Raw genomic sequence first — 43,640 nt, forward strand, 5'->3', positions numbered from 1 at the left:
TGGGGGCCGCTTGGGGGCTGCGGTCCGTTAGGGGGGTGGGGGCCGCCCTGGCCGCCCTGCGGGCCCGGTGGCGGGTTCCGGGGGTGCTGTCCTGGAGGGGCGGAGCCCTGCGGCGGCTGCGGGCCGGGGCCGCCAGGAAACGGGGGGCGCTGGGCCCCGGATCCGTCCACGGGCGCGCCGGGCGCCTGCTGCGGGTCCGCTGTGGGAGGCTGACCCTCAGGCTGGGAGGGTGGTGAGCCGAGCAGGTCCTGGCCGTGGCCGGCCTCCGGGTGGAGAGGCCGTCCGTCTGGGCCGTGCTGAGGCGGGTTCGGATGGGTACTGATGGGAGTCTCCGAAGGCTTTGAGGGTGGGACTGGGCCGCGGCTCTCCGGGCCCGTGGCCTGATCCGCGCTGCCAGCGTCCGCCGCCGGTTCGGTGACCGTGACGGGCGTCTCCAAGGTGGACGTCAACGCCCGTGGTAGCGGGTGAAGACGGGTCTTTCGGTGCAAGGGTAGCCAACGTGCGGGCGGGGGAAGGACGAAGCACTCCTGACTGCAGGCATAATAAAAGGCGGAGAGGTCACGGATGTGAACCCGTCCCGGCGCTTTCCCGCCAGACGATCCCGCCGGTCCCGCCTGTCGCTCGTTTTGACCTGCGTCAGGATGGACGGGTAGGATATTTCGTCGTTGTGCGTTGAGTTGCCGTGGGCCCCAAACTCCCGAAGCTGGGTGCCGATCCACGCACCATCGTCTGCGCACTCACGACCGGGTTGTCCTGATTGGACATGGGACATCCGGCCAAGTAACAGATCCGCACCCGCGGGGTCTGTTTCCGGCCCCGCACCCGTAGGGGTGTTTTGTAATACGAGTCCACCATCCCGTTCGGGATGGGGCAGCCGACTGAAGAGCGAAGGCAAACGATCGTGCGCACATACAGCCCCAAACCTAGCGATGTCCAGCGTCAGTGGCACGTTGTCGACGCTACCGATCTCGTGCTCGGGCGTATGGCGAGCCAGGTTGCCACGCTGCTTCGGGGTAAGCACAAGGCCTACTACGCGCCCCACATCGACACCGGCGACTTCGTGATCGTCGTGAACGCCGACAAGGTTGCGCTGACCGGCAAGAAGCTCGAGCAGAAGCGCGCCTACCGGCACTCCGGCTACCCCGGCGGTCTGCGTTCGATCTCGTACGCCGACCTGCTGGAGAAGAACCCCGAGCGGGCCGTCGAGAAGGCCATCAAGGGGATGCTGCCCAAGGGTTCCCTCGGCCGTCAGATGGCCAAGAAGCTCAAGGTGTACGCCGGCCCGGAGCACCCGCACCAGGCCCAGCAGCCGGTTCCGTTCGAAATCACCAAGATCGAGCAGCCCGCCTAGGCGTTCGCAGACTTTTACAGGAAGCACGAGGATAACCGTGGTCGAGCCCACCGGCATCGAAGACGTCGCGCAGGACTTTGCTGAAAACCCCGAGGAGTTCCCCTCGGAGTTCACCAGCGAGTCGGACGAGACGACCGCCGCCTACGTCCCCACCGCGTCCGGCCCCAGCGCCGGCACCGGTCGGCGCAAGAAGGCTGTCGCCCGAGTCCGTATCACCCCTGGCGCGGGTGAGTGGAAGGTCAACGGCAAGCCGCTCGAGGACTACTTCCCGGACAAGGTCCACCAGCAGACCATCAAGGACCCCCTCGTCTCGCTCGGGTTCGACGGCGCCTACGACGTCTTCGCCCGACTGGACGGCGGCGGCCCCAGCGGCCAGGCTGGCGCGCTGCGGCACGGCATCGCCCGTGCGCTCGCCTCCCTGGACGTGGAGAACAACCGCCCGACGCTGAAGAAGGCCGGCTTCCTCACCCGTGACGACCGCGAGGTCGAGCGGAAGAAGGCCGGTCTCAAGAAGGCGCGCAAGGCTCCGCAGTTCTCCAAGCGCTAATGCTCATGCGCCGGCACCTGCTCGGCTGAGTTCTCGCCCGTACGTCGTCCCCGCACCCGGGGGCGGCGTACGGGTTTTTGTTTTTTCCGGTGGCTCTCTCCGCCACGCTGAACTTCACCGGCGCCGTAGCCCGGCGCCGCTTCTGAAAGGGGCTGTCGCCTGTGGCTCGGCTGTTCGGAACAGACGGCGTACGTGGTCTCGCTGGTCGCGACCTGACCGCTTCGCTCGCCCTCGACCTGTCCATCGCGGCGGCGAGGGTACTGACGGGCAAGGACGAGGAGCGGCGCCCGCTGGCGGTGGTGGGTCGCGACCCCCGCGCGTCCGGCGAGTTCCTGGAGGCCGCGGTCGTCGCGGGCCTGGCGAGCACCGGTGTGGACGTGGTCCGGGTCGGTGTGCTCCCGACCCCCGCCGTGGCCTACCTGACCGGCGCCCTGGAGGCCGATTTCGGCGTGATGCTCTCCGCGAGCCACAACCCGGCCCCGGACAACGGCATCAAGTTCTTCGCCAAGGGCGGGCAGAAGCTCGAGGACTCCCTGGAGGAGGAGATCGAGGGCATGCTCGGCGTACCCTCGAACCCGGCAGTAGGCGACGCGGTCGGCCGGGTGACCGACTCCCACGAGGGCGCCGAGCTCTACACCCGGCACGTTCTGGACTCCCTGCCGCACGGCCTGAAGGGGCTCAAGGTGGTCATGGACTGCGCCAACGGCGCGGCCGCCACCGTGGCCCCGGAGGCGCTTCGCCGGGCGGGCGCCGAGGTGATCGCCATCGGGGACGCGCCCGACGGCCACAACATCAACCAGGGCTGCGGGTCCACGAGCCTGAGCGCCCTCCAGGAGGCGGTGCGTCTTCACGGTGCCGACGCCGGAATCGCCAACGACGGCGACGCCGACCGCTGCCTCGCGGTGGATTCCGAGGGCAACGTCGTGGACGGCGACCAGATCCTCGCGATCCTGGCGACCGAGGCCAAGGAGGCCGGGCGCCTGACCGAGGACACCCTCGTGGTGACGGTCATGTCCAACCTGGGGCTGAAGCTGGCGATGGCCCGCGAGGGTATCTCCGTGGTGGAGACCGCGGTGGGCGACCGGTACGTGCTGGAGGAGATGAAGAGCGGCGGGTTCGGCCTGGGCGGTGAGCAGTCCGGGCACGTGATCCTGCTCGACCACGCCACCACAGGTGACGGCCTGCTGACCGGTCTGCACCTGCTGGCCGCCATGTCCCACCGCAAACAGGGCCTGGCCGAGCTGGCCAAGGTCATGACCCGCCTTCCGCAGGTCCTGATCAACGTCCCCGACGTCGACAAGGCCCGTGCCGACGACTCCGAGGAGCTGGGCCAAGCGGTGCGCACGGCCGAGGCCGAGCTGGGCGAGACCGGGCGGGTCCTGATCCGGCCCAGCGGGACCGAGCCGAAGGTCCGCGTCATGGTGGAGGCCCCTGAGCAGGGGCAGGCCACCGCCGTGGCCGAGCGCCTCGCCGGGGTGGTCCGCTCGGCTCTCGGCTAGGGGTTTCTCAGGGTTTTCCGCGCATCCGGGCACAGAGTGGCCCAGGTGCGCGTTTTCGTGTGTGCGGTGTGGTGGGGCGGGCCCCTGACGCGTCCTGCATGGGCTCGGACGCCTTGAGGCCGGTCGGGTGGGGCGGAAGAGGAGAGCGGACATGGTGACGGACGTGCGGTACGGGCACTCCTTGACGGTCGGCGTGGACATCGGCGGGACCAAGGTCGCGGCGGCCGTGATCACGGCGGGTGGCCGGGTGCTGGCGCGCCTGCGAGCCGAGACGCCGGAGCGGAGCAAGAACCCCTCGGTGGTGGAGGACACCATCGTGTCGGTCGTGTCCGACCTGCGCCAGGAGTACACGGTGCGCGCGGTCGGGGTGGGAGCCGCCGGGTTCGTCGACGAACGGCGGGCCAACGTGCTGTTCTCCCCGCACCTTTCGTGGCGGGAGGAGCCGCTCAGGGACGCGCTGTCCGTGCGTCTGGGGCTGCCCGTGGTGGTGGAGAACGACGCCAACGCCGCCGCCTGGGCCGAAGTGTGCGCGGGCGCCGGGCGCGGCGTGGACGACGTGCTGGTCGTCAACCTGGGCACCGGGATCGGCGGCGCGATCGTGCAGGACGGTTTGCTGCGCCGCGGCCGGTACGGGCTCGCGGGGGAGTTCGGGCACATGACGGTGGTCCCCGGGGGCCACCGCTGCGAGTGCGGCAACCGGGGCTGCTGGGAGCAGTACGCCAGCGGCAACGCGCTCACCCGGGACGCCAGGGAGCTGGTGGTCGCGGAGTCACCGGTGGCGGAGGCGCTGAGCCAGGCGGTGGGCGGCGACCCGCTGCTGATCACCGGCCCTCTGGTGAGCGAACTGGCCCACAAGGGCGACCGGGCCTGCCGGGAGCTGTTGGAGGATGCGGGCGGCTGGCTGGGAGTGGGCCTGGCCAACCTGGCGGCCGCCTTCGACCCCGAGCTCTTCATCGTCGGGGGAGGGGTCTCGGAAGTGGGTGAGCTGCTGCTGGGCCCGGCGCGGAGCGCGTTCGAGAAGGGTCTGACCGGCCGGGGCTACCGTCCGGAGGCGGGGGTGGTGGCCGCTGCTCTGGGCAACGAGGCCGGGATGATCGGCGCGGCCGACCTGGCGAGGGAGGCGCTGCCGAGGGGGCGGCAGCGCCGACGCCAACAGCGGCTGGGCCGGGGCCGGTGGTGAATCAGCGTGGTCCCAGAGCCCGAACGTCGATGTCGAGTGCGAAGGGCATGTCCAGTTTGAGCCGCTCTCTGGCGATCGTGACCGGCACGTACCTGGGATCGTAGGTGCCGTCGAGTTCGTACACGTGGACCGCGGGACCGTTCTCCTCACGTTCGATCCGCCAGAAGTGCGGGATACCGGCGGCTGCGTACTTCATCGGCTTTGTCGTCCGGTCCCGGTCCTGGGACTCCTCTGAGACGACCTCGACCACGAGCAGGACATCCTCCGGCGGAATGTGGGTGTCCGACTCCCAGCCCTCCTCACCCCTCTCCCGGTAGACGACGATGTCTGGCTGAGGACGCTGGTACTTCCCCAGTTTCATCGTCATCTCAACCATGACGTCGATGTCTTCGGGGGCGGTCTGCAGGAGTTCGAACAGCAGGTTCGTCATGACCTTGCCGTGGAACTTGGTCTGGGGGGAAAGCAAGACGAGCGCTCCGTCGATGAGCTCCATCCGGGGGGCGCCCGGAGGAAGGCGGTCCATGTGGTCGGCGGTCCAGCCCCCGGGCGGGGTGAGGAACCATTCGGGGAGCGGCTCGGCCATCGAATCCTCCTGGGTCGATTCCTGAGCCCACTCTAGTGTCGCTGCTCTTCGCATGACAGGAAGGTAGCCCTCCGTGACGGCAGAGTGGGGCTCCTTGCCCATACCCGCCTGGGGTCCGTTCAACAAGGCTGGTCACAGTATTACCCGCGATTAACCGAACCCGGTTCTAGTGTGTGGGTCACATCCTCTGTAGAGTGCGGCACATGGATCTCAACGGAATCTCCGCCCTCGTTACGGGCGGCGCGAGTGGCCTCGGTGAGGCCACCGCCAAGGAACTCGCCTCCGCCGGTGCCACCGTCGTCATCGCCGACCTCAACGCCGAGCGCGGCGAGGCCGTCGCGAAGGAGATCGGTGGCGTCTTCGTCTCCACCGACGTCTCCCAGGAAGACCAGGTCAAGACCGCGGTGCAGGCGGCCGCGGACACCGGCAAGCCCTTCCGTGTGGCGGTCTCCTGCGCCGGCATCGGCTGGGCCACCCGCACGGTGGACCGGCACGGCAACCCCCACGACCTGGACAGCTACCAGAAGGTCATCCAGGTCAACCTGATCGGCACGTTCAACGTGCTCCGCCTTTCGGCGGCCGAGATCGCCAAGACCGAGCCGATCAACGAGGACGGCGAGCGCGGCTCCATCCTCAACACCGCCTCCCTCGCCGGTATCGAGGGCCAGATCGGTCAGATCGCCTACTCGTCCTCCAAGGGCGGCGTGATCGGCATGACCCTGCCGGCTGCGCGTGACCTCGCCGCCGTCGGCGTCACCGTGAACACCATCGCCCCCGGCATCCTGGAGACGCCCATCTACGGCGACGGCCCGGGCTCCCAGGAGTTCAAGGACCGGCTCGCGGCCCCGGTGCCCTTCCCCAAGCGCCTCGGCACCGCCGAGGAGTTCGGCAAGCTCGCCCGGACCCTCCTCGAAGTCACCTACGTCAACGGCGAGGTCGTCCGTATCGACGGCGCCCTGCGCATGCCCCCGAAATAGGAGGACACCGTGTCCGACGAGGTTCTCTACACGTCTGAGGACGGCATCGCCGTCATCACGATCAACCGCCCCAAGGCCAAGAACGCGGTCAACGCCGCGGTCGCCGCCCAGATCGCCGAGGCGCTCGACGACGTCGACGCCCGCAAGGACGTCACCGCCGCGATCATCACCGGCGCCGGCGGCACTTTCTGCGCCGGGATGGACCTGAAGGCCTTCATGAAGGGCGAGGTCCCGGTGGTCGAGGGCCGCGGATTCGGCGGTTTCGCCGAGCGGGGCCCGAAGAAGCCGCTCATCGCCGCGGTCGAGGGCTACGCCCTCGCCGGCGGTTTCGAGGCCGTGCTCGCCTGCGACCTGGTCGTGGCCGCGGACGACGCCAAGTTCGGCATCCCCGAGGTCAAGCGCGGTCTGGTGGCCGGTGCCGGTGGCCTGCTGCGCCTGCAGAACCGCATCCCGCGCAACGTCGCGATGGAGTTCGCCCTCACCGGTGACTTCGTCGACGCCAAGCGGCTCGCGGACCTCGGCCTGGTCAACCAGGTCACCGAGAGCGGCGGCGCCCTGGAGGGTGCCAAATCCCTCGCGGCCCGCATCACCCCGAACGGTCCGCTGGCCGTGAACGTCTCCAAGGAGATCTTCCAAGCCTCGGATGACTGGTCCACCGACCAGATGTGGGAGAAGCAGAACGAGCTGGCGGGCCCGGTGTTCGTCAGTCACGACGCCATGGAGGGGGCGGCGGCCTTCGCGGAGAAGCGCACCCCCGAGTGGAAGGGCGAGTAGCCCGCACCCGCTCCGCGTGACCCGGCGGCCGCCCCCGAGGGCGGCCGCCGTTGCCGTTTCCCAGGGCTCGCCGGGCTGTCACCTAAAGTCCGTGAATAACTACCCTCCGTGTGTAATCTATGGGTGTCCGCCACCGGTCCGACGGAGGAAACGGCGCCGTGAACCACACACCTTCCTTGCGCGGGCCCGTGTCCGCGGCGCCAACGGGCACTGCCTGGGTCGAGTCGCCCTTGCAGCTCCTGTCCGTCGCGGAGGCGCACGCCTCGGGCCAGCTCTTCGAGGACGGCCAGATCCTCCTCCGCCCCGGGGCCCGAGGCCTCGCGGAGACCGCGGCGGAGCTGCGCCGTCTCTTCCCCGCGAACACCGCGCTCACCAGCCCTGCCCGGGCGCCCGAACCCCCGGCCACGGCCGACGGAGTGTGGGCGATCGGCGACGTCTTCTCCGGCCAGGTCCAGCGCGCCCTGCTCGCCGCGCCGCGGTGCCGGATCGTTGTCGTCGACGACGGATTGGCCACCTGGCACCTGATCCGCCTGCTCAGCTCCGTCGTTCCCAGGCCCCTGCTGCGTGCCCGCGCCAGGAAGAGCCCCCTCCGCGCCGTGCTCGGTGCCGCGGTGGCGCTAAGGCTGCGCCAAGCGGCCCGTTGGGGCAGGCTCTCCGTCTTCACCATGCTGCCCATGGACCCGGCGCTGGCCGCGAGGGCCGAAGCGATGGGCGTGCGCATCGTCCGCCACGGGTTCGGCATGCTGCGCTCGCTGCCCGACCAAGCCGTCCCGAGCGAGCGCCGGATCGTGCTCGGCACGGCCCTGGTCGCCGACGGACTGGTCCACAGGTCGAACTACCTGACCTGGCTCGACGGGCAGTCCCTGACTGGACCGCTCGCCTACTATCCGCACCGCAGAGAGGATTCAGAGGTGCTCAGCTTCCTCGACAGGCACCCCCGCATCCGGGTGATCCGCCCGGCCATTCCCGTGGAGCTCTCCCTCCGGGGGCTCGGTCCCGAACACACCGTCATGGCGCCGCCCTCCACGGCGCTGGTGTCCCTGCGCACCCTCGCCAAAGGGGCCGATATCCAGGCCGTGAGCCTCCCGGAGCACTGGTGGACCAAACGGGCCCGCCCCACCCTCCGTGCTGACCTGTCCGCCAGCGTGGAATTCGAGGCGGTGAGCGGTGAGGGGAACTGAGCAGCGGACCCGGACACGGGTCCTGGCGGTCGCCGACTCCGACTCCTACGTGAAGCTATCCGCGGCCATGCTCGACGCTGTCCCACGAGAAGGCTATGACTGTGGACTGGTTGTCGTTCGCTCACCGATAGCGCCCTCCCCCGGCCAGCTGCAGGCCGCCACCGAAGCGACTCGACAAGCAGGGGTCAGCATTCCGGTACTGACACTGCTCCAGATTCGGCGCTTGGTCAGGCGCATGCGCCCCGACGTGGTGATGCTCAACTGCACGGGGCCGGTCGTGGACGCCCTGGCCTCAGCGCTTACGGCTGCGCTGCGAGGGCACCGCCCCGTGTTGGTGTCGGCCCTTCCCGGAATCTCGGTCCCTGCCACCGAGAAGGCCTGGCTCTACCGATCCCAGTCCGACCTGTTCGTCCTGCACAGCAACCGCGAGGTCGCGGAGTTCGGGGGCTTAGGCGAGAAGCTGGGAGCCACCGGTGACGTCGGACTGGCGACCCTGCCGTTTCTGCCTGGGCCGGTGGCGCGGACTGCAACGGCCGACCGGGTGGTATTTGCTGCCCAGGCCAAGGTCCCCCATGCGAAGGAGGACCGGGAGGCCGTCCTTCAGGCCCTTGCCGATTTGGCGGAAAGCCGACCGGACCTGGACGTCGTAGTAAAGCTCAGGGGCCGGGAGAACGAGGCGCAGACTCATCGCGAGCGCCATCACTACGAGGCGCTGTGGCGGGAAATGGTTCGAGCGGGCCAAACCTGGGAGGGAGCGCTGCTCTTTGCGACCGGTTCCATGGCGGAGCAGTTGGAACGGGCCAGCGGTTTTGTCACCGTGAGTTCCACGGCGGCGCTGGAGGCGATCGCTCTTGATGTGCCCCTGGCCGTTCTCACCGACTTCGGCGTGGGCGCGGAACAGATCAACGTGGTATTCCAGGACAGCGGAGCCTTCGGCACCCTCGCGGACGTACGCGCCGCACGGTTCCGCCACCCGGATCCGCTCTGGACCGAGCGGAACTACTTCCACCCTCCGGCAGAGAACGACTGGCTGGAACGCATGGATGACTTGGTGAGGAGGGCGCGCCGGGGCGTGCTCGGTGCACGCCCCGATCTCCTTCTCGAAGCCGGTCAGGTCCGCGCGCGTCGAAGGGTCCTGATGCGCCTGAGCGTGCCGTACACCGCTGTTCGGGGTTCCAGGGTCCTACGCAGGAAGCTGCGGGTCCTGCGTAGGACCCTGTGGGGCAGTGGAACTGGTTTGCGTGCCTGACCAGATGGGTCGACCGGTGCCTGCGGAGCGGCCAGACCAAGTGCTTCGAGCCTGCGCCGCTTAAAGTAGCGCAACAGGTCCCCGTCGTATCCGCGCAGGTATTCTTCGGCCTCTTCCCGCAGGTGCGGGTAGGAGGCCGCCTGCATGCAATAGGCGACGGCGTTGACCAGGCGTGGCATCTCCTCGGAATGGTGGCTTTCGGCGATGAGTGGCGGGGCGACTTCGCCGGAGTCGAGCAGCCTTGGCATGGTGGTGTCGGCGATCACCAACGGCATCCGGTTGCTGTTCTCGTAGGGGGTGATCCTTTTCAGCAGGAATTCGGTGCCCACGGTGGCGACCGGGATCCCGTAGACACGGCTGGCCGTGGCGAGCGCGGTCGAGAAACATCCGACCACGAGTTCGGGCGGGTCCATCTCGTACCCGGCCTCCACAGGAACTTCGCCGTCCAGGATTTGTAGGTCGATCCGGGCCTCCTCTGCTGCCGCCCGCATGTGACCGGTGGTCCGGTCGGCGTGTACTGGGTGGGGTTTGAAATCGACACTGCGGTGTCCGGCTGCGGCGCAGGCCTTCAGCGCTCGTGTATACAGCCGGTCTTCTTCCGCTGCGCTGATCATCCCCAGGGAGGACAGGTACTGACCCAGGACCAGGGCGGTGCCGGAGCCTTCTCTCCCGGTCGGCCCCTGTGCGATCGAGCTCGCGGATATCTCGGCTGCGGCCTGCCGGAAGCTCGCGGGGTCGAGCGGTAGCGTGGGAACTCCGATTTCGCTGAGCAGCAGGGGAGACAACCCCGGGACGAGGTCCAGGTAGAGCAGCCGTTCGATCCGGGTGGCCACTGTGCGGTGCTGTGCGGACCGGGTGGGGCTGTAGCTCATCAATCCGTCCGAATAGACAGTGATGCGCGCGTCGTCGAAGAGTGCCGCCAGGGCTTGCGCTGGGGGAACCTGGATGGATTCGATCACCAGTTCCGGAGGTTCGTCATTCAGCTGGAAGCGGTCCTTCAACAAGGACCGGAGCATTCGCAGATCACCGCTGCGGGGTGTCCAGTGAGAGGGGTGCTGGGGCCAGATGAGTTCGTTATAGGACACGACCTGGTCGAAGCGCTTCCGGATATACCCGAACCCCGAGGCGTCGGCCAGGGGCGTCGATAGCTCGGGTGTCGGTCCGTTGTCCACGGTGAGCAGAACTCGATGCTCGCTACCGAAGAGACCGCTGTCGATCGCGGCTGCCAGGCTGAGCGCCCCGAAGAACTTCGACGCTACGAAAAGCTGGGACATGGGTGCCTATCGGTGGTGGCGGATGGGACGGCTGCTGGTGTCAGGCGTGACTGAGAGGCTGCGCGGGGTCGTGGAGTCCGCGCAGGAATCGGGCGCGCTGACCGCCCATTTCACGGATGACTTGGTCCAGCCGATCCTGCGGTAGGCCGCGCATGGCCTGCCTGCTCCGGGCGAGAAGGGTTTTCCGGAGGTCAGGGGTGTACTCGACCCCTTTGGCGTTGTGGAAGTGGAGCAGGGCACAGTAGGTCCGCAGGGCCTTGGCCACATAGGGCTCGAAGGCCGCTTCGGCCGTCACCTCGTCGACGATCTGCTGCATGGCGTCGAGAAAGTGGAGTTGACGGCTGTCCCGTACCTGAGTGAGCGAGCCGGACACCTGGCGGCGGTAGAACACGCCGATGAGCGGGACCCGCGCGTAGGAACGCGCGTGCAGGTGCAGGCGCCAGGTCCACAGTCGGTCCTCACAGCTCAGTAGCGAAGCGTCGAAGTCGAGGAGTCCTTGGTCGGAGAGGCGTCGGTCGAAGATCCCGGACCAGGCGTTCGGGTAATCGACCATGGTGAACAGGTTGCACGGCAGGATCCCGCCGCGCGGGTCCAGTCTGCGCCCGACCCTGCCCTCGGGCGCTGTGTGGAGAACACGGCGGCTACCGAATACCTGGACGTGATCCGTTCTCACGAAGTCGACGTTCAAGTCCCGGAGGGCGTCCACGGCCTTGGGCAGATAGCCCGGGGACAGCCAGTCGTCACCGTCGAGGTAGGTGATGTAGTGGCCCGAGGATTCTTGCAGCCCCTGGTTGCGTACGTGGGAAGCCCCGGTCGGGTGTTCGTTGTGCAGGAGCCGCAGGCCGGGGAGGCGTGCGCGGAAGCCGTCCACGATCTCGGAGGTCCGGTCGGACGAGCCGTCGTCGATCACGATGTACTCGAAGTCGGGACGGTCGTTGCGGACCAGGCTGTTCAGTGTGTCGCCGATGTAGGGTTCCACGTCCTTGGCCGGAATGATCACGGACAGGGATGCCATGCGTCCTCCATGGAGGGTGACAGTGTGAATTCGGAGAGTGGCCGGCGAAGCCGTCTCGCCGGCCACACTCCAACCGGGCCGGCTGGTTAGATGGTGGTGCGGCGGAGGCGCTTGCGGGGCTCCTCCTCGCCCGGGAAGACGCGTTTGACGCCGTCGCCCAGGGCATCCTGGATCACCCGGATGTCGCGGACCAGGTTGTTCAGGCCGGTGGGTTCCAGGGACGCCGAGTGGTCCGATCCCCACATGGTGCGGTCCAGGGTGATGTGCCGTTCCACCGTGACCGCGCCCAGCGCGGTGGCCGCCACCGAGATCTGCAGCCCCGCTCGTGGCCCGAATAGCCCACCGGGACGCGGTAGCGCTCGCGCAGGGTCTCGATGGTCCGCAGGTTCCCTTCCTCCGGCGGCATCGGGTACGTCGAGGTGGAGTGCATGATGACGAGTCGCCGCGCCCCCAGAACGGTGACCGCGGCGTCGATCTCATCCAGTGTGGACATGCCGGTCGAGAGCAGGATCGGTTTACCGGTCTCGGCCAGGGCGCGGAGCAGTTCGAGGTCGGTGATGGAGGCCGAGGCCACCTTGTGGGCGGGCACCTCCATCTCCTCCAGGAACTCCACCGACGGGACGTCCCAGGGTGAGGCGAACCAGTCCAGCCCCAGCTCGGCGCAGTACTTGGTGATCTCGGTGTACTCGTCGCGGCCGAGCTCCACCCTGTGCTTGTAGTCCAGGTAGGTCATCTCGCCCCACGGCGTCTGGCGCATGCGCTGCTGCTGTTCCAGCGGGACGCAGATCTCCGGGGTGCGCTTCTGGAATTTCACCGCCTGGCAGCCGGCCTCGGCGGCCACGTCGATCAGCTTCTTGGCGATCTCGACGTCACCGTTGTGGTTGATGCCGATCTCCCCGATGACGTACACGGGTTGACCGGGGCCCACCTGGTGCTCGCCGATCGGCACGGGCGTGATCTCGGTCCTCAGGTGCGGTGGAGTGCTGGTGCGTTCGACGACAGAGGTCATCGGGTTCCCTTCCGGGCCTTGAGTACACGTTCACAGAGTTCTCGGACCGCGCCGTCGCCGCCCTTTCGGTCCAGGACCACGCGCGCCGCGGCCAGGACCTCCGGGTGCGAGTCGGGAACGGCCACCGGCCAACCGACCAGGGACAGGCATCCCAGGTCGTTGACGTCATTTCCCACGTAGGCCACACGTGCCGGGTCGAGGTTCTCCTCGGCCAGCCACTCAGCCAGGGCCGTCCGTTTGTCGGACAGCCCGTGCAGGACCGGGGTCTTGAGCTTGTCGGCCCGGGCGCACACGACCGGGTTCTCCTCGGTGGACAGGATCAGGACCCGCACCCCGGCCTCCCGGAGGAGTTTGACCCCCATGCCGTCGGACCTGCTGACGGTCACGGACTCCCCGCCGCTCTCGGTGACGGCGGCCCGGTCGTCGGTGTGGACCCCGTCGAAGTCGGTGACGACGGCGTCCACGTCGACGGGTGCCCTTTCCGGGTCCGCGAGGGGTGCCAGACCGCGCACCAGGCGCAGGTCGTCGGGTACGTCCACCTCGAAGCCGTGCAGCGGGGAGACCTCCTCCGCGGCGATTCTGCCGAAGAAGCGGTGGCGGTGGGCGCGCAGGCCCTGTGCACGCATGGCGTAGAAGGCGCCGGTCTCCTGGAACTGCGGGTCCCGGTCCTGCCTGCGGGGGCGGTGTGTGTGCTCGTGGTTGACCCCGCGGGCGCCGGCCGGGGTCGGGCGCCACAGGAAGGCGTGCGTCTCGGTCGCCGAGAACACGCTGTCGGCGTCGCCGTCGAGGATGCGCCGGACGGCGGAGTCGAGGTCGGCCGGGCTGATGAACGGGCTCGTGCACTGGACGAAGACGATCACGTCCGGAGCCGCCCCGTCGGAGTCCTCGAGGGTGTCGAGCGTGTGCAGGAGGACGGCTTCGGAGGAGACGGTGTCGCCGCCCAGGTTCGCGGGGCGCGGCAGCACGCGGGCGCCAGCGCCGACGGCGGCCTCCGCGATCCGCTCGTGGTCCGTGGACACCACGGTCTCGTCCACGGTGCGGGCGGCCTCGCAGGCGCGGACCGCGCGGGTGACGAGGGGGACGCCGCCGACCGGCTCCACGTTCTTGAGGGGGATTCCCTTCGAACCTCCGCGTGCGGGGATGACGGCGGCTACGCGCACAGAGCACTCCCAGTTTGGTAACCCTAAGTAGTCATTCGATTGCTTTGGATGGTAGCGGGAGGGCAGTGCGGACGCCACGAGGCACGACCGGCGTTGCACCCTTTCTCGTGGGCCCCGAGGGTTCCAGTCTGCTTACCGTCCGTGGGTAGCCTGGGCTGGTTCACCCCGAGTGCCAAGGAGACGGCTTCGTGTCCCCCACCCCTTCATGGGGCCGATCCGAGAACCGGACCGGCCCGATCACGGTCCTCGCGGTCGCCGACTCCGCCGACCGGGTCAGGACGTCCGTCGCCATGATCGAGCCCCTCTCCGGCGGCGGGAACACCGTGGGGCTGGCCGTCGTCCGCTCCGAGGCCACGCCCTCACCGGCCAGGATCCGTGCCGAGACCGAGGGAACCCGGCAGTCAGGGTTGCGCGTCCCCGTCCTCACCGGGCGGCAGATCCGCAAGCTCGTGCTGCGGCGCCGACCGGACGTCGTGGTCCTCAACTGCGACGGCCCGCTCGTGGAAGCACTGTCCTGGTCGACGCGGTCGATCGTCCGCCGCTACCGTCCGGTGGTGGTGTCCGCCCTGCCCGGGCTCGCGGTGCCCGCGGCGGAGGGCACGTGGCTCCACCGTTCACGGGTCGACCTGCTCGTGGCGCACAGCCACCGGGAGGTTTCCGAGTACGCCGCCCTGGGCGAGAAACTCGGGATCGCGGGCGAGGTGGGGCTGGGAAGCCTGCCTCTCGGCCGTCACGAGGGCGCTGGGCCGACCCGGAGGACCCGGGTGGTGTACGCGGCTCAGTCCGGGGTCCCGGAGGCGGAGCGTGGCCGTGAGAGCATCCTCCTCGCCCTGTCCGAGGTGGCGCGGCACCGGCCTGACCTGGAGGTCGTTGTGCACGTGGGGTATGAGGGCGAGGCCTCCGGGGGCCACCTGGAGACGTGGCGTGCGCTGACCGCTTCCGGGCGTGCCCCCGAATCCGCTCTGCTCTTCCGCAATGGGGCGCTGTCCACACAGCTGGAAGCGGCGCGTGGACTCGTCGCGGTGGGGTCGGCCGCCGTGCTCGAAGCGATCCGGAACAGGGTTCCCGCCCTCGTCCTCACGGACTTCGGGGTGGGTGCGGCGCAGGGTAACGCGGCCTTCGAGGACAGCGGGCTGTTCGGAACCCTGGCCGACGTGCGCGCCACCCGCTTCCACAAGCCGGGCCGGTTCTGGGGTGAGCACAACCACTTCCACCCCGCGGACCACAACGACTGGGTGGAACGCCTGCACGGCCTGCTGGAGCGCGCCGACCGGGGCGACCTGGCCTGAGCGCAGTACGGCCGAGCACCGGTCACAGCGACCAGTGCACGACCGGCTGGATCAGGGATGGGCCTCCTGGTTCTGGAGGGCCGTGGCCGCCTCCATCAGGGTGGGCTCACCCATGGGGGCGTGGCCGGTGGCCTCCAGGATGTGCGGCTCCATGACCACCGCGAGGGACTGCGAGAAGGCGTAGGTGAGGTGGTGGTTGTCGTAGAAGACCAACTGGTTCCCGATCGCCCCGTGGCAGACCTCGTCCGAGCACAGGTAGTCGGTCATGTCGAGGAAACGCGTGTTGTGCGGGACGTTGGCGAGGTTCTTGAAGGGCGCCTCGGGGGCCATGGAATCGGACCGCGGTGCGGAGCACTCGGCCGGGGAGTTGCGGTCGACGCATTCGGCGACGTTGAAGTCGAACCGGGGGGTGTCCCGGACCGCGATCGTGTCGATACCCATGACGTCCAGCTGCCGCCATCGCTCCAGGAAGCCCTCGGGGATCTGCTCCTCCCCGTCGGCGGATCCGGGGGTGAGGGAGGCCAGGGTGAACACGGCGTCGGGGGACAGCTCGGTGAGCTCGTCCATGACGTTGTCGTTCCAGGTCCCGCACGCCTCGTCCACTGAGCCGCCGCGGTAGTGCACCTGGTCGCTGAACTGGCAGCCGTTCTTGGTCATGAGGACCATGTGCCAGCCGTGCTGGTCGGCGAGTGTCTCGACCGCCTGGAACCAGTGCCGCACGTGCGAACTGCCCACCAGGGCGATCGTGTAGTCGGATCCCACGTTTCCGAACTCGCAGGTCACGGCTTCGGTGTCGTCGGTCGTCGCGTTGTTGCACTCGTCGGTCTGGTCGATGGTGTCGCGAGCGGCCGTGCTCGTGTCCGGGTAGACCGGCAGCGCGGGCAGGTTCTCGGCGACCTCCTCGTCGAGGTGCACGGCGGCGCCCGGGTAGGCGAGGGGGTTCGAACTGAGCTCCGCACGCAGCTGCCGGTCCCGTTCGAGGGACTGGCCCCACATGGCACCCCCGACCAGCACGGGGATGATGAAGATGACCCCGGCCGCAAGCGACCAGCTCGGGGTGCGGAGCCTTCTGGTCACCCGGTTGACCCCGCCGTCGATCACCCAGCTGGTGAGCAGGGCGGCGGCGAACGACGCCCCCAAGACCAGGAAGCCGCCGCTGAGGGAGGGGCGGACGCGCTCGGTGAGCTCCAAGTAGACGATCAGCACCGGCCAGTGCCACAGGAACAGCGTGTAGGCGTGCCCGCCCAGCCAGGTCAGGGGGCGCATCCCCAGGAGGTGGTTCGCGGACAGGCGGTGGGGCTCGGCGTTGCCGGCGCCCGAGAGGATGACCAACAGCGCGGCCAGGGTCGGCCACAGGGAGGCGTAACCGGGATAGGGGATGGAGTCGCCGATCACGAACCCGCACAGGACCAGCGCGACCAGCCCGAGCCAGCCGGACACGAGGCTCAGCCAGCCCGGCAGTTTCACCCGGTGGATCACCAGGGCGAGCAAGCCGCCCATGGCCAGCTCCCACAAGCGCGCCCCGGTGTCGAAGTAGGCCCACACCGGCTCGGTGGAGGTGATCCACAGGGAGTAGCCCAAAGAGACCGCGAACACCGTTCCCACGGCGGCCGCCGCGACATGTCGGATCCGCGCGCCCAGCCACATGGCGAGCAGGCCGGCGGCGGTGATCAGGACCGGCCATACCAGGTAGAACTGCCCCTGGATGGCCAGGGACCAGAAGTGCTGCACGGGGCTGGCCGCGGCGTTCTCCGCCATGTAGTCGACCGACCCCAGCGCCAGGTGCCAGTTCCCGTAGTAGAGCGCCGCCGCACGCACGTCGTCGATGACCGTCATCCACTGCGAGCGCGGGAAGAACAGGTAGGCCATCACCAGGACGGCGCCCAGCACGACCGCGCCCGCGGGGAACAGTCTCTTGACCAGCTTGGTCCAGAAGGCCCCGAAGGCGATGCGGCCGTCGCGCTCCATGGCGCGGACCAGCGAACCCGTGATGAGGAAGCCGGTGAGCAGCAGGAAGACGTCGACGCCACCCGAGACCGTGCCGAACCAGATGTGGTAGACGGCGATCAGGAGGGCGGCGACTGCGCGCAGCCCTTCGATGTCGGGGCGCCGACGGCTTTTCGCGGTCACCGGTGACGCGACGGCGTCGGTGACGTTGTTCAGGGCAGGAACGGACACGGGGCAGCCTCGGGCTCGAAGGAGGTGAAGGCAGGGGGCCAGACGGTCAAGCGGCACTTAGAGGAGCCCGCTGGTTATGGCGCGGCGCCTAAGGGAGATGCCCTGCCGGTCCAGTATCAGCACCCGGGGGGAGTGACCCGCGTTCGGGCGCGGTCATGTTGTCGAGTCGAGATGAAATCTGTGTGAATGTGTAGCCCTGAGCAGCGCGAACGCGTGTGCTCAGTCACAGTCGGCGCTCCGATGTGAACCGAACACCGTTCAGGCCGACACGATCGTGCGTCGGCCGGATCCTCGCGTAACGCTCGTCGGGCAGGCATGACCTGCGATGAGTCGCGTTCTCGTCACAATTCACCCTGCGCTCATCATCGATTCATCACTTTTTCTGACATACGTCGTGATCTGGACAACCGTCCAGGGCGGAGAGGCGTCACCCCTCTCAGGTGACACCGCTACCCGAGAGGCATCCCCCACGTGAACTGCCCAGGCTGTGACGACGTGTATGAAGAGGGTGAGGAGTTCTTCTACGACGATGACGGCACTTTCGGTGTCCGTTCTCCCGTCCACCTCGACCGCGGCCCCCTCGAAAGCGGTTTCTGACACATTCCCCCGCGCCATCCCATCCGACCGACCGGGTCGTGGTTCCCCGGTTCCGCCGCAGGGAGGCGCCCTGACCAGCTGTAGGACGGTGCCCACCTTGCACCTCTTCCCGAGGGGTATCCCGCCCCGCGAGCCACACCAGGAGTCCCAGGAATGCCCAACTTCACGCTTCTTGACGTACAAGAGCAGACCTACAAGCCGCGTGACTCGTGGTGGACGGTATGGCTCGTCGATCCCCTGGCTTCGCGTCTGGTCAAGTTCACGGCGAACCGGACCTCGATCACCCCGAACCAGCTGACACTGGCCGCCCTGCTTCTCGGACTGGTGGCGGCGGTCTGCTTCTTCTTCGGTGACTGGTACTGGCTCCTCGCCGGAGCAGTGCTCTTCCACCTGAGCTTCGTGCTCGACTGCATGGATGGCAAGATCGCCCGCCTCAAGGGCAACGGCTCGGTCTTCGGCAGCTGGCTGGACTACGTCTTCGACCGGATCCGAGTCCTCTTCTGCGCCGTCGCCCTGATGGGCGGCCAGTTCATCCAGACCGAGAACCCGGTCTTCCTGTGGTTCCTGCTGGGCATCGTCTTCACCGACATGTTCCGCTACCTGAACTCGCCGCAGATGGCGAAGGTGCGCTCCGCGATGCGGCGGCACATGGCCCAGTCGATCCGTGAGGTGGAGGAGCGCAGCGCCGACCAGGACACCAGCGGCGTGCGCCGCGCCGCCGCGCGCTTCGGCTCGGACGAGGGTTTGGGCGACGACGAGGACGCCGTCTCGATCGGCGGCCCCGAGCGGGTGAATGCCCCCGCCGCCACCGAGGCACCAGAGGGCGTCGAGGCAGAGGAAGGCGCGGTCGCCACCCCCACGGGCAAGGCGAAGAAGATCCAGCGAACTGCCCTGCAGCAGGGCTTCGACCGCCGTTTCCCCTGGTACCGGAGAGTCCGTGAGACCCTGCGGGAGAACCGGATCCGGCCGCACCTGTTCAGCGGTATCGAATACCAGATGGGCGTGTTCATCGTGGCGCCCCTGGTGGGCATGGTCTCGATCACGGGAATGCTCGTGACCATCGCGGCGTCCGCCGCGATGATGTTCGCCTTCGAGCTGCTCATCATCTACAAGCTGTGGCTCTCCACCCGGGAGTTCACCCGGGTGACCGGTGACATCAACAAGGTGATGGCGAGCCTCGAACTCGACGGCGAGCGGCAGCCGGTCGCCTGACACCCGACCGCCTGAAGGGCGCCGCCCCACCGAAGTGGAGCGGCGCCCTGGCAGCGCGGTGGCGCGGAGGGGTCAGGCGGGGCCGTCCGTCCGTTCGGCATGCTCCAGCCTGGGGTGGGCCGGGAAGAACCGACCCAGCGCCCAGTGCAGGAGGAACGCGCTGGCGAGGGCGATCATCCAGCCGTAGTCGGCCAGCGGGGCCAGCACCGGGATGATGCCTTCGGTCGGGAAGGGTCCCTCACCCTCGGGGGAGTTGGAGCCGCCCACGGCCAGCAGCGCACCGACCCCGAAGGCGACCATCGCGCGCCAGTTCCACCCCTTCGAGTACCAGTACTCGCTACCGGGCGTGAACAGGGCGGGCAGATTGATGTGCGTACGGCGCAGCAGCCAGTAGTCGGCGAGCAGGATACCCGCCACCGCGCCGAGCAGGCCGCCGACGGTGCCCAGCCAGATGAAGATGTAGACGTTCTCGTCCTCGATGAGCCTCCACGGGAAGATCAGCACGCCGAGGAAGGACGTCATGACCGCTCCGGTGCGGAAACTGATCCAGTTGGGCTTGAGATTGGCCAGGTCGTAGGCGGGACCGACCAGGTTGGCCGCGATGTTGGTGGAGACCGTGGCCAGCAGCACCACGAAGATGGCGAACAGCAGGCCGATGCCGCTGTCCATCTCGTTGACGACGTCGATCGGGTTCCACAGCGGTGCGCCGTACACGACGGCGGTACCGGCGGTCACCATCACCGCGATCAGCGAGAACAGCGACATCGTCGTGGGCAGGCCCAGAGACTGGCCGACGACCTGCGCGCGCTGTGTGGCGGCGAACCGGGTGAAGTCGCTGATGTTCAGGGTCAGGGTCGCCCAGAAGCCGATCACACCCATCAGCGACGGGAAGAACAGCGCCCAGAAGGACGGGCCCCAGTCGAGACCGCCGCCGAGCCCGTTGTCCAGGGCCAGCATCGGACCGAAGCCGCCGGCTTCGGCCGCCATCCACACGAGCAGGGCGATGCCGCCCACGGCCATGAGCGGAGCGGCCCACACCTGGACCTTGCGCACTCCCTCCATGCCCCAGAGGATGATCGCGACCTGGACCAGCCAGAAGACCCCGAAGGACAGCCACAGCGTCCACGGATTGCCACCGAACTCGGCAGCGTTGATCCATCCGTCCCCGAAGAGGCGGCCGGCCAGGACGTACACGCCCTGGCCGCCGATCCACGTCTGGATGCCGTACCAGCCGCAGGCGACCGCGCCGCGGAGCAGGGCGGGCAGGTTCGCGCCGCGCAGGCCGAAGGAGGCGCGGGCGAACACGGGGTACGGGATGCCGTACTTGGCGCCCGCGTGCCCGGTCAGCACCATCGGCAGCAGGACGATGACGTTGCCCAGGACGATGGTGACCATCGCCTGGCGCCAGTCCATCCCGGCGGCGATCAGCCCGCTGGCGAGAGTCCAAGCGGGGATGCTGACCGACATGCTCACCCACAGCGCGGTGAAGCTGCCGGTGCCCCAGGTCCGTTTCGACATGGGAACGGGCTGGAGGTCGTCATTGACGAAGGGGCTGTCGGGCAGGGTGGTGCCTTCGGGCATCGACACCCGGCCATCGGGGTGCGTGACCTGTGCGGTCGACGCGGTGGTGGGCGGCTCGGGTTTGGAGGGCACTGTGGACACGGGACACCTGTGTTTCGGAGGAACTGACGGGGAGCGGTGTGCTTGGGTGCGGCACTGGGCCCGCGCTGGCGGGGGCAAGGTGGGGCCGGTCATGTCCGAAAGCGGGCAGACCACCGCATATCTTCGCACTTCACCGGGGTCGCGATGACCGGCTGCGCTGCCCGGCGCCGTAGTGACCGGCGCAGTGGTGGCCCGTGGGCCGAGTCCGCTCTGGGCGGGACCCGGCCCGGTTGCGGGTGACCGAGCGTGCTCAGCGCACGGCGGGGATGATGTCGCGCCCGTAGGCGTCGATGACGCCGTCGACGTCGTCGTGCATCGCGTAGACGGCGAACTGGTCCACGCCCGCCTCGCGCAGGCGCGCCAACTTCTCCACGTGCGCCTCCACCGGGCCGACCAGGCAGAACCGGTCCACGATGGTGTCGGGCACGAAGTCGGCGTCCGGGTTGTCGACCCGTCCGTGGTGGCTGTAGTCGTAGCCCTCGCGGGCCTTGACGTAGTCGGTGAGCTCCTGGGGCACCATGTCGGAGTGCTCGCCGTACCGGGAGACCAGATCGGCGACGTGGTTGCCGACCATCCCCCCGAACCAGCGGCACTGCTCACGTCCGTGGGCCTGCCCCGCCTCAGAGCCGTCGGTGACGTACGCGGGGGCCGCGACGCACACCTTCACCTCGTCGGGGTCGCGCCCGGCGTCCGCCGCGGCAGACCGCACCGCCTTGACCATCCACTCGGTCAGGTAGGGGTCGGCGAGCTGCAGAATGAAACCGTCCGCCTGTCGGCCGACCAGGTCCAGGGCCTTGGGCCCGTAAGCGCCCATCCACACCGGGAGCGAGCCGTCGCGCACCCACGGCAGGTGCATCGGGGCGCCGTCCACGTCCGCCTCACGGCCCTCCGCGAGGTCCTTGATGGCGGTCATCGCCTTGGACAGCCGGGCCAGGGTGGCGGGCTTGCGGCCCGCCACGCGCATCGCCGAGTCCCCGCGGCCGATCCCGCAGACCGTCCGGTTCCCGTGCATGTCGTTGAGGGTGGCGAACAGCGAGGCCGTCACCTCCCACGTGCGGGTGCCCGGGTTGGTCACCATGGGTCCGACGACCAGGTTCCGTGTCCGGTCGAGGATGCGGCTGTAGATGACGAAGGGCTCCTGCCAGAGCACCACCGAGTCGAAGGTCCACCCGTGGGTGAACCCTTTCTCCTCGGCGCGCACCATCCGCTCCACCAGTGTTTCGGCGGGCGGGTCCGTCTGTAGGACGAGTCCGATGTCCATGTGCCGTCCCCCTCAGACCAGGTACTGGCAGGTGGACCTGGGCACGTAACGGCCGTCTCCGGCCCGGCCCAGGTAGGAACCGCGGTCCACGATCACGCGGCCGCGCGAGAGCACGGTGCGGGCCCGGCCCGTCACCCGCTTGCCCTCGTAGGCGGAGTAGTCCACGTTCATGTGGTGTGTCTCGGCGGAGATGACCTGTTCGGCGCCCGGGTCGTAGACCACCAGGTCGGCATCGGCACCCGGCGCGACCGTGCCCTTCTTCGGGTACATCCCGAACATGCGCGCGGGGGTGGCGCAGGCCAGCTCGATCCACCTGCGGCGGCTGATGCGGCCCTCCACCACGGCTTGGTGGAGCAGGTCCATCCGGTTCTCCACGCCGGGCATGCCGTTGGGGATCTTGGAGAAGTCACCCACGCCCAGGTCCTTCTGCCCGGTGAAGCAGAACGGGCAGTGGTCGGTGGAGACCACGGACAGGTCGTTGGTGCGCAGGGCCCGCCACAGGTGGGCCTGGTGCTCCTTGGGGCGCAGGGGGGTGGAGCACACGTACTTCGCGCCCTCGAAGTCGGGTTCGGCGAGGTTGTCCGTAGACAGGAAGAGGTACTGCGGGCAGGTCTCGCCGAACACGTTGAGGCCCTTGTCGCGGGCCCGCGACAGTTCCGCCACGGCCTCGTCCGCGGACACGTGCACGACGTACAGCGGCGACCCGGCGACCCGGGCCAGCTGGATGGCGCGGTGGGTGGCCTCGGACTCGAGGAGGGTCTTGCGGACCTCGCCGTGGTAGCGCGGGTCCGTCTTACCCTCGGCCAGGGCCTGCTCGACCAAGACGTCGATGGCGATGCCGTTCTCGGCGTGCATCATCGTGAGTGCGCCGTTGGACGCGCCGCGCTGCATGGCGCGCAGGATCTGGCCGTCGTCGCTGTAGAACACCCCGGGGTAGGCCATGAACAGCTTGAACGAGGTGATGCCCTCGTCGACGAGGACGTCCATCTCCTTGAGCGAGGACTCGTTGACGTCGGACAGGATGGCGTGGAAGGCGTAGTCGATCGCGCAGTTGCCGTCGGCCTTGGCCATCCACTGGTCCACTCCGGAGCGCACGGATTCGCCCGGCCGCTGGATGGCGAAGTCGACGATGGTGGTGGTTCCGCCCCACGCCGCGGCACGGGTGCCGGTCTCGAAGGTGTCCGCTGCGTAGGTGCCGCCGAACGGCATCTCCATGTGGGTGTGGCCGTCGACGCCGCCCGGGACGACGTAGTGGCCGGTGGCGTCGATGGTCTCGGCGTCGCCCCGGGCCCAGGCCTGTGCGGGTTCGCTGCCCCGTAGTGCCAGGGCCGCCACCTTGCCGTCCTCGACGAGGACGTCGGCTTCCAGCTCTTCGGCGGCGGTGACGACGAGGCCACCGCTGATGAGGGTTCGTGTCATGGGTTGTTATCCCTCCACCAGTGGTCCGTAGGCGTCCGGTCGGCGGTCGCGGTAGAAGGCCCACTGCTGGCGGACCTCGTCGATCATGTCGAGGTCCAGGTCGCGCACGACGAGCTCGGCCTTCGTGTCGGAGGCGACGTCGCCGACGAACTGCCCGCGCGGGTCCACGAAGTAGCTGGTGCCGTAGAAGTCGTTGTCGCCGTACTCTTCCTGGCCCACCCGGTTGATCGCCGCGATGTAGTAGGCGTTGGCGACGGCGGAGGCGGGCTGTTCGAGCTTCCACAGGTAGGCGGACAGGCCCCTGTGGGTGGCCGAGGGGTTGTAGACGATCTGGGCGCCGGCGAGGCCGAGCGCGCGCCAGCCCTCGGGGAAGTGGCGGTCGTAGCAGATGTAGACGCCGACCTTCCCGACGGCGGTGTCGAACACCGGCCAGCCGAGGTTTCCGGGACGGAAGTAGTACTTCTCCCAGAAGCCCTTGACCTGCGGGATGTGGTGCTTGCGGTACTTGCCGAGGTAACTTCCGTCGGCATCGACGACGGCCGCGGTGTTGTAGTAGAAGCCGGGTTTCTCGATCTCGAAGACCGGCAGGACCATCACCATGTTCAGCTCCTTGGCGAGAGCCTTGAACCGGGTGATGGTGGGGCCGTCGGGAACGGCTTCGGCCCAGCGGTAGTGCTCGGCCTCCTGCACCTGGCAGAAGTAGGGGGCGTTGAAGACCTCTTGGAAGCCGATGACCTTGGCGCCCTGAGCGGCGGCGTCCCGCGCGTATTTCTCGTGGGCGGCCATCATGGATTCGGAGTCCCCGGTCCACTCGCTCTGGACGAGTGCGGCCCGGACGGTGTGCGGCATGGTTCCCTCGCTCCTCTTTGAGAGCCGCCCGGTTCAGGGGCGGCGGAGAACGCTTGGCATCCGCGTTTGGCCTGTTCGCACCGCTGGTGGTGCCGGTGGGGCATCCGGTGCGAGCGGGTTTGGCGCGTTGTAGAGGACGCACCTTAGGTACGAGGGGAATGGCGGGTCAATGTCCGACATCCCTACGAGGGTGATACGAGCGGGTTAATGACATTCGCATTCGTGCCTCAGGGGGATCAATGTCCATTGTGTGGCGGTATTGATTTAGAGGATTTGACAGGTTTCACCGCCCTCCATGGACGATTTTTCATGCGTCCGCACACATGACTCTGGGCTACGGCCCCGTGTCAGTCGTGGATGGGCCCGTTCAGGTCGATGAGGACTTCGTCGCCCGTGTTGGCACGGCTCCCGAACCGCAGGTAGTTCATGGCAGACGTGTCTGCAACGTCGTAGAACAAACGCAAGGTGCCCTCCTCGCCGGGCTGGAGCCTGAAGGGTGGATCGTCCGGGCCCTCCCGGGGGTTGCCCCAGAGTGTGGCGTCGATGTCCTTGTCAGCCACTTGTGTGTCCGAGCCGGAGTAGAGAGCGGTTTCCTGGCTCATCCAGTCCACCGAAGATCTGTTCCCGATGTACTCAATGTGGATCTCCAGGGCGACGAACTCGTGCACGGGCTCGGCCGTGTTGTGGTTGCCTTCGTCGCTGACCTGCTCGATCCCGGTTTCCACATCGAGGACGGTGACGAGCCGGTCATTGACTTCGAAGGTTTCGCCGACGCCTGCCACGGGGCCGCGGTCAAAGCTCACATCGAAGAGAGAGAAGGCGATCACCGCGCCTACCACGAGAGTTGCGGCGCCCACGCTCAGCACGATGCTGAGGGCGACTCGGAACTTGCTTGCCCTGGGACGCTGGTGGGGTCCCGGTGGGCCGTGGGGCGGAGGTCGGTGGCCGGGTGGGCCGGGTGCCCCATACGGGCCGGGTGGTCCGTGGTGGTGGCTGGGGTGGCCGTGCGGGGGGTGCTGCATTGAAGCCCTTTCCGGGGGACGGAAGCGGGCCGCCGGGAACGCCGGCGGCCCGCTCGAACAAGGATCGTCGACCGGTCGGGTCAGCCGGTCACGTCGATGTCCACCTCGTTGCCGCCGTACGTCTCGGCGCTGAGTCCGACGTGGGAGATCTCCGAGGTGTCGGACACGTCGAAGATGACGGATACTTCCTCGGAGTCGCCCGGGCCCACCTGGACGTTCATGCCGTTGATGCCCCCGTATTCCAGGGTGGCGAGGTAGTCCTCCGCGATCGCTTCGCCGGAGTTCGTGTACAGGTGCTGCTCGTCGAGCCAGAAGGTGACGGGGACGTCGTCCGCCGGCTGGACCTGGATGTCCACTACGGCGTATTCGCCCTGGGGGCGGTGCCCCTCCACGTCGGTGACTCCGGTTTCGATACCAGTGACAGTGAAGACGATGCCGTCGTGCTCGACCTGCTCGTTCATCCCGGGCATGTCCGGGTTGGAACGGTCACCGCTACCGGCGCCTTCGTCACTGGTCGAGGTTTCCGAGCCCGTACCGCTGTCGCTGTCACTGTCTCCGACGACGAATACGAGCACGAGGACCAGCACGAGCCCGATGATGAAGAGTCCGCCACAGCCAAGGCTGACCCACAGCCACGGTGAGGTCTTCTTCTGGGGCGTCTGCGGTCCGTAGGGGCTGCCGTACGGGTCTCCGGGCGGCGGGCCTCCGTAGGGGCCCCCGGGCGGAGGGCCCATGGGAGGTGGCCCACCCGGGGGCATCCCCCCGGGCGGTGGCCCACCCGGGGGTATCCCGCCGGGCGGCGGGCCCATGGGGGGCTGACCGCCGGTGGGAGGCATACCTGGCGGGCCGTCATAGGGGCCCTGCGGAGGAGGCTGATTCATGGCGGTCCTTGGCTTTCTTCCGCGAGTGGAGCTGGTGATGGGAGTGTGTGACCGGGCCGTGTGCCAGGGACGGGTGAACCCGCCGGGCCCGTAGGTGGGGGAGTGCTGAGCCGAAGGGCAGGTCCGGCCGGTTCGTGCCGACTGTTCTGACGCCGTCGGACGCGCGGAGGTTCCGTGCCGTGCGACTGCCTACTGTGGGGGCATGGCACGACTGCTCATCGTTCACCACACCGTCTCGCCCGCGACCCAGGAGCTCCTGGACGCGGCGCTCGACGGCGCCCGCACCGACGATATCGAAGGCGTGCGCGTGCAGGTCAAGGCGGCCCTGTCCGCGACTGTCACAGACCTCCTCGAAGCTGACGCGGTGGTGTTGGGTACCCCCGCCAACATCGGCTACATGTCCGGCGCCCTGAAACACTTCTTCGACACCGTGTACTACCCAGCCCAGTCGGACACGGAGGGGATCCCGTACACGTTGTACGTCCACGGCGGCAACGACACCTCCGGGGCGGTCCGTGCGGTCGAGTCCATCACCAAAGGCATGGGATGGCAACGCCACCGGCCCCCGGTGACCGTTACCGGCCGCCCCGACAGCCAGTCCCGCGAGGCCTGCTGGGAACTCGGCGCGGTCACCGCCCTCGCCGCACTCGAACGGGAGGAGGGCCGCGGGTGAGCCCTCCCCGCGGTTGGGCACGACCGGAGTCCGGGGCACCCCCCGCAGGCGAGCATCCCGGGCTCCGCGCCGACGGTCCTACAGACGGTTTCCGGCTTCGGTGAGCACCTTGCGCAGGATGCTCTCGATCTCGTCGAACTGCTCGGGTCCGCAGGTCAGGGGCGGTGACAGCTGGATCACCGGCTCGCCCCGGTCGTCGGCCCGGCAGACCAGGCCGGCCTCGAACAGGGCGGAGGAGATGAAGCCCTTGAGGAGGGTCTTCGACTCCTCCGGGGTGAAGGACTCCTTGGTCTCCTTGTCCCGGACCAGTTCGATGCCGTAGAAGAAGCCGTCGCCTCGGACGTCGCCGACGATGGGCAGGTCGAGCAGCTTCTCCAGGGTGGCGCGCAGCACCGGACCGTTCTCGCGGACGTTGTCGAGGATGCCCTCGCTCTCGAACAGGTCGAGGTTGGCGAGCGCGGCGGCGGCCGCCACCGGGTGCCCGGCGAAGGTGATGCCGTGCAGGAAGGCCGCCCCCTCCTCCTGGAACGGCTCCATGAGCCGGTCGCGGGCGATCATTCCGCCAAGGGGGACGTAACCGCTGGTCGCGCCCTTGGCGAAAGTGATCATGTCCGGTACGTAGCCGTACTTGGTCGCACCGAAGTACTCACCGAGGCGGCCGAACGCGCAGATCACCTCGTCGGACACCATCAGGACGCCGTGGCGGTCGCAGATCTCGCGCACGCGCTGGAGGTAGCCGGGCGGGGGCGGGAAGCAGCCGCCGGAGTTCTGGACCGGTTCGACGTAGACGGCGGCGACGGTCTCCGGGCCGTTCTGGAGGATCGCCTCCTCGACCTGGTCCGCGGCCCAGCGGCCGAAGGCCTCCAGGTCGTCGGTGTGCTGCGGCGCTCGGTAGAAGTTGGTGTTGGGAACCTGGACGGTGCTCGGGACCAGGGGCTCGAAGGGGCTCTTGATCGACTGCACGCCGGTGATCGAGAGGGCGCCCATGGTGGTGCCGTGGTAGGCGATGTTGCGGCTGATCACCTTGTGCCGTTCGGGCTGCCCGATCGCCTTGAAGTACTGGCGGGCCAGCTTCCAGGCCGATTCCACCGCCTCGGAGCCGCTGCCGGTGAAGAACACCCGGTTCAGGTCGCCGGGGGCCAGGTCGGCGAGGCGGTCGGCCAGCTCGATCGCCCGGGGGTGCGCGTAGGTCCAGATCGGGAAGTAGGCGAGCTCGCGGGCCTGTTCGGCGATCGCGTCGGCGATCTCCGCGCGCCCGTGCCCCACCTGGGAGACGAAGAGGCCGGCCAGGCCGTCCAAGTAGCGGTTCCCGTGCTCGTCGTAGACGTAGGCGCCCTCACCCCTGGTGATCACCGGGACGTCGGCGTCGTGATAGGCGGCCATCTCCGTGAAGTGCATCCACAGGTGGTCCTTGGCGGCCTGCTGCAGGTTCTTCAGACGCGGTTCCACTTGTATGCCTCCGAGGTCTCCGGGTGGTGCTGGGGCAAGTGTGACGACCGGTTCGGCCCTCATCGGCCTCGCACACTCCTCTCAATAGAAATAGTCGCATCCATGGTTTGTGTGTCAAGTATCCGTCGGGCAATTCAAACTTAACAACGGAATCCCTTGAAGTCCCTTGAACTCCCGCACCTGGGGTGACAGTGTTGCAGATCACAGAGCCACCGCGCGCTGTGGCGCGCCCGATCGCAGGGGAGCCAGTAGTGACCCAGGTGCCCGCAACCGATCACCTCCGCAACTTCGTCGACGGCCAGCACGTGGAAGCCGCGGACGGCCGTCGGAGCGAACTGGTCGACCCGGCTACGGGGCGGGTCTTCGCCACCGCTCCGATCTCCGGGCCCGAAGACGTCGATGCCGCCTTCCGGGCGGCACGACGCGCCTTCGACGGCGGCTGGCGGGACTGGACCCCGGCGGAACGGCAGATCGCCCTCAACCGGTTCGCCGACGCCGTGGAGGCCCGAGCGGACGAACTGGTCGCCGCCGAGGTCCGCAACTGCGGCAAACCGGCGGCACTCACCAAGTCCGAGGAGATCTTCCAGGTCCTCGACGCCCTGCGGTTCTTCGCCGGAGCCACCCGCAACCTGGAGGGCAGGGCCGCCGCGGAGTACATGCGCGACCACACCTCCTGGATCCGCCGCGAGCCCCTCGGTGCCGTCGGCCAGATCACCCCGTGGAACTACCCCATGGCCATGGCGGCATGGAAGATCGGCCCCGCCCTCGCCGCCGGCAACACGATCGTCCTCAAACCCTCGGACACCACCCCGGTCTCCACCCTGCTGCTCGCCGAGATCGCCGCCGAGTTCCTCCCGCCGGGGGTGTTCAACGTGATCTGCGGCGACCGGGACACCGGCCGCTCCCTCGTGGACCACCCGATCCCCGCCCTGATCTCCCTCACCGGGTCCACCCGCGCCGGGTTCGAGGTCGCCCAAGCCGGATCCCGCGACCTCAAGCGCCTCCACCTCGAACTCGGAGGCAAGGCGCCCGTCATGGTCTTCGACGACGCCGACATCGAACAGGCCGCCGCGGGGATCGCCGAAGCCGGATACTTCAACGCCGGCCAGGACTGCACCGCCGCCACCCGGATCCTCGCCGGACCCGGCGTCCACGACGACCTCGCGGCCGCCCTGGCAGAGCAGGCACGCAACACCGTCACCGCGGGTCCGGACAACCCCGACGCCGCCTACGGCCCGGTCAACAACGCCGACCAGCTCGCCCGGGTCTCCGGTTTCCTCGACCGCGCACCCGACCACGCCCAGGTCCTCGCCGGCGGCTCGCGCGTGGGCGGTGAAGGCTTCTTCTACGCGCCGACGGTCGTCTCCGGTCTGCGCCAAGGCGACGAGCTGGTCACCGACGAGATCTTCGGGCCCGTCCTCACCGTCCAGCGCTTCACAGACGAGGAGACCGCCGTGGCCTGGGCCAACTCGGTCGAGTACGGGCTCGCCTCCAGCGTGTGGACCAAGGACCACGCCCGCGCGCTGCGCGTCTCGCGCCGACTGGACTTCGGCTGCGTGTGGATCAACACCCACATCCCCATCACCGCCGAAATGCCCCACGGCGGCTTCAAGCACTCCGGCTACGGCAAGGACCTGTCCCTGTACTCATTCGAGGAGTACACGCGGGTCAAGCACGTCATGAGTTACTTCGGCACCTGAGCGGAGTCCCCAATGGCCACCACCACGAGCAGAAGTACCGAGGAGGCCCCAGTGGCACCGCCGGAACAGGGGTCGGCCATCAGCCTTGAGCGGGTGGTCAAGGCCTACCGGTCCGGGCCGGAGACGGTTCGCGCGGTCCGCGGGGTCGACCTGGAGATCGCCCGAGGCGAGTTCTTCTCACTCCTGGGCCCTTCCGGATGCGGCAAGACCACCACGATGCGGATGATCGCCGGGTTCGAGGAGCCCACCGAGGGCACCGTGTGCCTGTCCGGCAAGGACGTCAACGGGGTCCCGGCCAACCAGCGCGACGTCAACATGGTGTTCCAGAGCTACGCGCTCTTCCCCCACATGAGCGTCGGGGCCAACGTCGCCTTCGGCCTGGAACGCAAGCGGGTCCCCAAGCAGGACATCCGGCGCCGGGTCGACGCGATGCTCGACCTCGTCGAGCTGGGCCCCAGGGCCAAGCACCGCCCCGCCCAGCTCTCCGGCGGCCAGCAGCAGCGGGTCGCCCTGGCCCGCGCCCTGGTCAACCAGCCGGGAGCCCTCCTGCTCGACGAGCCCCTGGGCGCCTTGGACCTCAAACTCCGCCAGTCCATGCAGGTCGAGCTGAAGCGCATCCAGCGCGAGGTCGGCATCACCTTCGTCTACGTCACCCACGACCAAGGCGAGGCCCTGACCATGTCGGACCGGGTCGCGGTGATGAACCACGGGCTGGTGGAGCAGCTCGGTACCCCCGCCGAGATCTACGAACGGCCCGCCACCCGTTTCGTCGCGGACTTCATCGGCACCAGCAACCTGCTCACCGGAACAGTGGTGCACGGGACCGACCCCTCCGGCCACCACCGTGTGGACCTCGGGAGCGGCTTGACCGCCCTCGTCGCCGATCTCCCCAGCGGGATCACCGAGGGCTCCGAGGCCCACCTGACCGTGCGCCCGGAGAAGGTGCGGATCGGCACCGAACGGCCCGGAACCGAGGGGAGAGGAAGCGGCACCGGCCTCTGCGTCCTGCCCGGCACCGTCACCGAAACCGTCTACACGGGTGCGGCCACCCACTACCAAGTGGCTCTCCAAGGCGGCGCGGAGATCACCGTCTACCAGCAGAACTCCGCGGACTCGGCCCTGGTCGCCCACCGGGGTGAGGCCGTCTGGCTGTCCTGGTCGCCACGCCACTCCTACGCACTGCCCACCTGATGCCCTGACCACCGCCCGCCGCCCAGAACCGGGGGATGACGACATGAACCACACCTCGCGCGCGCACCCGAACCCCGCACTCCTGCGCGGACTCGCCCAAGCCAGGCGCACCGGGGCCAGGCGTCCCGGCCGCCTCGCCCCGCGCCCGACAGCGGGCCTTCCCGCACCCGCCGGGCTCACCCGCCGCCGCACCCTTCAGGTCGGCGGAGCCGCCGCGGCTGCGCTCGCGCTCTCCGCCTGCGGCGTGGGCGGAACACAGCGGGAGGCCGAAGCGGACTTCTGGGCGGACAAGGAACAGACCGGTTCGGTGCGCTTCGGAAACTGGCCCCTGTACATGGACCCCGACCACGGTCCGCTTCGGCAGTTCACCGAGGAGACCGGTATCGAGGTCGACTACAAGGAGGACGTACAGGAGGCGGCGTCGTTCTTCGGCCAGGTCCAGCCGCGTCTGGCCAACGACGACGACACCGGATACGACCTGTTCGTCGTGCCCAACGGCTTCGAGCTGTCCCGGCTGATCGAACTCGGCTACCTGGTGGAGCTCGACCACGCCAGGCTGCCCAACTTCGAGCAGTACGCGGGCCAGTACTACAAGGAGACCGACTTCGACCCGGGCAACGTCTACACGGTGCCCTACCAGTCGGGTATGACCGGGATCGCCTACAACCCCGAGTTCATCGACCGGGAGATCACCAGCATCGAGGACCTCTTCGACCCCGAGTTCGAGGGCCGGGTCGGGATGTTCGCGGACCCGCAGGAGATCGCCAACTTCGGACTGCTCGCCACCGGTGTCAACCCGGCTGACTCCAACGAGGCCGACTGGGAGGCCGCGGCCCAGCGCCTGACGGAGCAGCGCGACGCGGGCCTGGTGCGCGCCTACTACGACCAGGACTTCGTCCAGCCCCTCACCAACGGCGACCTGTGGATCACGATGGCCTGGTCCGGGGACATCTACCAGCAGAACGCCGAGGAGGGCACCAACCTCAGGTTCGTCATGCCCGACGAGGGCGCCACCCTCTGGACGGACAACATGATGATCCCGTTCAACTCGCAGGCGCCGGTCGACGCGATCGAGCTGATGGACTTCCTCTACAACCCGGAGGTCGCCGCTGGGCTCACCGAGTACATCGCCTACATCCCGCCCGTCCCGGACGTCCAGCAGGTGCTGGAGGACTGGTCCGGCGAGGAGGACGACGGGGAGCGCGCCCAGGCCCTGGCGGAGATGGCCGAGAGCCAGCTGGTCTTCCCCGACGAGGCCGACTTCGACCGGCTGCACAACTTCGTCACGTTGGAGACCGACGAGCAGGACGCCTTCTCCACCATCTTCCAGGCCGTCACGCAGAGCTGACCATGAACCGCAAGCTCACGCCCTACGTCCTGGTGCTTCCCGCGTGGACCTGGCTGGCCCTGTTCTTCGTGGTGCCCCTCGGCGGAATGCTGTCGCTGTCGCTGACCACCGGCAACGTGGTCACCGGGTTCCAGCAGACCTTCGAGGTGGGCAACTACGCCGCGGCCCTCGGGGACTACTGGGAGCACATCGCCCGCTCCCTGTTCTACGGCGCCTGCGCCACACTCGTGTGCATCGCCGTGGGCTACCCGATGGCCTACTGGATCGCCTTCCACGGGGGAGCCTACAAGTCCACCTACCTGCTGCTGGTCCTGCTGCCGTTCTTCGTGTCGTTCGTGCTGCGGACCATCTCCTGGCGGTTCCTCCTCGCCGACAACGGCGTGGTCCTGGGCCCGCTCAAGTCCGTCGGGCTCGTCCCGGAGAACCTCGCCCTGCTCAACTCCGCGCCGGCGGTGATCCTCGGGCTGGCGTACAACTTCCTGCCGTTCATGGTGCTGCCGCTCTACGCGGTACTCGAACGAATGGACCCGAGGATGGTCGAGGCCGCACACGACCTGTACGCCAGCCGCACGCAGGCCTTCACCAAGGTCATCCTGCCGGTGTCGCTGCCGGGCCTGTTCGCCGGCGTCCTGATGACGTTCATCCCCACCAGTGCCGACTACGTCAACGCGTCGGTCCTGGGCGGGGCACAGAACACCATGGTCGGCAACGTCATCCAGTCCCAGTACCTGATCAACAACAACTACCCGATCGCGGCGTCGATCACCTTCGTCCTCATGGGCCTGCTGCTCGTCGGCATCTTCAGCTACGCGCGGGCCCTGGGCACGGAACGGGTCATGGAGGTGCACACCTGATGAGCGCCCGACTCGACACCGAACCGCCCCAGGCCCCCTCCGGCCGCGAGGGGGCCGCCCGGTCCGCACGCGCGCGCCCGCGCCGCCGCGTCGACTGGGGCCGCCTGTACACGTGGGCCGTGCTGGCCTGGCTGTTCCTGCCGATCATGTTCATGATCGCGTTCAGCTTCAACAACCCGGCCGGGCGGCACAACATCACCTGGCAGGGCTTCACCCTGCGCTGGTACGAGAACGCCTTCGCCTACCCGGACCTGAACAGCGCGGTGCTGAACTCGGTGTCCATCGCGCTGCTGACGATGTTCATCGCGGGCGGCCTGGGGACACTGCTCGGGCTCGCCCTGGGCCGGTTCCGGTTCCGGGGCAAGCAGCTCACCAACCTGGTGATGTTCTCCGCTATCAGCGCCCCGGAAGTGGTCTTGGGCGCGGCCCTGCTCTCCATGTTCCTGATGGTGAACGTGACCACCGGCTACTGGACGACCGTGATCGCGCACGTGATGTTCAGCGTGTCGTTCGTGGCGATCACCGTTCGGGCGCGCGTCATCACCCTGGACCCCTCCCTGGAGGAGGCGGCCAGAGACCTCGGCGCCAGCCCCTTCACCACGTTCCGCCTGGTCACCCTGCCGATGCTGTTCCCGGCCATCATGGCGGGAGGGCTGCTGGCCTTCGCCCTGTCGATCGACGACTACATCATCACGACGTTCGTGAGCGGCGACGTGACCACCTTCCCGCTGTGGATCTGGGGATCCACCCGGGTCGGCATCCCGCCACAGGTCAACGTGATGGGCACACTGTTGTTCGGGATCGGACTCGTCATGGCGGTGGTCAACATCGTGATGACCCACCGCCGTAGGTGACACCGTCGGAACCGGTTCCCGACACCGCCGAAGTACCGAAGTACGCGACAGAGACGAGTGATAGCCGATGGCCGACAGCACGCGAGCCGAAGCCGTGCGGGTCGAAGCGGCGCGGGCCCTGGACGGTGCCCGCCCGAGGGTCTTCTGGCTGGACCCCGACGTTCCCGGGCAGGACGTCCCCGAACCCGCGCCGCACCTGGTCGGAGAGGTGCACGCCGACCTGGTCGTCGTCGGTGCGGGGTACAGCGGACTGTGGACGGCGCTCATCGCCAAGGAGCGCGACCCCGGCCGCGACGTCGTCGTGGTGGAGGCCCGCACCACCGGCTGGGCGGCCTCGGGCCGCAACGGCGGGTTCTGCGCGGCCAGCCTCACCCACGGCTACGACAACGGTGCCGAACGCTGGCCGGAGGAGATCGAGGAGATCGAACGGCAGGGCCGGGCCAACCTCGACGGCATCGAGGAAGCCGTGCGCCGGTACCGGATCGACTGCGAGTTCGAGCGCACCGGGGGGATCCTGGTGGCCACCGAGCCCTGGCAGGCCGAGTGGTTCGACGAGGCCGCGTCCGCCATGCGGGAGAGGGGCCACACGGCACAGGTGTGGGACGCCGACGAGGTTCGGCGCAACATCGACTCGCCCACCTACAGGGGCGGTTTCTACGAGCCCGACGGCGTCGCCATGGTGCACCCCGCCAAGCTCGCCTGGGGTCTGCGCGAGGCGTGCCTGGGCCTGGGAGTGCGCTTCTTCGAGAACACGCCCGTGCGCGAGATCGACGCCGTGCCCGGCGGACTGCGCTTGGGGACCCGGTCCGGGGCCCTGCACGCTCCCAAGGTGGCCTGGGGCGGGGGCGCGTTCCCCGGTCCGCTGCGCCGCCTCAAGCACTACCTGGCCCCGGTGTACGACTACGCGCTCATGACCGAGCCGCTCACCGACGAGCAGATGGCGTCGATCGGTTGGCAGGGACGCCAGGGCGTCTCCGACTCGGCCAACTTCTTCCACTACTACCGGCTCACCGCGGACAACCGGATCCTGTGGGGCGGCTACGACATCGTCCACCACTACGGCGGCAAGGTGCGGCCCGAGTACGACCAGCGGCCGGAGACCTTCCAGAAACTCGCCGAGCACTTCCTGGAGACGTTCCCGCAGCTGAGCGGAGTCCGCTTCGGCCACACCTGGGGCGGGGTCATCGATACCTGCAGCCGGTTCTCGGGCTTCTTCGGCCAGGCCTACGACGGTCGGCTGGCCTACGCGGCGGGGTACACCGGTCTGGGCGTGGGCGCCACCCGGTTCGGCGCACAGGTCATGCTGGACCGGCTGGACGGGCTGGACACCGAGCGCACGCGGCTGCGGCTGGTCCGGGAGAAGCCGCTCCCGTTCCCGCCTGAGCCGGTCCGCTCCCTTGGCATCGAACTCACCCTGCGGGCCACGGCCGCCGCCGACCGGAACGGGGGCCGCCGCAACCTGTGGCTGCGCGGCCTGGACGCGGTCGGTATGGGTTTCGACAGCTGATCCAGTCACTCGGGCACACCCGACGGGAAACCGGCCGTTTCCGGCAAGGATCGGTAAGTCTGTGTCAAGGGTTGCCATGTGGGGTGATGCGGGCGGCGTGGCGTGCACACCCACGGGCCGTACCGGGGCGAGGATGGGCACCGGGCCGCGGGGGAGTTCCGTAAGGTGACCGCTCCTCCCGCGGGCCCGCCCCACCTCGCCGAACCCACCGCGTGGCCGCCCACTGGCCCAAGATCCCAGGCCGCGCGGTGCTCTTCACGAGAACGGCGCCCGTACTCCGTGTGCGGGCGCCGTTTCCGTGGAGGTCAGTAGCCCCGCCAGGCCTGGCGGTCCTGGTGGTAGCCGATGATCCGCGGGTGGAGCATCGTGGACGCCTGGACGTCCTCCTCCTGACGGTCGATCGGGAAGACCAGGGCTGCCTCGAGCAGGGCGTCGTCCAGGAAGCGCAACTCGGGTGCGTCGTCGGGCAGGGCGAGGTCCGGGGCCTCATCACGCGTGGTTCCGAGGTAGAAGCCCCAGTTGCCGAAGGTCGGGACGTCCACGTTGTACGGGGTGACCGCGACCCCGGCCTCCTCGAGCGAGTGGCGGACGCCCCAGAAGGCGTCCGGCGCGAAGAACGGCGACCCGGCCTGTACCACCATCGTCCCGTGGTCCTCCAAGGCCTGGGCCAGGAGCGCGTAGAACTCCACCGTGTACAGCTTCGACGTACCCACGTCAGTGCCGTCGGGCAGGTCCGCGATGATCACGTCGAAGTCCTCTTGGGTGTCCCGCAACCACTGGAACGCGTCGGTGTTGACCACCTCCGCGCGCGGGTCCTGGAAGGAGTCGTCGTTGAGCTCGCTGATCACCGGATCCGAGGCGGACAGTTCGACCACGGCCGGGTCCAGGTCGACCACCGTCACTGAAGCCACGTCGTCGTAGCGCAGGATCTCCCGCAGGGCCAGGCCGTCGCCGCCGCCCAGCACGAGGACGTCCTCGCGCGGGCCGTCCATCGCCGGGTGGATGAGCGCCTCGTGGTACCGGTACTCGTCCAAGGTGGAGAACTGCAGGTCGCCGTTGAGGAACATGCGCACGTCCCGGCCGTCCAGGGACTGGGTGACCACGATCTCCTGGTACTCGGTGCGGTCCGCGTGCACGATCGGGTCCCGGTACATGGCCTGCCGGGCGTCCACCTCGAACTGGTCGGAGTAGTAGAAGGCCAGCCCCAGCACACCGACGATGAACGCCAGGCCGACGCTCAGCCCCAGGTAGGCCGTCTTGGTGAGGTCCGTGCGGAACAGCCACAGCACCACCGCCACGCCGATGACGGCGTTCAGCACGCCCACCATCAGCGCGCCTTTGGGCAGCCCCAGAAGCGGCAGGAGCAGGAACGGGAACGCGAGGCCGCCGATCAGGCCGCCCACGTAGTCGGCGGCGAACAGGTCCGCGACCGCCTCGGAGGCCTCCTGCTTTCGGATGCGCTGGATCAGCGTCATCAGCAGCGGGATCTCGATGCCGATCAGGGTGCCGATGATGAAGGCCAGCAGTACCAGGGTGGGCTGGTAGGCGGAGGCGGACAGCCAGGCGAAGGACCCGTACAGCAGGAGGACCGAAAGGCCGCCGATCAGCGAGAGCAGGCCCTCCACCACGGCGAACGACAGTGCCGGGGTGGACTGGAACCGCTTCGAGAGCAGGGACCCGACCCCCATGGCGAACACCATCACCGACAGGACCACGGAGGCCTGGGTGATGGTGTCACCGAGCAGGTAGCTGCCGATCGCCACGAGCGCCAGCTCGTACACCAGGCCGCAGGCGGCGCAGATGAACACCGCCAGCAGCACGAAGAACCGGGCCGCGCGCGGCGGTACCGGGAAGCGGGGCCGCGCGCGGGCCGTGGTCTCGGTCAAGGTACTGCTCTCTCGGGGAAGCGGACGCGGTGTCCGGGGATGCTGGGCCGCTCAGGTCCGGACGGCCAGGCGCCTAGGAGATGGCGGCGGCCACGACCAAGGCGATGGAGACGTGCGCGGTCGCGTTGACCCACGTCGCCGGGTGCCACTCGGCGCCGCTGATCATGTGGGTGACCTTGCCGGGCGTGATGAGGTCGATCAGCAGGAAGGACAGGGCCATGACGACCAGCCCGATCAGGCCGAAGATGGTGGCGGACATCAGACCGTACAGAAGGCCCAGCTCGGAATAGCTCGCCAGGATGGCGGAGACGACCACGACCGCCGCGCCCAGGGTGTTCGCGGAGACCAGTAGGATCGCGTTCCGGTTGCGGTCCTCCCAGATGAGCTTGTGCAGTTTCCCGGGGGTGAGCAGGTCGGTGATCAGGTAGCCGAGCAGCATGATGACCGTGCCGACCACGCCGTAGCCGAGCGCGTAGTAGGAACTCTCGAGGATCTCGTTCATGGCCTTGTCCGTTTAGGGGAAATCGGGGTGCCGGGGGTGGGACGTGCGGATACGTCCCACCCCCGACTCGGCAGACTACTTGCCGAAACCCGATCCGCCGCCACGGCTGTCGCTTCCGCTGCCGCCGCTGTTGGAGTTGTTGCCCCCGCCGCCGAAGCCGCCGAAGAAGAAGAAACCGCCGCCGCCGCGGCCCTCGTCGCAGTCGTCCGTGGGCTCCGCGGAGGGGCCGCTGGCGCTCGTCGAGCCCGAACCGGAGGTGGAGCTGTCGCTCGGCTCGCAGTCGGCGCTGTTGCTTCCGCCCGCGCACGCCGACAGCAGCAGGAGCAGTGCGGTGGCGCCGCCCACGGCGGCGAGCTTGTGTCGTGGGACCGTTGCTGCTCTGATCTGGGTCTTGGCCATGTCGGCCTCCTCTAGGGGGTCAGGGTGGTGGTCGTCGTCACCAGTTCGTCGCTCTGCGGGTAGGCGTGCCAGGTACGCCAGCGCAACGACGCCTCGCTGCCGGAGAGCAGGTGCAGCGCGGTGATCGCGAGCGGATCACCGGGGAAGGCGACGAGCAGCCCGCCGGTCGAGACGGATGTCTCAAGATGGATCGCGTCCACCCGGCGGGCCAGTTCGGCGCGAGGCAACGACTCGACGATCGAGTCGAAGCGGTAGTCGCCCACCCCAGGCAGGGGGTGCTCGGCATGGCCGGGAAGCCCGCCGGGGACCCCCGGCAGGCAGGCGACTGTTTCCACCAGTTCCCCGTCCGTCGACGCGGACCGGAGGACGACCTGGTGCGAGGCGCCGAGAACGCGGAGTTCGACCCTGAAGCCAGGCACCTCGACGGTGCGGGTGGCGAGGGGTTCGACCAACGAGTGGCTCAGGGTCCAGACCAGGTCGTCGGCCTTGGTGTCGACGAAAGGGGCGCTGATGCTCGCGCGCACGTGGGCATCAGCTCCCGGGGAAGATCGTGAAGGTGCCGGCCGCGACCTTCTCACCGGTGGCGACTTCCCAGCTGCCGTGGTCGAAGCGCTCGAAGGCCAGCAGCTTGCCGTTGTCGGACTCGTAGTCCGCGTAGTCCATACCGCCTTCGGCCTTGAGGCCGGTGGTGCCCTCGGACCGGTAGGAGCCGGAGCCCTTCTCCTCGAGCCGGTAGGTGACGCCCTCGAGCTCGATGCTCCTGCCTTGGGGGACCATCTCCAGGTCCGGGCGGCCGGTCCACAGGGCGAGCTCGACGTCCGGGTCGGCCTCCACCGAGAGCCAGCGCTTTCCGCCGTCGACCTCGAGGAAGTGCTCGGACCAGGTGTAGCCGCCCTCGGACAGGCGCAGGGTGCCGCGAACCCAGGTGCGCTCGGTGCCCCAGTCGATCATGTCCCCGGCCTTGATCCCGAGCGGGTCACCGGCGGTGTCCGTGGCGTTGGCTCCCGCGAAGGGGTCCTGGGGCGGCGGGGGAGGGGGGTCCTGCTTCTGCGAGCGCGAGCGCTGCGTGTAGATGAGGACTCCGATCACGATCCCAACGATGAGAATCAGCAGAAGGAGGAGTTCGGTCACCAGTGTTCCTCGTTTCGCGGTGAAGCACGGTTTTGTACCCGGGAACGGGGCCAGGGCAGCCTACTGCTCGGTGAGACGCCCGCTCGGGCGTTCTGGTTCCTGTTCCGGCAGGTTCGGCGGCGGGCATCAGCACCCAGGGCCGGGGGTTTTCCGGACCTATCGGACTTACCCCAGCCTAGGCGGTCACTTCGGGGCTCAAAGCCCGGTCAGGACTTCGGGTCTCCGGTCTCGAGCGGGAGTGATTCGTCGCCGCCCCAACGGCTCCATGAACCGGGGTAGAGGCGCGTGTTGGTGAAGCCCGCGTGCTCTAGGGCGAGGAGGTCGTGGCAGGCGGTCACGCCGGACCCGCAGTAGGCGGTGACCGTGGTGGCGGACTCCGCGCCGAGGGCGGCGAAGCGCTCGCGGAGGGTCTCGGGAGCGGCGAGGAGGCCGTCGGGGGCGAGGTTGGCGGGCCACTCGGCGCTGCGGGCCCCGGGGATGTGGCCGGCGCGCGCGTCGACCGGTGCGGGCTGTTCGCCGGTGAAGCGGCCGTGGACGCGGGCGTCGAGGAGGAGGCGGTTCGGGTCGGAGAGCTCCTGCTGGAGGGCTTCGGTGCCGACCAGGCGGTCCGCGGGCCACGGGAGGGCGGTCCGGTGCACGGGCGCGGCGGAGGCCTCGCCTCCTTCCAAGTCGTCGGTCCAGGTCTGGAGGCCGCCGTCGAGGATCGCGGCGGGGGTGCGGAGGGCGCGGAGCATCCAGACCAGGCGCGCGGCCACAGAGCCGCCCGCGTCGTCGTAGACGACCACGGAGGAGGTGTCGCCGATGCCGAGTCGGCCGAGGGTGCGGGCGAAGTCGGCCGCGGCCGGGAGGGGGTGGCGGCCGCCCTCGGTGCTGGCCGGCGCGGCCAGGTCCGCGTCCACGTCGGCGTGCACGGCGCCGGGGATGTGGCCTTTCAGGTAGGCCTCGCGGCCGGATCGGCCGTCGAGGTACCAGCGGGAGTCGACGAGGACGACCTCGTCGCGGTGCTCACGGAGCCAGTCGGCCGAAACGGCGACCGGGAGGGACAGCGTCTGATCGGACATGGCCGTCATCCTAGTGACGGCGCCCGCCCGAGGGGCGGAAGGCGGCCAGGCCCAGGCCCGTGGCCAGCGGAACCGAGAACCAGAGCTGGTACCAGAACACCGACCCCAGGTCGGACCAGGGCATCGTGGCCACCGCCGCGGCGCCCACCGCGCCGATCGCGAAGGTCAGCACACTCCTGGACACCCTCAGTTCCAGCTGCGGCAGTCCGTCGAACAGCAGCCGCGCGGCGAGAGTGCCCACTCCCAGGAGCCACAGGCAGAGGAAGATCTGGAGCCGCGCGGGTTCGGGCACGGCGGCGTCCCAAGCCCAGAGGGTGAGTCCGAGTCCGGCGACCAGGAGAACAGGCCCCCCTAACGCGGAGGGCCTGGTGGACGCGCGGTCGAGCGGTTGAGTGTGTACCTCCATAAGGAGGTCAATGCCCGGTACGTCCCGACTTATGTCGTGGGGTCATCGTTGGTGTGCGCGGTCCTTGCGGTGGACGTGCAGAATCCACCAGAGCCCGAGGGGAGGCAGCAGCAGCGGAATGAACATGTAACCGCTGCCGAAGTTCGACCACACGGTGTCGTCCGGGAACACCCCGGGCAGGAAGACGCTCAGGGCGCCCACCACGAGCACCCCGGCCATCTCCACGGATACCGAGACCAGCGCCACCATCCGCGAAGTGCGCCCCGCCCGGGCCAGGCCGACGGCGGCGACCAGGTAGATCACCCCGGCGAGCACGGACAGCCCGTACGCCAAGGGCGCCTCGTCGAACCGGGTCACCAGCTGGTAGCTCCCACGGGCGGTCGCCGCCAGGGCGAACACCGCGTACACGGCGACGAGCAGGCGCCCAGGGCCGGTGCGCAGTGTGCGGTCCGGAACGGTGGTGTCAGGCAACGGGGCTCCACAGCTGCTCGATGCGGACCAGCAGTACCGGCAGAATCAGGCACGCGAACGCGATGACCGCAGGGCCCCACTTGCTGCGCTCCATGAACCCCCACGCAGCGCACGCCGGCGGCAGCAGTGCGACGGTCGCGAGGTACGACACGAACATGACCATCTCGTCCGGCCGTTCACCCCCGCCCATCGCCACAATCGTCGCGGCGACCTGCGCCAGCACCAGCAGCCACAGCACGGTCATGCCCACCAGGTGCGGTATCAGCATGGGCTGGTCGCGGAACGTGGAGATGAGGCACCACACGGCCATCCCCAACGACACCATCTGAATGGCCATGGTCAGCCAGTCGACCATGCCGCCTCCGCTCCGGTACTGCGCTACTCCGCGAGTGTCCGCCCATGTCAGCGGACCGATTCCAATAACGACATCCAGGAGGACGCCCAATACGACGCAGTGTAGTAGCTCCGTTGGTCGGTGTATGACTGGCAGGTGTAGGACTGGCCGCCGTACGACGTCTGGCAGTGGAGACGGCAGCTGCCCGTCAGCCGAGACGGCAACCGCAGGCTCGGCCGGCGCCCCGAGCCCGTGCGGCGATCGCGAACCCCAGCTCCGCCGGAGCCGAGCGGTTTGTGGCGTCACGGCCGGTTTTGGCGTCACAGCCAGTCATTGTGTGCGGAGGCGGAGAAAGGCGGACAATGAAATCAGGCGGCGCTTGTTATTGTGGCTTGGGTTCCCTTCTTGGGTTGGGAGTTCCCTCCTTTCCCGCCGCGTGATTGTGGCCGTCTCCGCTGCGCGCGTCAAGGTCGTCGCCATCGAGCGCTTCGCGCGTCAACGGCGCTCCACCTTGACCCGCTCCGCTACGACGGCGGGTTGGCGGCTATCGGGAAAGGGGGCAGGGTGGTTGAGGTCCGAGCGGGAAAAACTCGGGCTCCGCCCGAAAACGGATTCTGTCGGCCTGGCGGCCGATGCCTGCCCCTGCGCCGGAGCGTTGACGAGTCGGGTGTCGCGGCTGGTCACTGTGGGCAGCGAACCCCGAACGGCGGGGCCTGGCGGCCGGGCGGGCCACTGCGCCGGAGCCCACCGGTTGCGGGTGTCGCGGCTGGTCACTGTGCGCGGCGAAAACCCCGATGATCTTGCTCCTGTCTCCACCCTCGGCCGTCGAGAATGGCGACAGGAGCAAGATCACCACCATTCGGGCGCGCATATGCCCGCTTTGTCCAAGAATGCGGTCAGGGGGGTGACTCCCTTTCCTGGAAGGCTTCTTTCCGGGGAATGGGAAAGGCGGGTCGGGGTGGCCTGGTAAGGGTGTTATCACCTCCGGGTTAGGTCCTTTTTGGGTCTTTCTTGGTATCCTTAGTGGTATGACTTCTTCTTTCGGGCAGTGCGGGAATGCGGCGGGCAATACGCCCGCCGTTTCCGCCACGCGCACCGCCCGGGGAAAGATCGCTTCGGAGATGGCGGAGGTGCCCCCGACCGGAGCAGCTGGCCAGGTCCTGGACGTGATCTCGCAGGTGTTCGAGGACATGGAACAGGCCCAGCTTTCGATACTGCTGCGTCTGGCGCAGCTGGAGGCGGCCGGGACCCTGTTGGAGGCGGGTGGGCAGAGGTCGGTGCGGAACTGGCTGATCCACTCGGTGGGGATGGCCCCCGTTGAGGCCAACGGGCGCGCCGAGCTGGCCCGCCGGTTGTTCGCCCAGGAGCTTCCCGCCACCCGGGAAGGTTTGGACTCTGGGTTGTTGTCGATCGGGGAGGCGGTGGCGGTGTGCAAGGCCGCCGATGAGGCGGTGGGGGCGCGCAACACTGGCCGCTACCCGGATGCTGGCCTCTTCCGGCGGATGGTGGAGGCCGGGATCTTGGCTTCCAAGGCCAGGGAGCTGGCGATGTCGAGCTCCGACATCGCCCGGCTGGGCCGGGAGCTGCTGGCCCAGTACAACCCGGCGGTGGTGGAGGAGCAGTACCAGGCCGCCTTCGACGCCCGTGGTGCGCGTTTGGTGCGGACCTTTGATGGCACTCACCTGTTCGAGGCCTGGGGTCCGGG

The 43,640-nt window shown here is 68.6% G+C and carries 39 protein-coding genes and 3 pseudogenes; 19 read left to right on the forward strand and 23 right to left on the reverse strand.

Going from position 1 to position 43,640, the window contains the following annotated elements; genetic code table 11:
• The 5 genes from ACYVD1_RS25135 to ACYVD1_RS25155 form a co-directional block, all read left to right on the forward strand.
• The coding region (locus ACYVD1_RS25135; RefSeq protein ID WP_460776969.1) for a hypothetical protein at window positions 1-236 on the forward strand (236 nt) is incomplete at its 5' end.
• Between the two features lie 665 nt (window positions 237-901).
• Window positions 902-1,351, forward strand: coding sequence for a 50S ribosomal protein L13 (rplM, locus tag ACYVD1_RS25140; RefSeq protein ID WP_460747661.1), 450 nt, complete (start codon window positions 902-904; stop codon window positions 1,349-1,351).
• Window positions 1,352-1,388: 37 nt separating this feature from the next.
• Window positions 1,389-1,898, forward strand: a complete 510-nt coding sequence (gene rpsI, locus ACYVD1_RS25145; RefSeq protein WP_460747662.1) for a 30S ribosomal protein S9 — start codon at window positions 1,389-1,391, stop codon at window positions 1,896-1,898.
• Window positions 1,899-2,059: 161 nt separating this feature from the next.
• Window positions 2,060-3,397 (forward strand): phosphoglucosamine mutase, encoded by a 1,338-nt coding sequence (gene glmM, locus ACYVD1_RS25150; protein ID WP_460776970.1) that lies wholly within the window; start codon window positions 2,060-2,062, stop codon window positions 3,395-3,397.
• 151 nt (window positions 3,398-3,548) lie between these two features.
• On the forward strand, window positions 3,549-4,577 hold the full coding sequence (locus tag ACYVD1_RS25155; RefSeq protein ID WP_460776971.1) for an ROK family glucokinase: 1,029 nt from the start codon (window positions 3,549-3,551) through the stop codon (window positions 4,575-4,577).
• A 1-nt stretch (window position 4,578) separates the two neighbouring features.
• On the opposite strand, the gene ACYVD1_RS25160 is transcribed toward ACYVD1_RS25155, so the two are convergent.
• Window positions 4,579-5,160 (reverse strand): Uma2 family endonuclease, encoded by a 582-nt coding sequence (locus ACYVD1_RS25160; protein ID WP_460776972.1) that lies wholly within the window; start codon window positions 5,158-5,160, stop codon window positions 4,579-4,581.
• A gap of 203 nt (window positions 5,161-5,363) precedes the next feature.
• On the opposite strand from ACYVD1_RS25160, the gene ACYVD1_RS25165 reads away from it, so the two are divergent.
• From ACYVD1_RS25165 to ACYVD1_RS25180, 4 genes are all read left to right on the forward strand, one after another.
• On the forward strand, window positions 5,364-6,137 hold the full coding sequence (locus ACYVD1_RS25165) for an SDR family NAD(P)-dependent oxidoreductase (protein WP_460776973.1): 774 nt from the start codon (window positions 5,364-5,366) through the stop codon (window positions 6,135-6,137).
• 9 nt (window positions 6,138-6,146) lie between these two features.
• Window positions 6,147-6,911, forward strand: a complete 765-nt coding sequence (locus ACYVD1_RS25170; RefSeq protein WP_460776974.1) for a crotonase/enoyl-CoA hydratase family protein — start codon at window positions 6,147-6,149, stop codon at window positions 6,909-6,911.
• 158 nt (window positions 6,912-7,069) lie between these two features.
• Complete coding sequence (locus ACYVD1_RS25175) at window positions 7,070-8,092, forward strand: hypothetical protein (RefSeq protein ID WP_460776975.1); 1,023 nt, start codon at window positions 7,070-7,072, stop codon at window positions 8,090-8,092.
• Window positions 8,079-9,341, forward strand: coding sequence for a DUF6716 putative glycosyltransferase (locus ACYVD1_RS25180; protein ID WP_460776976.1), 1,263 nt, complete (start codon window positions 8,079-8,081; stop codon window positions 9,339-9,341). The genes ACYVD1_RS25175 and ACYVD1_RS25180 overlap by 14 nt, the downstream gene beginning before the upstream one ends.
• A 338-nt stretch (window positions 9,342-9,679) precedes the next feature.
• Here the strand turns inward: ACYVD1_RS25180 and ACYVD1_RS25185 are convergent.
• The 4 genes and pseudogenes from ACYVD1_RS25185 to ACYVD1_RS25200 form a co-directional block, all read right to left on the reverse strand.
• A pseudogene (locus tag ACYVD1_RS25185) lies at window positions 9,680-10,615 on the reverse strand (polysialyltransferase family glycosyltransferase); the annotation flags it as partial.
• Between the two features lie 40 nt (window positions 10,616-10,655).
• Window positions 10,656-11,630 carry a glycosyltransferase family 2 protein gene (locus ACYVD1_RS25190; protein WP_460776977.1) on the reverse strand — a complete coding sequence of 325 codons (975 nt, stop codon included), beginning with the start codon at window positions 11,628-11,630 and terminating at the stop codon, window positions 10,656-10,658.
• Between the two features lie 86 nt (window positions 11,631-11,716).
• Window positions 11,717-12,639 (reverse strand): annotated as a pseudogene (locus ACYVD1_RS25195) (N-acetylneuraminate synthase family protein).
• Window positions 12,636-13,799 (reverse strand): cytidylyltransferase domain-containing protein, encoded by a 1,164-nt coding sequence (locus ACYVD1_RS25200; RefSeq protein WP_460776978.1) that lies wholly within the window; start codon window positions 13,797-13,799, stop codon window positions 12,636-12,638. The pseudogene ACYVD1_RS25195 and the gene ACYVD1_RS25200 overlap by 4 nt, the downstream one beginning before the upstream one ends.
• A 188-nt stretch (window positions 13,800-13,987) precedes the next feature.
• On the opposite strand from ACYVD1_RS25200, the gene ACYVD1_RS25205 reads away from it, so the two are divergent.
• Window positions 13,988-15,088: a DUF6716 putative glycosyltransferase gene (locus ACYVD1_RS25205; RefSeq protein ID WP_460776979.1), complete on the forward strand. Its 1,101-nt coding sequence runs from the start codon at window positions 13,988-13,990 to the stop codon at window positions 15,086-15,088.
• Window positions 15,089-15,139: 51 nt separating this feature from the next.
• On the opposite strand, the gene ACYVD1_RS25210 is transcribed toward ACYVD1_RS25205, so the two are convergent.
• Together ACYVD1_RS25210 and ACYVD1_RS25215 are read right to left on the reverse strand one after the other, a co-directional pair.
• Window positions 15,140-17,266 carry an acyltransferase family protein gene (locus ACYVD1_RS25210; RefSeq protein WP_460776980.1) on the reverse strand — a complete coding sequence of 709 codons (2,127 nt, stop codon included), beginning with the start codon at window positions 17,264-17,266 and terminating at the stop codon, window positions 15,140-15,142.
• A 348-nt stretch (window positions 17,267-17,614) separates the two neighbouring features.
• The gene (locus tag ACYVD1_RS25215) at window positions 17,615-17,866 is read right to left on the reverse strand and encodes a hypothetical protein (RefSeq protein WP_460776981.1); all 252 of its coding nucleotides are present in this window, start codon (window positions 17,864-17,866) and stop codon (window positions 17,615-17,617) included.
• Window positions 17,867-18,016: 150 nt separating this feature from the next.
• On the opposite strand from ACYVD1_RS25215, the gene ACYVD1_RS25220 reads away from it, so the two are divergent.
• Window positions 18,017-19,075 carry a CDP-alcohol phosphatidyltransferase family protein gene (locus ACYVD1_RS25220; protein ID WP_460776982.1) on the forward strand — a complete coding sequence of 353 codons (1,059 nt, stop codon included), beginning with the start codon at window positions 18,017-18,019 and terminating at the stop codon, window positions 19,073-19,075.
• A 72-nt stretch (window positions 19,076-19,147) separates the two neighbouring features.
• On the opposite strand, the gene ACYVD1_RS25225 is transcribed toward ACYVD1_RS25220, so the two are convergent.
• The 6 genes from ACYVD1_RS25225 to ACYVD1_RS25250 form a co-directional block, all read right to left on the reverse strand.
• Entirely contained in the window at window positions 19,148-20,656 is a 1,509-nt protein-coding gene (locus ACYVD1_RS25225) for an NCS1 family nucleobase:cation symporter-1 (RefSeq protein WP_460777005.1), read from the reverse strand.
• A gap of 331 nt (window positions 20,657-20,987) precedes the next feature.
• Window positions 20,988-21,998 carry a TIGR03842 family LLM class F420-dependent oxidoreductase gene (locus ACYVD1_RS25230; RefSeq protein WP_460776983.1) on the reverse strand — a complete coding sequence of 337 codons (1,011 nt, stop codon included), beginning with the start codon at window positions 21,996-21,998 and terminating at the stop codon, window positions 20,988-20,990.
• Between the two features lie 12 nt (window positions 21,999-22,010).
• Window positions 22,011-23,417: a dihydropyrimidinase gene (hydA, locus tag ACYVD1_RS25235; protein WP_460776984.1), complete on the reverse strand. Its 1,407-nt coding sequence runs from the start codon at window positions 23,415-23,417 to the stop codon at window positions 22,011-22,013.
• Window positions 23,418-23,423: 6 nt separating this feature from the next.
• Window positions 23,424-24,266, reverse strand: coding sequence for a nitrilase-related carbon-nitrogen hydrolase (locus ACYVD1_RS25240; protein WP_460776985.1), 843 nt, complete (start codon window positions 24,264-24,266; stop codon window positions 23,424-23,426).
• Between the two features lie 347 nt (window positions 24,267-24,613).
• Window positions 24,614-25,123 carry a DUF4352 domain-containing protein gene (locus ACYVD1_RS25245; protein ID WP_460776986.1) on the reverse strand — a complete coding sequence of 170 codons (510 nt, stop codon included), beginning with the start codon at window positions 25,121-25,123 and terminating at the stop codon, window positions 24,614-24,616.
• Between the two features lie 245 nt (window positions 25,124-25,368).
• Window positions 25,369-26,022 (reverse strand): hypothetical protein, encoded by a 654-nt coding sequence (locus tag ACYVD1_RS25250; protein ID WP_460776987.1) that lies wholly within the window; start codon window positions 26,020-26,022, stop codon window positions 25,369-25,371.
• A 349-nt stretch (window positions 26,023-26,371) separates the two neighbouring features.
• Here ACYVD1_RS25250 and ACYVD1_RS25255 point away from each other — a divergent pair, with 349 nt between their 5' ends.
• Window positions 26,372-26,842: a flavodoxin family protein gene (locus tag ACYVD1_RS25255; RefSeq protein WP_460776988.1), complete on the forward strand. Its 471-nt coding sequence runs from the start codon at window positions 26,372-26,374 to the stop codon at window positions 26,840-26,842.
• A gap of 78 nt (window positions 26,843-26,920) precedes the next feature.
• Here the strand turns inward: ACYVD1_RS25255 and ACYVD1_RS25260 are convergent, their stop codons facing one another.
• Complete coding sequence (locus ACYVD1_RS25260; RefSeq protein WP_460776989.1) at window positions 26,921-28,291, reverse strand: aspartate aminotransferase family protein; 1,371 nt, start codon at window positions 28,289-28,291, stop codon at window positions 26,921-26,923.
• A gap of 251 nt (window positions 28,292-28,542) precedes the next feature.
• Here ACYVD1_RS25260 and ACYVD1_RS25265 point away from each other — a divergent pair, with 251 nt between their 5' ends.
• The 6 genes from ACYVD1_RS25265 to ACYVD1_RS25290 all read left to right on the forward strand — a co-directional run bounded on the left by ACYVD1_RS25265 (window position 28,543) and on the right by ACYVD1_RS25290 (window position 35,745).
• Window positions 28,543-29,991: an aminobutyraldehyde dehydrogenase gene (locus ACYVD1_RS25265; protein WP_460776990.1), complete on the forward strand. Its 1,449-nt coding sequence runs from the start codon at window positions 28,543-28,545 to the stop codon at window positions 29,989-29,991.
• 12 nt (window positions 29,992-30,003) lie between these two features.
• Window positions 30,004-31,182, forward strand: coding sequence for an ABC transporter ATP-binding protein (locus ACYVD1_RS25270; protein WP_460776991.1), 1,179 nt, complete (start codon window positions 30,004-30,006; stop codon window positions 31,180-31,182).
• Between the two features lie 43 nt (window positions 31,183-31,225).
• Window positions 31,226-32,530, forward strand: a complete 1,305-nt coding sequence (locus tag ACYVD1_RS25275; RefSeq protein ID WP_460776992.1) for an ABC transporter substrate-binding protein — start codon at window positions 31,226-31,228, stop codon at window positions 32,528-32,530.
• Between the two features lie 2 nt (window positions 32,531-32,532).
• Window positions 32,533-33,384 (forward strand): ABC transporter permease, encoded by an 852-nt coding sequence (locus ACYVD1_RS25280; RefSeq protein WP_460776993.1) that lies wholly within the window; start codon window positions 32,533-32,535, stop codon window positions 33,382-33,384.
• Window positions 33,384-34,238 carry an ABC transporter permease gene (locus ACYVD1_RS25285; protein ID WP_460776994.1) on the forward strand — a complete coding sequence of 285 codons (855 nt, stop codon included), beginning with the start codon at window positions 33,384-33,386 and terminating at the stop codon, window positions 34,236-34,238. Before ACYVD1_RS25280 ends, ACYVD1_RS25285 begins: the two co-directional genes overlap by 1 nt.
• Before the next feature lie 67 nt (window positions 34,239-34,305).
• On the forward strand, window positions 34,306-35,745 hold the full coding sequence (locus ACYVD1_RS25290) for an NAD(P)/FAD-dependent oxidoreductase (protein ID WP_460776995.1): 1,440 nt from the start codon (window positions 34,306-34,308) through the stop codon (window positions 35,743-35,745).
• Window positions 35,746-36,050: 305 nt separating this feature from the next.
• Here ACYVD1_RS25290 and ACYVD1_RS25295 read toward each other — a convergent pair whose 3' ends face one another.
• The 9 genes from ACYVD1_RS25295 to ACYVD1_RS25335 form a co-directional block, all read right to left on the reverse strand.
• Complete coding sequence (locus tag ACYVD1_RS25295) at window positions 36,051-37,631, reverse strand: polyamine aminopropyltransferase (RefSeq protein WP_460776996.1); 1,581 nt, start codon at window positions 37,629-37,631, stop codon at window positions 36,051-36,053.
• A gap of 73 nt (window positions 37,632-37,704) precedes the next feature.
• A complete protein-coding gene (locus tag ACYVD1_RS25300; protein WP_460776997.1) occupies window positions 37,705-38,133 on the reverse strand; it encodes a DUF350 domain-containing protein in 429 nt (142 codons plus the stop codon).
• A gap of 75 nt (window positions 38,134-38,208) precedes the next feature.
• The gene (locus ACYVD1_RS25305; RefSeq protein ID WP_460747696.1) at window positions 38,209-38,532 is read right to left on the reverse strand and encodes a hypothetical protein; all 324 of its coding nucleotides are present in this window, start codon (window positions 38,530-38,532) and stop codon (window positions 38,209-38,211) included.
• A gap of 11 nt (window positions 38,533-38,543) precedes the next feature.
• On the reverse strand, window positions 38,544-39,056 hold the full coding sequence (locus ACYVD1_RS25310) for a DUF2617 family protein (RefSeq protein ID WP_460776998.1): 513 nt from the start codon (window positions 39,054-39,056) through the stop codon (window positions 38,544-38,546).
• Window positions 39,057-39,063: 7 nt separating this feature from the next.
• Window positions 39,064-39,663: a DUF4178 domain-containing protein gene (locus tag ACYVD1_RS25315; RefSeq protein ID WP_460776999.1), complete on the reverse strand. Its 600-nt coding sequence runs from the start codon at window positions 39,661-39,663 to the stop codon at window positions 39,064-39,066.
• Between the two features lie 206 nt (window positions 39,664-39,869).
• A complete protein-coding gene (locus ACYVD1_RS25320) occupies window positions 39,870-40,724 on the reverse strand; it encodes a sulfurtransferase (RefSeq protein ID WP_460777001.1) in 855 nt (284 codons plus the stop codon).
• A gap of 10 nt (window positions 40,725-40,734) precedes the next feature.
• Entirely contained in the window at window positions 40,735-41,130 is a 396-nt protein-coding gene (locus ACYVD1_RS25325; RefSeq protein ID WP_460777002.1) for a hypothetical protein, read from the reverse strand.
• 42 nt (window positions 41,131-41,172) lie between these two features.
• Window positions 41,173-41,601: a hypothetical protein gene (locus ACYVD1_RS25330; protein WP_460777003.1), complete on the reverse strand. Its 429-nt coding sequence runs from the start codon at window positions 41,599-41,601 to the stop codon at window positions 41,173-41,175.
• Complete coding sequence (locus ACYVD1_RS25335) at window positions 41,594-41,956, reverse strand: cyclin family protein (RefSeq protein ID WP_460777004.1); 363 nt, start codon at window positions 41,954-41,956, stop codon at window positions 41,594-41,596. Before ACYVD1_RS25335 ends, ACYVD1_RS25330 begins: the two co-directional genes overlap by 8 nt.
• A 1,007-nt stretch (window positions 41,957-42,963) precedes the next feature.
• On the opposite strand from ACYVD1_RS25335, the pseudogene ACYVD1_RS25340 reads away from it, so the two are divergent.
• Window positions 42,964-43,640, forward strand: a pseudogene (locus ACYVD1_RS25340) (HNH endonuclease signature motif containing protein); the annotation flags it as partial.

Source organism: Nocardiopsis nanhaiensis (assembly GCF_054778635.1).

Bases quoted from the DNA above. Each gene is read 5' to 3' on its own strand.
- ACYVD1_RS25155 (WP_460776971.1), top strand. From the start codon at position 3,549: ATGGTGACGGACGTGCGGTACGGGCACTCCTTGACGGTCGGCGTGGAC.
- ACYVD1_RS25160 (WP_460776972.1), bottom strand. From the start codon at position 5,160: ATGGCCGAGCCGCTCCCCGAATGGTTCCTCACCCCGCCCGGGGGCTGG.
- ACYVD1_RS25165 (WP_460776973.1), top strand. From the start codon at position 5,364: ATGGATCTCAACGGAATCTCCGCCCTCGTTACGGGCGGCGCGAGTGGC.
- ACYVD1_RS25190 (WP_460776977.1), bottom strand. From the start codon at position 11,630: ATGGCATCCCTGTCCGTGATCATTCCGGCCAAGGACGTGGAACCCTAC.
- ACYVD1_RS25220 (WP_460776982.1), top strand. From the start codon at position 18,017: ATGCCCAACTTCACGCTTCTTGACGTACAAGAGCAGACCTACAAGCCG.
- ACYVD1_RS25225 (WP_460777005.1), bottom strand. From the start codon at position 20,656: ATGCCCGAAGGCACCACCCTGCCCGACAGCCCCTTCGTCAATGACGAC.
- ACYVD1_RS25230 (WP_460776983.1), bottom strand. From the start codon at position 21,998: ATGGACATCGGACTCGTCCTACAGACGGACCCGCCCGCCGAAACACTG.
- hydA (WP_460776984.1), bottom strand. From the start codon at position 23,417: ATGACACGAACCCTCATCAGCGGTGGCCTCGTCGTCACCGCCGCCGAA.
- ACYVD1_RS25240 (WP_460776985.1), bottom strand. From the start codon at position 24,266: ATGCCGCACACCGTCCGGGCCGCACTCGTCCAGAGCGAGTGGACCGGG.
- ACYVD1_RS25250 (WP_460776987.1), bottom strand. From the start codon at position 26,022: ATGGGCCCTCCGCCCGGGGGCCCCTACGGAGGCCCGCCGCCCGGAGAC.
- ACYVD1_RS25255 (WP_460776988.1), top strand. From the start codon at position 26,372: ATGGCACGACTGCTCATCGTTCACCACACCGTCTCGCCCGCGACCCAG.
- ACYVD1_RS25270 (WP_460776991.1), top strand. From the start codon at position 30,004: ATGGCCACCACCACGAGCAGAAGTACCGAGGAGGCCCCAGTGGCACCG.
- ACYVD1_RS25275 (WP_460776992.1), top strand. From the start codon at position 31,226: ATGAACCACACCTCGCGCGCGCACCCGAACCCCGCACTCCTGCGCGGA.
- ACYVD1_RS25280 (WP_460776993.1), top strand. From the start codon at position 32,533: ATGAACCGCAAGCTCACGCCCTACGTCCTGGTGCTTCCCGCGTGGACC.
- ACYVD1_RS25285 (WP_460776994.1), top strand. From the start codon at position 33,384: ATGAGCGCCCGACTCGACACCGAACCGCCCCAGGCCCCCTCCGGCCGC.
- ACYVD1_RS25290 (WP_460776995.1), top strand. From the start codon at position 34,306: ATGGCCGACAGCACGCGAGCCGAAGCCGTGCGGGTCGAAGCGGCGCGG.
- ACYVD1_RS25300 (WP_460776997.1), bottom strand. From the start codon at position 38,133: ATGAACGAGATCCTCGAGAGTTCCTACTACGCGCTCGGCTACGGCGTG.
- ACYVD1_RS25305 (WP_460747696.1), bottom strand. From the start codon at position 38,532: ATGGCCAAGACCCAGATCAGAGCAGCAACGGTCCCACGACACAAGCTC.
- ACYVD1_RS25320 (WP_460777001.1), bottom strand. From the start codon at position 40,724: ATGTCCGATCAGACGCTGTCCCTCCCGGTCGCCGTTTCGGCCGACTGG.
- ACYVD1_RS25325 (WP_460777002.1), bottom strand. From the start codon at position 41,130: ATGGAGGTACACACTCAACCGCTCGACCGCGCGTCCACCAGGCCCTCC.
- ACYVD1_RS25335 (WP_460777004.1), bottom strand. From the start codon at position 41,956: ATGGTCGACTGGCTGACCATGGCCATTCAGATGGTGTCGTTGGGGATG.